Source organism: Actinomadura nitritigenes (genome assembly GCF_017573545.1).
Taxonomy (GTDB): Bacteria; Actinomycetota; Actinomycetes; order Streptosporangiales; family Streptosporangiaceae; genus Spirillospora; species Spirillospora nitritigenes.
Window position 1 is genome coordinate 164,934 of record NZ_JAGEOK010000005.1, and the last position, 56,774, is coordinate 221,707.

The following is a 56,774-nucleotide window of genomic DNA, read 5'->3' on the forward strand; positions in this document are numbered from 1 at the left end:
CCGGTCGTTGTGGATGACCGGCCTCGGCGGCTCGTCGCCCGGCTCCTCCTCCGTGGGCACCCGCGCGGCGAGCGGGCCGAGACCGCGGCGCAGGATCTCGGCGATGTCCAGGAGGCCGAGCGCCGGGCCATCGCCGACGGCCAGGAACCGGCGGCCCGCGGCCCCGGGCGCCGCCATCGCGCGGATGTGCAGATCGGCCACGTCGCGGACGTCGACCACGCCGAAGCGCAGCCGGGGCGCGCGGCTCATCGCACCGTCGAGCATCGCCTTGATCAGCTGCATCGAGGAGCCCGGGACGGACGTCAGCGTGGGCCCGAAGATGCCCGTCGGGTTGACGGCGACGAGTTCGGTGCCGCCGTCCCCGCCGCCCATCAGATCCCACGCGGCCCGCTCGGCGATCGCCTTCGAGCGCGGGTAGGGCGCCAGTCCCGGCGTGCCGGGATCGGTCCAGTCGGCCTCGGTGTACTCGGCGCCCGGCTTCGGCGTGTATCCCACCGCGGCGAAGGACGAGGTCAGCACCACGCGCCGGGCGCCCGCCGCACGCGCGGCGCGCAGTACCCGCAGCGTGCCCTCGCGGGCGGGGACGATCAGCTCGTCGGGGTCCTCGGGCTGGGCGGCCGGGATGGGCGAGGCGACGTGGTGGACCTCCGCGCAGCCGGCCACCGCGGCGGCCCAGCCGTCGTCGGCCATCAGGTCCGCCGCGACGACCTCCAGTCCGGCGTCGTCGGCGCCGCCGCGGCGCACCGCCGCGCGCACGTCGGCCTCGCGGGCCGTCGAGCGCACCGTGGTGCGCACCTCCCTGCCGTCCCGCAGCAGCGCGGCGACCAGGTGCGTGCCGAGGTAGCCCGACCCGCCGGTGACCAGGACCCGGCTCATCGCAGGACCTCCAGGCGGTCGACCGACTCCACGAGGCGGCGCATCACCTCGGCCTCTGCGGCGGCGTCACCGCGGTCGCGGGCGTCCCACAGCGCCGCCTTGTCGCGCAGGTAGCCGAGCCGCGCCCGCCGGGCGGCGATCTCCGCCTCGACGCGCTCGGCGTGCCGCAGCAGCAGATCGCGCTGCTCCCCCGCCGCGGCCCGGCCGCGGGCACGGTTGGCCTGGTAGGTGCGCATGTCGTCGATCCCCACACCGGCCGCGCGCAGGCAGGCCAGCGTCTCCAGCACGTCGAGGTCCTCGACGCCGTAGCGGCGGTGCCCGCTGCTCTCGTCCCGCTGGACCGGCCCGACGAGCCCGACGTCCTCGTAATAGCGCAGCGTCGGCTCGCTGAGACCCGTGCGCCGCGAGACGTCCTGAATGGTGAAAGTGCTCATGTCCAGCAGCACAACACACCTCAAGCGCTTGAGGTCAAAGCCGCGCGGGGCCGCCGGGCCTCCGATCCGAGGGGACGGTCAGAAGAGGTCCCAGAAGTCGGTCCGCTGACGCATCTCGTCCGCGGTCTCTTCCAGGATCACGCGGCCGGAGCGCATCGCGTAGGCGCGGTCGGCGATCTTCAGGGCCTGCTTGACGTTCTGTTCGAGGAGCAGGACGCCGATCCCCTCGTCGTCGGCGAGGGAGCGCAGGCGGTCGAAGATGGTCTCGACGACCGACGGCGCGAGGCCGAGGGACGGCTCGTCCAGCAGCAGCAGGCGGGGGCGCGCCATCAGCGCCATGCCCAGGCTGACCATCCGCTGCTGCCCGCCCGACATCGAGCCCGCCGGTTGCCTCCAGCGCTCGTCGAGGATCGGGAAGAGCTTCTTCACCGTCGCGAGGCGCTGCACGGTGCCGGAGCCGGGCGGCGCGTTGGCGGCGCCCAGAAGGAGGTTGTCGTGCACCGACAGGTCGGGGAACACGAACCGCTCGGACGGGATCATGGCGACGCCCGCCGCGACGGCCTTGCGGACGGGCCGGCGGGTGGTGTCGCGCCCGGCGATCCGGACGGTCCCGGCGCGCGGGCGGACGGCCCCGAGGACGGCCCGGATGGTGGTCGTCTTGCCCGCGCCGTTGTGCCCCATCAGGGTCACGATCTCGCCCGCCTCGACGCGGAGGCCGACGCCGTGGAGCACCTCCTTGCGTCCGTAGCCGGCGACCAGGCCGCTCACGTCGAGCAGCGGCGCGCTGTTCTGGGACATCGGGTCCTCCTCGTCACTGGGCGCCGAAGTACGCCTCGGCGAGGCGGGCGGACCCGGTCAGCTCGTCGAGCGTGCCGGACGCGGTGATCTCGCCGAGTTCCATGAAGCAGGTGTGGTCGGAGAGCCGGCGGACGACGTCGAGGTCGTGCTCGACCAGGCAGACGGTCCGGCCCTCGTCGCGGACCGCCGCGACCATGGCGAGCATGGTCTCCACCCAGGCCGCGTCGACGCCGGAGGCCGGTTCGTCGAGCAGCAGGACGTCGGCCCGCGTCGCCAGCGCCCGCGCGAGCGAGACCAGCTTCGACTGGCCGTAGGACAGCGCGTCGGCCGGTGTCGCGGCCTGGCCCGCCATGCCGACGAACTCCAGCCACCGCATCGCCTCCGCGGCGGCCTCCCGGTCCGCGCGGGAGACGCCGCGGCCGGGCGCGAACAGCCGGCCGATCCGCTCCCCCGGGTTGCCGGGGACGGCGAGCATGACGTTCTCCAGGCACGTCAGCCGGTTGAGCAGCCGGACGTCCTGGAAGGTGCGCGCCAGCCCGGCGCGGACGATCAGGTCCGGGCGCATCCCGACCAGCTCGGAGCCGTTCAGGGTCACCGAGCCGGTGTCGGGGACGACGGTGCCGGTGAGCAGGTCGAACGCGGTGGTCTTGCCGGCGCCGTTCGGGCCGACGAGCGCCGTGACGGTGCCGCGCCGCAGCTCGAGGTCGATGTTCTTGGCGGCGGTGATGCCGCCGAAGCGCTTGGAGAGCCCCTCGGCGCGGAGCACGATGTCGGCCTCGGCGTAGGGCGTCCGGTCGGCGGGCCTGGGACGCGGCGAGGTCCGCGCCCTCGGCCCCGAGGCAGGCGCGGCGGGCGCTTCGGGTGCGGCGGGCACGGCGATCTTCCTGGGGCGCTCGCGGAACAGGCCCTGAGGCCGGACGAGCATGACGAGCAGTAGCAGCACGCCGTACAGCACCACCTGAACCAGCGCGGCCTGGGTGCTCTGAACGGCGAGGACCTGGCGCAGCACCGGCTCGATCATCGTGAGGACGACCCCGGCCGCGATCGAGCCGGCGAGGTTGGCGTTGCCGCCGACGATGACCATCGCGAACACCGCCATGGCGAGCGGGAACCCGTACGCCGACGGGGTCGCCTGGCCGAGCCAGCCCGAGTAGAGGCCGCCGACCAGCCCGGTCAGCCCGCTGGTGATCGCGAAGATGCCGATCTTGTAGCCGAAGGTGTTCTTGCCGAGCGCGCGGGTCGCCACGGCGTCCTCGCGGATGCCCTTGAGCACCTGCCCGTAGGGCGACTCGCCGAGGCGGCGGCAGACGGCGAAGACGAGGGCGAGCACCACCGCCGACGGGATCAGCCAGTCGGCCGGGGTGTCCAGCGTCCTCCCGAACAGCCGCAGGCCGTCGACGCCGGTGATGCCCGTGACGCCGCCGAGGGCGTCGAAGGTGGCGAGGACGCCGATGATCCCGAGTGAGAACGCCAGCGTCATCAGGATGAGGAACTCCTCGGCGAGCCCGAGCGCGATCAGCCCGATCAGCACCCCGAGCACGGTGGTGACCAGCACGGCGACGGCGAGGGAGGCGAGGTAGGGCCAGCCGTGCAGGCCGGCGAGGAAGCAGGCGGTGTAGCCGCCGACGCCCGCGAAGGCGGCGTGCGCGACGGAGACCTGCCCGGCGTAGCCGACGAGGAGGTTGACGCTGACGGCGAGGGCCGCGAGCAGCAGCGCCTGGTCCAGATAATTGATCCACATGGCGTCAGACCTTCTCCAGCGGCACGGGACGGGCGGGGCGCGGGCGGGGCACGCGGTCCTTCACCGCCAGGAACGCGAGGTAGGCGGTGAGGACGATGAAGACGGCGGTCTGCGTCCACTGCAGCGGCAGCCGGTTCGACGCCCACTGCTCCAGCAGGCCGAGCCCGATCCCGACGGGCAGCGCGCGCAGCGGCGACGAGCGGATGCCCGCAAGGAAGGCCACCACGAATCCGTAGATGACCGTCGAGTCGCCCATGGTCGGCTGGACCGTGTAGAGCAGCCCGTACCAGAGCGCGCAGGCGCCGGAGATGAGACCGGCGATGGCGAAGCAGACGAGGTTGACGCGGCGGACCCTGATCCCCAGCACGGCGGCGAGGCCCGGGTTGCTGCGGACGGCCTTGATCGAGCGGCCGACCGGCGTGAACGCCAGGAAGGCGGTGAGGGCGAGGACGAGGACGAGGCAGGTGGCCGCCTGGTCGACGTCGAAGTTGGAGATCCGCGCCGCGCCGAGGTGGTGCTGCACCTGGTCCGGTCCGTAGAACGGCAGGCTGCTCGTGCCGAACTCGAGCTGGAGCAGGGCGATGCCCGCGGTGCTGACGCCGATCGAGGTCACGAGCACGGCGAGCATGGCGCGGTCGGCGGCGCGGCGGGCGACGGGCTCGTAGACGCCGAGTTCCAGCAGCATGCTGACGGCGACCGCCGCCGCGAGGCCCGCGAGCGCCGACGGCCAGAACGGCGCGCCGAGGCCGTCCATCACCCAGTAGGCGGCGTAGGGGGCGACGGTGTAGGTCAGGGCGTAGGCGAAGTGGAAGCGGCCGGTGACCCCGATGACGAGCGCCAGCCCGGCGCCGAGCGCGGCGTAGAGGGCGCCCCGCACGAGACCGTTGACGGTCAGCTGCCAGAGTTCGCCGTCCAGCAGGACGTGCATGGATCCTCCCGGATCGAGGGACGGGGGACGGCCGCTGCGGACCGTCCCCCGGGAGGCGAGTCGGGTCAGTCCGCGAGGCGGAAGCCCCGGCCGTCGACGTCGTAGGTGGCGAGCGCCTTGACCTTGCCGTCCTTGTACTCGAAGACACCCATGGGGCGGCTCGCGACGCCGTGGGTCCTCAGGTCGATCTTCAGGGTGCCGACCGTGGCGGTGTCGCCGCCGTAGACGGAGGCGAACCGCGGGTCCTTCTCCAGCGCGGCCTTCAGCTGGGCGCCGTCGCCGGGATCGCCGCCGGCCGCCTTGACGCGGCGGATGAGGTCCCAGACCATCAGCGTCTCCTCGTAGGCGTTGGCGGCGTAGAAGTCGGCCGGCTGCCCATAGGCCCTCTTGTAGGCGTCGGCGAAGAGCCTGGCCAGCGGGTTCGGCGGGGCGGACGGGTCGAAGTAGTCCATCGCGAACTTGAGGCCGTCGGAGTCGAGGACGCCCTTGGACGCCTGGACGGCCTCCTGAGTGAACTCGATGCCGAGGAGTTCGCTCTTGATGCCGGCGGCCTTGGCCTGGGCCGCGAACGCGCCGGGCGAGGCGCCGCTGAAGGCGACCCAGAGCAGGTCCGGCGGGTTCTTCCTGATCTTGGCGATCATGCTCGCGAAGTCCTGGGAGCTCGGCGCGACGGTCTCCCACAGGCCGTTGTAGGTCAGGCCCGCGGCGGCGAACTTCCTGGTCAAGTCGGCCTTGATGGCGGCGTTCGCGGCGCCGAGGTCCACGCCGGCGAGGCCGACCGTCCGGCCCTGCGGGTGGGTGCGCTCGAACCATTCCAGGGCGCCGGGGACGGCGTCGGACGGCGCGACCTCGCGGGTGCCGTAGAAGTACTTCGTGCCGCGGGTGAAGACCTGGGCCCCGCCGACGCCGTCGAGGGTGAGGATCCTGCTCTTGTCGGTGTCGGCCAGCATGGCGCCGAGCCCGTCGCCCATCGAGCCGATCTTGGCCGGGACGCCCTCGGACGCGAGTTCGGACGCGGCCTGCTTGGCGGCGACGGGGTCGGGGCCCTTGATGTCCTTGACGCTCGGCTTGATCGTGGGCCCGCCGGCGGCCTTGATCTGCTTCACCGCCAGCTCGATGGCGTTGCGCATCGACTGGCCGTTCCCGGCGGACGGGCCGGAGAGGGTGAGGGCCGCGCCGAGCGCGAAGGTGACGTCGCCGCCGAGCGCGGCGCCGTCCTTGAGCTTCAGGACCCTGACGAGGTCGGCGGCCTGGGTCCTGGCGTCCGCGGCGCTGACGCCGGTGTCGCCGGAGCCGCAGGCGGTCAGGCTCGCGGTCGCCGCCAGCGCCGCCATGAGGGGGGCGATCAGCCGCCGGCGGCGATCGCTGCGAGGGGTGGGCATGGGTGTTCTCCGTTTCGCCGGCCAGCGCCGGTGGCGCCGCCAGGAAGCCATACGCGCCACAATGGATCCGTATTGATCGCTACACGGACTGGAGTGATCACTACAGGGACGCGGTGTGACCGTACCCATGATGTGATGGTCGACACAACCCCCTGCCGGGGCGGAGTTCTCCGAGGTCCAGAGGAGCAAGTGCAGATGCGGAAGACGGCACGGCGCCATCAGCAAGGCGAGGAGTCGAGGCTGCGGATCCTCGAGGCGACCCTCGCCATCGCCGCCGAGCGCGGCTACGACGGCACCTCCATCGCCCTGGTGACGGAGGCCACCGGGCTGCCGCCCAGCTCCGTCTACTGGCACTTCCGCAACAAGGACCAGCTGCTCGCCGAGACCCTGGAGTTCAGCTACCGGCGCTGGCGGGAGACCGCGCCGACCTGGCAGGAGCGGGTCGAGACCGGCGACCCCGCCGAGGAGGTCCGCGACCGGCTGCAGCGGGCCTCGCGGGCCATCGTCGACCGGCCGGAGTTCTGGCGGCTCGGCCTCATGCTCGGGCTGGCGAACCGGCCGAAGGAGCTGGCCGCGCGGCGCCGCTACATCGAGGTCCGCACCGAGACCCGCGACGCCATCCGGACCTGGTGGGAGCAGGTGCTCGCGTCCGGCGACCCGGAGCGCCGGCGGGAGGTCGCCGACCGGATGGCCCGCTTCCACCTCGCCGTCATGGACGGGCTGTACCTCGGCGTCCGCTCCGACCGCGGCTGGGACCTGGAACGCCTGGTCGACCTCATCGCCGACGGCGTCTACGCGCAGGCCGGCGCCTGGCTCGGCGAGGCGGCGTGAGCACCGTGCCGTCCGCCTCCCCCCGGCCCGGCGACGACCGGGAGATGTCCCGCGTCCGCATCCTCACGGCGGCCGCCGAGATCGCCGCCGAGAACGGCTACGAGGGCACCACGATCTCGAAGGTCACCAAGCGGTCCGGCCTGCCGGCCAGCTCCGTCTACTGGTTCTTCCGGGACAAGGACCACCTGCTCGCCGAGGTCGTCCGGCACAGCTTCGAGCAGTGGATCGCCGCCGAGCCGCGCTGGGAGCGCGATCCGCGCGACGGGCGGACGCTGGCGGAGGGGCTCCGGGACATCCTGTCGCGCTCGACGCGCGGCCTGCCCGGCGCGCCGGACTTCCTGCGCATCGGGCACATGCTGCTGCTGGAGTCCCGCGAGGTCGAGGCGGAGGCGCGCCAGTACTTCCTGGCCGCCCGCGACGCGGTGGCCAGCAGCATCGCGGCCTGGTTCACCTCGTATTTCAGCACCGGGCTGCGGGCCCGCCGGCCCGAGCTGGCGATGGACCTGGCCCGCATCGTGATGGCCTCGACCGACGGGCTCTTCCTGGCCCACCAGATCGACGGGTCCGCGGACGCGGACGACTTCATCACGATCATCGTGGCCGTCGTCGAGCAGGCGGTCGCGGACGCCGGACGGGCCTGAGCGCGGCCCCGGTGGGACGGCCGGACGGCGCCCTGATGGGGACGGACGGTTGTCACGCCGGGGTTCCGCATGGCAATCTCTGTAGCGATCGCTACAGGGAGGAGTTCCCGCCATGCCCCTCACCGCCCACCAGACCGGCGCTCCGGCCGTCGACCCCGCCCGCTTCCGCCACGTGCTCGGCCACTACCCCACCGGCGTCGTCGTGGTGACCGCCCTCGACCGGTCCGGTGCCGCCATCGGCATGACGGTCGGCTCGTTCACGTCCGTCTCGCTCGACCCCCCGCTGGTGGCCTTCCTGCCGGACCGGAACTCCGGCTCATGGCGCGCGCTGCGCGAGTCCGGCGAACGGTTCTGCGTGAACGTGCTGTCGGCCGGCCAGGAGGACGTCTGCCGCGCCGTGGCCGTGCGCAAGACGGACAAGTTCCACGACATCGAGTGGCGGCCGTCCCCCGCCGGCAACCCGGTCATCAACGGCGCCGTCGCCTGGATCGACTGCGTCACCGAGCAGCTCCACGACGCCGGCGACCACCACATCGTCGTCGGCCGCGTCCTGCACCTGCAGGAAGGCGACGGTGAGACGCCGCTGCTGTTCCACCAGGGCACTTACGGCACGTTCGCCCCGCACTGACCCCCGGCCTCACCGGCGGGCGAGACGCCTCCGGCCACCACGGCCACGTGGGCGGGGCGTTCTCACCGCGCGCGGATGCCGTCGAGGATGAGCGAGACGACCGCCTCGGACTCCGCCTCGACCTCCGGGGAACACCACTCCGCGGCGTGCATCGGATCGTGGAAGCGGCTGGTCGCGTTGAGGACGGCCCGTGCGATCACCTCCGGCTCACCTGCCGCGAAGTCGCCGCCGGCGATGCCGTCGACGACGATGGCGCTGATCTGGGCGATCAGGAACGCGACATGGCCGGAGGACACGCTGCTGTGCTCCGCCGCCAGCACCCGGAACGTGGCGAACAGCTCCGGGTCCTCCTTCGCCTTGGCCCACTTCGCGGCGAACATCGAGGTGAGCAGGCCGCGCAACCGGTCGGGGGGCGACGACTCGCGACTCCGGGCCGCGGCGGCGAAGTCCTCGCGCACCCGGTCGAGCCAGCGCCGGATCACGGCCTCGCGCAGAGCCGCCTTGGACGGGAAATGCCGGTACACGCTCCCGTGGCTCACTCCCAGCAGCCGCGCGACGTCGAGCACCGTGGTCTTCTCCGGACCGTGGCGGCGCAGCACCTCTTCGGTGGCGGACACGATCGTCTCCGCGTCGAGCGGCTCCCCGCGCACCCGTCCTCCTCATCGCGCTGACGGCAATCAGACTATGTCAGCTTCGTGCGGGTGTCTGGCTGACAAAAATTGAAATCTGTCATCCAAAACTTGTACCGTGAGGCCGCCAGCGCGTCACCACGGCCGTCCAGGGCGGCCTCGCCGGCCCTGCCGAGGCGTGGTGCGCGACCACCGATCGAGGAGACCTCCCATCAACGCCCTCACCGCCGCGTTCGCCGGCCGTACCGTGTCCCGGATCGGGTACGGCGCGGCCCAGCTCGACCGCCTGCACGACCGCCCCGGCGAGGCCGCCGCGCTCCTGCGCCGCGCGATCGAGCTGGGCGTGGACCATGTGGACACCGCCACGTTCTACGGCTTCGGCTTCGCCAACGCGGTGATCCGTGAAGCCCTGCGCCCCGACGACGAGGTCCTGGTCGTCACCAAGGTCGGCGCCGATCCCGACCCCGGCGGACGGCTGCCGCTGCGGACCGCCCAGCGGCCCGAGCAGCTGCGGGCCAGCGTCGAGGACAACCTGCGCGGCCTCGGCGTCGACCGATTGCCCGTCGTCAACCTCCGCCGCCTCGACACCGGTCCCTGCGTCCCGAGGGCGACCAGGTGGTCGACCTCGACGACCAGCTCGCGGTGATGACCGCCCTGCGCGACGAGGGCAAGATCGGCGCGATCGGGCTGAGCAGCGTCACCCTCGACGGCCTGCGCCGCGCCCTGCCCGCCGGGATCGCCTGCGTGCAGAACGCCTACAGCCTCGTCTCCCGCGACGACGAGGACATGCTGCGGCTGTGCGCGGCGGAGGGCATCGCCTGGGTGCCGTTCTTCCCGCTCGGCGGGGCCTTCCCCGGCCTGCCGAAGGTCACCGAGGAGCCGGCCGTCCACGCCGTGGCCGAGTCGCTCGGCGTCACGCCGTCCCAGGTCGGTCTCGCCTGGCTGCTGCACCGCGCCCCGAACGTCCTGCTCATACCCGGCACCGCCGACCCCGCCCATCTGGAGGCCAACATGGCGGTCGGCGAGATCACGTTCGACGACGACGCCCGCGCCGCCCTCGACGCCGTCGAGTCCCGCTCCAACGACGTCCGGATCGGGCAGGAGCGGGCATGAGGGCGATCGTTCACCGCGACAGCGGCGGTCCCGGCGTCCTCCGGCTCGTCGACCGCGACCTGCCCGCACCCGGCCCCGGCGAGGTCCGCGTCCGGATCGCCGTCTCCGGGGTCAACCCGGCCGACCGGCAGGCCCGCTCCGGCGGCCCCCTCGGATTTCCCGAGGTCACTCCGCACCTGGACGGCGCCGGCGTGATCGACGCCGTCGGCGAGGGCGTCGATCCGGGCCGGACCGGCCAGCGGGTCTGGCTGTTCCTGGCCGCCGCCGGGCGCCCCACCGGCACCGCCGCCGAATTCACCGTCGTGCCCGCCGAGCAGGCCGTGCCGCTGCCGGACGAGGCGGGCTTCGAGGTGGGTGCCTCGCTCGGCGTCCCGGCTCTCACCGCGCACCGCGCGCTCACCGTCGCCGAGGACGGGCCGCGCCGGCTGCGGCCCGGCGCGCTCGACGGCAGGGTGGTGCTCGCCGCCGGCGGCGCCGGGGCGGTCGGGCACGCGGTGATCCAGCTCGCCCGATGGGCCGGCGCCACCGTGATCGGCACGGTCAGCGGCCCGGAGAAGGCCCGGCTGGCCACCGCCGCCGGCGCTCACCACGTGGTCAACTACCGCGAGGGCGACCCCGCGGCCGCGATCCGCGAGATCGCCCCGGACGGCGTCGACATCGTCGCCGAGGTCGCGCTCGGCGCGAACCTCGCACTGGACCTGGCCGTGCTCCGGACGCGGGGCACGATCTCGACCTATGCCAACGACGGCGGCAGGCCGGTGGAACTGGACGTCGTACGGAACATGGTGCTGAACACGCGCTTCCAGTTCCTGGTGCTCTACACGGCCGGTCCGGAGGTGCGCGCCGCGGCCGCCGAGGACGTCGCCGCCGCGGTCCGCGCCGGCGCCCTTCCGGTCGGCGAGGAGCACGGCCTGCCGCTGGTCCGCTTCCCGCTCGACCGCACCGCCGACGCGCACCGGGCGTTGGAGAGCGGCACGGTCGTCGGCAAGATCCTGGTCGACGTCCCGTGGTGACCTCGGGTCCGCCTACCTGTGGACGGAGTGGTTGGCGCGGAAGACGCCCTGCGGGTCGCGGGAGCGCTTCAGCTCGCGCAACCGGGCGAGGACCGGTCCGGGGAAGGCGTCGGCCGCGGTCTCCTCGGGGGTCAGCAGCGTGTACGGCTTGCGTCCGGCGATGACGGCCTCGAACCGCTCGACGAACCGGGCCTGCTTCTCGCGGACGGCGCGGGCGAGGTCCGGATCGGGTCCGGTGCCGACCATCTGGAGGAGGTAAGGCTCGTCCAGTGTTCCGCTCGCGCCGCCGCCCGGACCGGCCAGCGCGCCCGACAGGTGCCGGATCTGGATGGAGATCAGCGGTTCGATCGGCTCCGTGGCCAGCCCCTCGTCCAGGCCGGTCAGGAGCTCCGCCCGGGGCAGTGACGCGGCCGGGGCGGTCGGCTCGGCGGCGATCCCGCCGAGGCCGGCCACCGCCACGAGCCCGCGGTCGTCGCTGATCGCGCCGTCGATGCCGTCGATGCCGCGCACCAGTGCCGCGCCCTCGCGCGGGTCGCCGAGGTAGGTGAGGTCCAGTGCCGCCATCGGCGGGGCCCCGGGGAAGGCGAACCGGCCGAACCACACGGTCAGCTCGGGCGGGGCGTCCCGGGTGATCGTCTGGAAGGTCTCGAACACCTCGGCGGCGCGCGTGCCCGGCCAGACCACCCGTCCGCCGTACACCGACGGCGCCGGATGCAGATCGAACTCCAGCGAGGTCACCAGCGCGAAGTCACCGCCGCCGCCCTTCAGCCCCCAGAACAGCTCCGGGTCGGACTCGGCGGTCACCCTCGTCCGTTCCCCGTCCGCGTCGACGGCGTCGAAAGCGCGCACGCTGTCGGCGGCCCAGCCGTACCGGCGGCCGAACCAGGACAGGCCCCCGCCCAGGGTGTACCCGGCCACGTTCACCACCGGCGAGCTGCCGGCCAGGCCCGTGAGGCCGCGGGGGCCGGCCGCCGACAGCACCCGTCCCCAGTTCACTCCGGCTCCCACCCGGGCCAGCCGCTCCTCCGCCCGGACCCGCACGCCGTCCAGGCGTCCGGTGCGCAGGAGGATCACCCCTTCGACGTCACCCGAGGCGTCATGGCCGCCGGCCTGCGCGGTCACCGCCAGTCCGGACCGCCGCGCGTAGCGGACCAGAGCGGCCACGTCCTCGGCGTCCTCGGCCGCCACCACGGCCGCCACCGGCTGGTCGACCGTCCGGTTCCAGGCCCTGCGCGCCGCGTCGAAGCCGTCGTCACCGGGCTCCAGGACCCGTCCTCTGACGGCCTTCCGCACATCGGCGTTCACCATGCCGCTCCCTCGCTTACTAATTTGACAGGATGCTAGCATCCTTGCCTCGTTGGGCGGGCGAGGCGGTCACGCCGGTCCCGGGATACACCGGACTCACCCCCTACCTACAACCGATGGTTGTGCTCATAGGGTGGCCGGATGGATCTCGACACCGTCCGGACCTTCGTCGCCGCCGCCGACGCGGGGCAGTTCCAGGAGGCCGCCGCCGAGCTCGCGGTCACCCAGCAGGCCGTCTCCAAGCGCATCGCCTCGCTGGAGCGCGCACTCGACGTCCGGTTGTTCACCCGCACCGCGCGCGGCGCCAAGCTCACCATCGACGGACAGGCGTTCCTCCCCCACGCGCGGGAGCTGCTGCGCGCCGCCGACCGGGCCGTCGCGTCCGTGCACACCGCCCGCCGCCCGCTGCGCGTCGACATCATCGCCTCGCGCAGCGCGGCCTCGGGCCTGATGCGCGCCTTCCACCGCGCGCACCCCGAGATCGAGCTCGACGTGGTGATGCTGTTCGAGATCGAGACGGCCCTCTCCGCCGTCCGGTCCGGCGCGATCGACGCGTCCTTCCGCGCCGTCGGCGCGCCCGGCCGGCCCCTTCCCCCGGACATCGCGTCCGCCCGGGTGCTCGACGAGCCGCTCCAGCTCCTGACCGGCCCGGCTCACGCGCTGGCGTCCGCCCGGTCGGTGCCCCTCGCCGGGCTCGCCGGGCACCGGATCTGGATGCCCGGCATCGTCCCCGGAACCGAGTGGGCCGCCTACTACGACGACCTCGTCGCCGAGTTCGGCCTCACCATCGAGGCGACCGGCCCGAACTTCGGCTCCGACGCGCTCCTCGACACGGTCGCCGACACTCCGGCCCTGGCCACCTTCATGGGCGGACGGACCCGCCTCGTCTGGCCCGCCGACCACGGCCTGCGCCGCATCCCGGTGACCGACCCCATGCCCGTCTACCCGCACTCGCTCCTCTGGCACCGCGACAACGCCCACCCGGCGCTGGCCACCCTGCGCGCCTTCCTCGCCGCCACAGCGGCCGACCACGACGCGCCCGGAACCTGGTCGCCGGACTGGGCGATGCTCAGGGGCGGTGCTCCTAGCCGACGGTGACGGTCAGGCGGTGCGGGTTGCCGTCGCTCGCGGCGCCGGAGACGTCCGGCTGCCCGTCGGGACAGACGTCGTCGTACGGGAAGGCGTACCCGATCGGGGTGTGGGCGTGCAGGATCCGCGCCCAGTGGTTGGTGATCGGGTCCTTGTAGTAGTCCGATTCGAGAGTGCCGTTCGGCTGGTCGGCGCTGCTCAGAAGCGTGCTGCGGTTGAACGCCGCGGCGATGCGCGCGAGCAGGCCCTTCTTGATGTCGGAGGCACCCGGGTCGTTGGCGAACGGCCCGTCGTTGCAGGTGAAGATGTCCTTGGACGCCGGGCGCGCGAACGTGCTGCCGTCGTCGAACGTGAGCACGCCGCCGGTGACGCGCCCGGTGAAGACCCCGCGCCCGCCCTGGAGGTCCACCCTGAGGTCGGTGCCGGCGTACGTGTCCCACACCCGGCCCACGTGGCCGTCCCAGTACGAGGAGAACGCGCCGGGGTCGTTCGCCATGTGGCCCTGCGGCGCGATCACCCGCAGGACGCCGTCGCCGTTGCGGATGACGAGCCGGTCCCAGGGCCGCCCGTCCGCGTCCTTCTGCGCGACGAGGGCGTCCGCGACCGCGGTGGCCGCTCCGGCGGGCGCGGGCGCGACCGTGTGCGCGGAGTCGCCGGCGAGGTCGAGGCCGATCGGCAGCGCGGTGAGCAGGTCGACATAGGAGATGTTCGCGAACAGCTGCGCGGGATCGAACGTGAACTCGCAGAACGACCAGGTCTTCAGGTAGTTGGAGTCGGACGGGTCGGCGAACGCCGGTTCGACGAGCGCGGGCCCCGGGTTGACGTAGAAGTCGAGCCTGTCGTTCTTCACGAAGTAGATGCGGGCGCCGTACATCTGCCCGAGCGTGAGGTCCGCCGCGCGGCCGGCGCCGACCGGGATCGAGCAGTCCACGGGCAATGGGGTCACCGGCGCCGAGGGCGACGGAGGATAGTACGGCGTGCTGTCGGCGCGGAGCAGCATCAGCCGGCCGGTGCCCTGCTCGCGGCCGGTGATGTAGGCGTTCACGGGAGCGGAGCCGTGGTTGGCGAGCGTGAGCCCGCACGTCGAGGGGGCCGCGGACGCGGGCCCGCCGAGCAGGCCGCGTCCGAACGGGACGGCGAGTGCGGCCGTTCCGGCCGCGGCGAGGAACGATCTGCGGGTGACCAACGGAAACCCTCCTGCGGGGTGGGGGCCGGTTCGCCGTTGCCGTGACACGCGCGCTTCAGGGAGAGGTGGCTACGCCATTCACGGTTCCCGACGGCGCCATTACTGTCAAGAGTCTTTACAGTCAACGCCCGCCCGCCGACCGGCCACCCCCGCCCCACCAGGAATCCCGCCGACTTTCCAGGACAAAGATCGCCAGGCTTCGGCGGTGCCGGTGGGCAGGGACAGACAGACTTGGAATCCGACGCGGATTGGACCTGTCCCGCCGGGGGAGCGGACCTTAGCGTCCGCACATGCGCAGGACACAACGTTTCGCAGTGGCGGCCGTCATGGCGTTTCCCCTGGTGGGATCGCTGTCCGCCGTCTCCGCCGCGGACTCGGGCGGTACCGCCACGGGGACCGTCTTCTTCCCCAACCCCGTCCAGCAGCTCGGTGACGAGTCGCTCACCGACGCCAAGGACGCCGACTACGCCGCTCTGGCACCCGCCTACCGGAACGTCACGCTCACCGACCTCGACGGGTCGGGCTCGCTGACCGGACGGTACGTAGCGGTCAAGAGCGAGACCGGCAAGGCGGCCCGGATCACCGGCGGCGCCCTGCCCGCCTACCACCGCGACGTCGACCAGTTCGAGCAGGTGATGGGCTACTACTGGGTGACGACCGCGCAGCACTACCTGCAGCACCTCGGCTTCGGGTCCGCGCTGCGGCCGGTCAACCAGCGCCAGATCGAGCTGCGGATCGACCAGTACGGCGGCGACAACTCCTTCTTCAAGGGGAACAAGGCGAACATCACGCTCGGCAAGGGCGGCGTGGACGACGCCGAGGACGCCGAGGTGATCATCCACGAGTACGGCCACTCCGTGCAGGACGGGCAGGTCCCCGGGTTCGGCACCAACGCCGAGTCGGGCGCGATCGGCGAGGCGTTCGGCGACTACCTGGCGGTGGCGGTCACCAGCTGGGCGACCGGCACCCCCACCAAGACCCCCGAGGCATGCGTGGCCGACTGGGACTCGGTGGCCTACACCTCCGGTCCCACGCACTGCCTGCGGAGGCTCGACGGCACCAAGCACTACCCCGAGGACGTCGTCGGCGAGGTCCATGCCGACGGCGAGATCTGGTCGCGGGCGCTGTGGGACATCCGGCAGGCCCTCGGCAGCACGAAGGCCGACACCCTGATCGTCGAGGCGCAGTTCGCGTTCTCGCCCGACACCTCGTTCAAGGCGGCCGCGCAGGCCACGGTCGCGGCGGCGCAGCGCCTGTACGGGCCCCAGGCCGCCCAGGCCGCGCAGTCGGCGTTCTCCGCCCGCGGCATCCTCTGACGTCGCCCGCCTGGTGGGGAGCGGGCCGGCTCTCCACCAGGCGGACGCGGCGGCGGTCCCGGTCATCGCCGACGGTTACGTCCCGCGAAGTTGGTGTATGAGTCCAACGCCGAGCCGTGCGAGCTCGCAAGCGGGGGACGCCATGAATCGGGGAGCCGAGAGGCCGGGGCCCTACTCGGCCCGGCCGCTGGTCCGGCCGTGAACGCGGACGAGATCGTCGAGAACGTCGGCCGGGCCGTCGACCTGGCCGGCGTCGCGCTCATCGTGTGCGGCGCGGTCACCGCCACCGTGGTCTTCGCGCGTCGGCTCCGGCTGCGCCGCGCCCCTTTCCCGGGTCTCTACCGGCTCTACCGGCAGGATCTCGGGCGGGCGATCCTGCTGGGGCTGGAGGTGCTGGTCGCCGGCGACATCATCCGCACCGTCGCCGTCTCGCCGACGCTCGGCAGCGTCGCGGTCCTCGCCGCGATCGTCGGCGTCCGGACGTTCCTGAGCTTCTCGCTGGAGGTCGAACTGGAAGGCCGCTGGCCATGGCAGCAGGCCGGGACCAGGAGGGACCGCGACCCCGGGTAGACCGGACGGCCGCGGCGCGGGCGGCGCGGGCGCGCGATCAGCGGGCGGGCGCGTCCGGTGCGCGGATGCCGTCGAGGAGGGCCAGCAGGGTCTGCTCGGTCTCGGCCCGGGGGTGGCCCGCGGCGATCAGGAGGGCCGCCTCGATGCACGAGCTGAGGAGCAGGTGGGCCAGGGTGCGGACGGGCTGGCGCCGGATGACGCCGGCGTCCATGGCCAGGGCGAGGCCGGCCTCGATGAGGGAGAGGTTGTGGCGGGCCTCGATCTCGCGCCACGCCTGCCAGCCGAGGACCGCCGGGGCGTCGCGGAGCGCGATCTGGACCAGTTCCGGTTCCTCGCAGGCGTCGAGGAACCGGGCGAGACCGCCGGTGAGCAGCTCCCAGGGGTCGTCGGTGGCGACGAAGATGCGCTCGGAGAGCTCGACCTCCATCTGGTCGAGGACCACGGCGAACAGGGCCTTCTTGTCGCCGAAGTGGTGCTGGAGGGCGCCCCTGGTCACCCCCGCTGCCGCCACGATCTGCTCGGCGGAGACGGCGGCGTAGCCGTGCTCGGCGAACAACTCCCTGGCGGCGGCGACGAGGGCCGCGCGGGTGGCGCGCGTGCGGTCCTCCTGGGTACGTCTCACCGCGTCATTATGGCGAACTCCTTGACCTTGCCGGCGAGCAGGCCGGGCCGGTCCTCGGAGATGAAGGTGTAGGAGTCCTCGACCAGGTCGAGGCGCGCGTCGGGGAGCCTCGCGGCGAGGCGTTCGGCGAGCGGCAGCGGGAACAGCCGCTCCTCCTTCGCCCAGAGCAGGAGGACGGGCCGGTCGTAGTCACCGTTGGCCTCGAAGGCGGCCAGGGTGTGGCGCTTGTCGAAGCCGCGCAGGAGCTTGCCGAGGTCGCGCCGGACGGCGCGGCTGGTCTGGATCGGGGCCAGGTAGGAGTCGGCGACCTCGCGCGGGATCGGGCGCTTCGCGACCCAGCCGAGGGCGATCGGCAGGCGCAGCAGCGGGCGGATCCGGAACAGCTGGGCGGTGAGCCACAGCGAGCCCGGCAGCCGGGACATGGGCGCCAGGAACCCGAAGGGGGGCGGGGGGAAGCGGTCCAGCACGTCGCAGGAGGCCAGCACGATCCGGGCGACCCGCTCGGGGCGCCGGGTCATGAGGATCTGGACGAGCGCTCCCCCGGTGTCGTTCCCGACGAGCGTGACGTCCTTCAGATCGAGGGCCTCGAGGAACTCCTCGAGGAGCCCGGCGAGGCCGGCGGGGGTGAGGTCGGCGTCGGGGTGCATGGGCTGGGCGTGGGCGCCGAGCGGCCAGGTCGGCACCAGGCACCGGTGGCCGGCGTCCACCAGCGGCCCCGTCTCGTGCCGCCAGATCTCGCCGTTGACGAGCAGGCCGTGCACGAAGACGACCGGCGGCCCGTCGCCGAGGTCGCGGTAGGCGATGGGCCCTGCTGAGAGGTTCACGGTTCGCATGCCCGAAGACTTACATACATTCCGAATGAATGTAAGAGCGAGGGCGGTGCCCGTCAGCGCCGGGGCTCCACGCCCAGCGCGTCGAGCGCCGCGGACACCGACACCGCGAAGGCCGCGCCGGGCGGGAGCCGGTCGAGGTCCCAGCCGGGCCCGCCGACCACGATCCGCAGCGGGGGACGCGTCGCGGGCAGGTCGCCGAGCCAGGACGGGTCACCGGTCTCGGGGGTCTGCGACCAGACGAACACCGAGTGCGACCCGGCCCGCGCGATCGCGGCGGACAGCGCCGAAGGCGGTACCCGCGCCCCCAGCATGAGCCTCGCCGCACCTGCCTCCGACAGCGCGGCGGCCAGCGCGAGGAGCGGCAGGCTGTGCTGCTCCTCCGGAGCGCACGCCAGCATCACGGGACCGCGACCCCGCCGGCCCGGGAAATCGGCGCCGGGCGGCGTCACCGCCACCAGGCAGCGCGACACCACCGCCGACAGCAGATGCTCCACCTCGACGTACCGGCCGGTGGCCGCGTGCTTGCGTCCGATTCCCACCAGCACCGGCACCAGCACCTGGTCCCACGCCGCCGCGACGCCGTCCTGCCGCAGGGCCGACCGCACCGCCTCGGTCATCGCAGGTTCGTCCATCGCCATCGCCGCGCGCGCCAGGTCCCCCACCTGCGCGGCACGTGACGGGTCATGCTCGGCGGCCGGCGCGTCGAGAGGGATGCGGTCGTCGCCGGCGCCGTGCACGTGCGGCGCCGCCGGCTCTTCGGGCGGCGTGTCCAGGGCGGCCACCGCGGCCTCGGCCGGCTGCGTCCCGGCGCCGACCAGCCGCCGCATCGTCTCGAGCCGGTCGAGGTCGGCCGGTGTGTAGCGGCGGTGCCCGGCGCCGCCGCGGCCCGTCGGCCCCACGCCGTACCGCCGATCCCAGGTGTGCAGGGTGGAGACCTCCACCCCCAGCCGGCGCGCCACCGCGCCCACATCGAGCCCGGCGTCTCCCCCTGTCGTGTCCCCCATGCTCCCCCACTACCCCGGCCCGGCGGGTCCATGAGCAGGAGCGATGCCGAGGGAGCCGGATCAGGTGATCAGGCAGATCCGGGTACCGGTGGCCACCGGGCGGCCGGGCAGGGCGTCGAGGGCGGAGACGGTGCCCGATTTGTGGGCGGTGAGGGGCTGCTCCATCTTCATCGCCTCGACCACGACGACGGTGTCGCCGGCGGCGACCGCGTCGCCCTCTTCGGCGAGGACCTTCACCACGGTGGCCTGGAGAGGGCAGATCAGGGCGTCGCCGTCGTCCTCCTTGGTCTTGGCCCTGCGCGGCCTGGGCCGGGACGGCGCCGGAGCGGAGGCTTCGGAAGATCCGGTGGACGAGTGCAGGACGACCTCGACGCGCCTGCCGTCCACCTCGACGGTGACGGCCCTGCGGCCGGACGGGCCGGGGTCGGTCGAGGGGTCCGGTTGAGCCGGGATCGAGGGGGCGCCACCGGACTCGATCCAGGCCGTGTGGACATCGAAGGGCTCGCCGGTGAAGGCCCTCTCCTCGACGACCGCGCGGTGGAACGGCAGGACGGTCGGGACCCCGGCGACCTCGAACTCCGCCAGGGCGCGGCGGGCCCGCTGCAGGGCGATGTCTCGGGTGGCGCCGGTGACGACGAGCTTGCCGAGCATGGAGTCGAACTGGCCCGGGACCTCCTGGCCCTCGGCGTAGCCGCCGTCCATGCGCACGCCCGGGCCGGAGGGAGGACGCCACGTCGCGAGCGTCCCGGTCGCGGGCATGAAGCCGCGGCCCGGGTCCTCGGCGTTGATCCGGAACTCGATCGCGTGGCCGCGCGGTTCGGGGTCGCCGTAGCCGAGCGGTTCGCCGTCGGCGATGCGGAACATCTCCCTGACCAGGTCGATGCCGGTCACCTCCTCGGTGACCGGGTGCTCGACCTGCAGCCGGGTGTTGACCTCGAGAAACGACACCGTGCCGTCGGCCGCGACGAGGAACTCGCAGGTGCCCGCGCCCACGTACCCGGCGGCCCGCAGGATCTTCCGGGACGCCTCGTACAGCGTCCGCCGCTGGTCGCCGGTGAGGAAGGGCGCAGGGGCCTCCTCCACGAGTTTCTGGTGGCGGCGTTGCAGGGTGCAGTCGCGGGTGGACACCACGACGACCTCGCCGTGCCGGTCCGCCAGGCATTGCGTCTCGACGTGCCGGGGACGGTCGAGGTAGCGCTCGACGAAGCATTCGCCGCGCCCGAACGCCGCCTCGGCCTCCCGGACGGCCGACTCGAACCGCTCGGGGATCTCGTCGAGGGAGCGGGCCACCTTGAGGCCCCGGCCCCCGCCGCCGAACGCGGCCTTGATCGCCACGGGCAGGCCGTGCTCGCGTCCGAACGCCACGGCCTCGTCGGCGCCGGACACCGGCTCCGCGGTGCCGGGGGCCAGCGGGGCGCCCTGCTCGCGGGCGACGCGGCGGGCCCGCACCTTGTCGCCGAGCAGCTCGATGGCGGACGGGGGCGGGCCGATCCACACCAGGCCCTCGTCGATGACCGCCTGGGCGAACTCGGCGCTCTCGGAGAGGAACCCGTAGCCGGGGTGCACCGCGTCGGCGCCGGCGTCCGCCGCCGCCTTGAGCAGCTTGCCGATGTCCAGGTAGGTCTCCGCGGGGGCGGCGCCGCCGAGCGCGTACGCCTCGTCGGCCATCCGCGCGTGCGGCGCGTCCACGTCGGGGTCGGCGTACACGGCGACGCAGGCCAGCCCGGCGTCGCGGCACGCCCGCACGACGCGGACCGCGATCTCGCCCCGGTTCGCGATCAGGATCTTGCGCACGGTCTCCTCCGGATCAGGCCCGGCAGGGCAGCGGCCCGCCGTGGTAGGTGATCATTTCGCCGAACATCGCCGCGACGTCCATGCGCTCGCCGGGCGGGGCGCCGCGCTCCTCGGCGCAGGCGCGCCGCAGGTTGGGGACGAGGCGCTCGGGGTCGAGGAGCCGCCCGTCCGGCTCGGCGCGGCGCGCGATCTCCAGAGGGTGCAGACCTTCGGCGAGCCCCTGCCGGGCCTCGTCGCGCACCCACCGCAGGTAGCGCTCCGCCTCGTCCAGCAGCTCGGGCCCGCCGACGGGGCCGTGCCCGGGGACGATGACGGCCGGGTCCAGCTCGCGCAGCCGCCCGACGGCGCGGAGGGAGCCCTCGACCGAGCCCATCATGCAGAACGGCGTGACGCCGGACATGACGAGGTCTCCGGCGAACAGGATCCGCTGGTCCGGCAGCCAGACGGCGGTGTCGTCGCGAGTGTGCGCGGGGCCGAGCCGGAACAGCTCGGCGCGCAGGCCGCCGGCGTGCAGCGTCATCCGCCGCTCGTAGGTGAGCGCCGGCGGTTCGAGCCGGATGTCGCCCCACTCGACGTCCGGCCAGAGGCCGCTGAGGTGCAGGTCCGCGAGGATCGCCTCCTCGCGCGTCCCCTCGTGCGCCACCACGACGGCCTCCGGCGTGAAGACGCAGTTGCCGAACGTGTGGTCGCCGTGGAAGTGGGTGTTCACGACGAGGCGCGGCGGCGCGGGCGCGACCTCGCGCACCGCGTCCCTCAGGGCCAGCGCGCGTTTCATGGTCGCGGCGGTGTCCACCACGATCGTGGTGCCGCCGGACGCGATGACGCCGGCGTTGTTCAGGCACCATCCGCCGTCCGGCTGCACGTAGGCGTGCACGCCGTCGGCCAGCCGTTGCAGGTGCGGCTCGGTCATCGTGGTCTCCCGAAGATCTGGTCGAGGAAGAACGCCCGGAGGTCGGCGGCCAGCAGGTCCGGGGACTCCAGCGCGGGGAAGTGGCCGCCCCGCTCGAACTCCGTCCACCGGACGATCGTGTTCGCGCGCTCCGCGAACGGGCGGATGGCGTGGTCGGTGGGGAAGACGGCCACGGCCGTGGGCACCGGGGAGCGGCCGTCGTGCTCCCACCGCGCCTCGTCGTGGAAGCGCTCGTAGTAGCTGTGCGCCGCCGAGCCCGCCGTGCCGGTGAACCAGTAGACGCTGACGTCGGTCAGGACGGCGTCCCTGCCGACGGCGTCGTCCGGCAGGTCGGCGGTCCCGGTCAGGTCGCGGTACCGCTCGGCGAACCAGGCGAGCAGCCCGGCGGGCGAGTCGTGGTGGGCGTGCGCGAGCGTCTGCGGGCTGGTGCCCTGGACGCGCAGGTAGGCGCCCTCGTTCCGCTGCCACCGCTGGAGCGCCTCGAACCTCTCGCGGTCCGCGCCGTCCAGCGCGTCGATGTCCTCGTCGCCGCCGGGCACCGTGACGAGCGCGTTGACGTGGACGCCGCGGACGCGGTCCGGGGCGTCCCGGCCCATCAGCGGGGCCACGAACGCGCCGACGTCGCCCCCGTGCACCCCGTACTCGGCGTATCCGAGCCGGCTCATCAGCGCGTTCAGCGCCTTGGCGGTCCGGCCGTCGGTCCATCCCGGCCCCGGCGGCGGGCCGGAGAACCCGAAACCGGGCAGGGACGGCGCCACCAGGTGGAAGTCGTCCCGGAGGGCGCCGATCAGGGCGGGGAAGTCGGCGACCGACCCCGGCCACCCATGGAGCAGCACCAGCGGGACGGCGCCGGGGTTCGCGGAACGCTCGTGCATGAAGTGCACGCGGGTCCCGTCGATCTCGGTGACGAACTGCGGGTGGGCGTTCAGCTCCGCCTCGTGCCGCCGCCAGTCGTACCCGTCGGCCCAGTACCCGGCGAGGCTCCGCAGGTAGGCGGTGGGGACGCCGCGCGACCAGCCGGTGCCGGGCGGGTCGGGCGCCCACCGGGTGGCACGCAGCCGGCGGCGCAGGTCGTCGACCTCGGGTTCGGGGATCGCGACCCGGTACGGACGGATCTCGGACATGCGGGCTCCTCGGCTGGGAAGGCGGCGGCTACGGCGCGGTGAGCACGGCCGCCGACGCGAACCCGCCGCGTCCGCGGGCGAGGACGAGCGCCGTGCCGATCGCGGCGGTCCGCGGCTCGTCCGCGACCAGGTCGAGGCGGTCGTCGGCGCGGTCCGGTCGGGTGCCGACGGTCGGCGGGATCACCCCGTCGCGCAGGGACAGGAGCGCGGTCGCCAGGTCCAGGGCCGCGCCGCCGGACAGCAGCCGCCCCGTCATCGACTTCGGTGCCGTCACCGGGACGGCGCGCGGCCCGAACAGCCGGGTCAGCGCCGCCGCCTCGCCGTCGTCGAGGTCGCGGCGGCCCGCCGCGTCGGCGAACACCACGTCGACCGCCGAGGCGGGCAGCCCCGCGTCGTCGAGCGCCGCCCGCGCCGCCCGGCACAGGCCGTCGGCGCAGCCGGGCTCCGGGTCGAACGCGGCGCCGTGCCCGGCGACCACGCCGTAGATCTGCGGGGCGCCGCGCTCCTCGGCGTCGGCACGGTCCTCGACGGTGAGGACGGCCCCGCCCTCGCCGGGGACGCAGCCGTCGGCGTCGGCGTCGAACGGCAGGTAGGCCGCCGCGGGGTCGGCGCGCGAGCTGAGCTCCCGGCTCGCGGTCTGGATCGCGACGCCGTACGGGCAGAGCGTCCCGTCGACGCCGCCCGCCACCATCATCGCCGTGCCGCTGCGGATCTTCCGGCGGGCGAACGCCAGGGTGTCGAGCCCGCCGGACTGCTCGGAGGCGAGCACCCCGCCGGGGCCCCGCATGCCGTTGTGGATGGAGATCTGGCCGGTGTGCACGGCGTAGTACCAGGCGAACGACATGTACGCGCTCACGTCCCGCCAGCCGCTCCCCCACAGCTTCTGCAGCTCCCGCTGCCCGAACTCCAGACCGCCCGACGTGCTCGCCGTGACGACGCCCATCTTGTACTCGGGCATGTCGCCCGGCTTGATCGCCGCGTCCCGCAGCGCCTCGCCGGCGGCGACGAGGGCGAGGCGCGTCACCCGGTCGCTCTGCGGCAGGAGCCGATCCGGCAGGTCCCGTTCGGCGGGGCACTCGGGGATCTCCCCCGCCACCGCCACCGGGTAGCCGGACGCGTCGAACCTCGTGATCGCGCCGATGCCGCTCCGGCCGTTCCGGACGGCGTCCCAGTACTCGTGGGCGCCGATCCCGTTCGGCGCGGTCACGCCGAGGCCGGTCACCACCGCCTGGCCGCTCATGCGCTGCTCCCTTCCGAGGCGCTCTCCGGATCGCGGAACACCATCGCGCTCTGGAATCCGCCGAACCCGCTGCCGACGGTCAGCGCCCCGCGCACGCGGTGCTCGCGCGCGTCGAGCGGGACGTAGTCCAGGTCGCACTCGGGGTCGGACTCGCGCAGGTTGGCGGTGGGCGGCACCACGCCGTGCGCCATCGCCAGCGCGCACGCGGCGATCTCGATGGACCCGATCGCGCCGAGCGAGTGGCCGACCGCCGCCTTGATGCCGCTGACGGGCACGCGGCGGGCGCGCTCCCCGAGGGCGCGCTTGAACGCCGCGGTCTCGTGCCGGTCGTTCTGCTTGGTACCCGAGCCGTGCGCGTTCACGTAGTCGACGTCCTCGGGGCCCATCCGGGCCTCGGCCAGCGCGGTGGTGATCGCCTCCGCCATCTCCCGGCCGTCCGGTTTGAGGCCGGTCATGTGGTAGGCGTTGCAGCGGGACGCGGCGCCCGCGAGCTCGGCGTAGATCCGCGCGCCGCGGCGCCGGGCGTGCTCGTACTCCTCCAGCACGAGCACGGCGGAGCCCTCGCCGAGGATCAGCCCGCGGCGGGTGCGGTCGAACGGGCGGCACGCGTGCTCCGGGTCGTCGTTGTAGACCGACTGCGCCTTGATCACGTCGAAGCAGGTGACGGTGATCGGCGAGATCGGGGCGTCGCTGCCGCCGGTGACGACCACGTCGGCCGCCCCGTCCCGGATCACCTCGGCGGCGTGCGCCACCGCGTCGATGCCGGAGGTGCAGCCCGTCGAGACGACCGTGGCCGGCCCGCGCGCGCCCGTGGTCAGCGCGACCTCGGCGGCCACCGAGCTCGGCAGGAAGTAGTCGTACATGTGCGGGCTGACGTAGGCCGGGTCGACCTTCCAGTGCGCGCCGCCGTCGCTGAGCACGACGTACTCGGCCTCCATGCTCTTGGTCCCGGCGACGGCGCTGCCCATCGCGACGCCGGTGCGCTCGGCGAGCCGCCCGTCCACGCGGAGGCCGCTGTCGTCCACGGCCTCCCGCGCGGCCACCTTGGCGAGCTGGACGAACCGGTCGTTGCGCCGGACCTCCTGCGGGGTGAGCCCGGCGGCCGCCGGGTCGAAGTCGCACTCGGCGGCGACCTGGCAGCGGTGCTCGGACGGGTCGAACTGGGTGATCCGGCGGGTCGCCGTCCGGCCGGAGGTGACCAGCTCCCAGAAGGGGCCGGTGCCGATCCCGCCGGGGGCGACCACGCCGATCCCGGTGATGACGGTCCTTCTGCGGGACATCAGGCGGCCTCCTCGAGCGTCTCGGCGAGCAGGTCCAGCTGCTCGGGCCCGGACGCGCAGGGCACCAGCACGAGCTCGTCGCAGCCCGCCTCCGCGAAGGCGCCGGCGGTCTCGCGCAGCCGCTCCGGGGTGGTCGGCGCCCCCTTGATCATCATGTCGGCGAGCCTCCCGGCGAAGGAGTAGTAGTCGCCGAGGTGCTCGCGGACGGCGGTGTCCGCGCCGGGGCCGAGGGCGTAGTACGCCTGCGCGACCATGCGCGGGCTCCCGGGGCGCCCGGCCTCCCGCCAGCGCCGGCGGACGTCGGCGGCCCGTTCGGCGAACGTCTGCGGCGGGCCCGCGGCGGCGAAGTAGCCGTCGCCGTGCGCGACGGCGCGGCGCAGCGCGGACGGGGCCCGGCCGCCGACGAGGATCTCGGGGTCGCCGCCGGGCGGCTCGGGGCCGATGTCGCCGCCCGCCCAGATCTTGCGCATCTCGGCGAGCATCGCGTCGAGGCGGCGCCCGCGGTCGCCGAACCCGGCGCCGGACGCGGCGTAGTCGTCCGGCCGGGCGCCCACCGCGACGCCGAGCGAGAGCCGGCCGTCCGACAGGTGGTGGACGGACGCGGCCTGCTTGGCGACCAGCGCGGTGTTGCTCCGGTACGGGGCGATGAGGATCCCGGTCGTCAGCCTGATCCGTTCGGTCACGGCCGCCGCCGCGGCCAGCGCGACCAGCGGTTCGTCGTTCCCGTACACCAGCCGGTCGAGCACCGCGAGGTCGGCGAACCCGGCGGCCTCGGCCCGGTGCGCCCAGTCCAGCAGGTCGCGGCCCTCGACCCCGCGGACCATGGTGGGCAGTGCCACTCCGTATTCCATCGTCGTCTCCTTTCCGGTCGGTTCCGCCCGCGGAGGCGGTCGCGCCCCCGGGAGCGGGTCAGGTCCGCGCGGCGAGCGCCTCGACGAAGCCGGGCGCGGCGCGCTCGGGACGCAGCGCGGCGTGCGAGCAGCCGACGGTGACGTCCCGCCAGCACCGCTGCAGCGGGTCGCTCCGGTCCTGCGCGGCGGTGCCCGCCGACTTCATGAGCGCGTTGACCGCCTCCACCAGCAGGGACGCCGCGTAGGAGGCGCGGTTGGCGTTCTCGAACGCGCGCGGGCGGCCCTCTCCGGCGTCCAGCGCGGACACCACCTGGTCGATCAGCAGCTCGGCCGCCTCGATCCGGGCGGCGGAGGTCGCGATCGCCAGGGACGCCGCGTCGCCGGCCGGCGGTGGGCCGCCGGTGCGCGGCGCGCCGGAGGGCGGTGCCGCCGCGCGCTTGGCGGCGGCCGTGCGGGTCGCGGAGGCGAGGGCCCCGCGCGCCGCGCCGATCAGCGCGGAGATGCAGGTCAGGCCGCCGACGGCGGGAAGCGGGACGTTGTGCTGCGGCGCCTGCGAGGTGTGGTTCAGCCCGCCCATCACCTCCTTGAACAGCGCCGTCCGATGCGCGGGCACGAACGCCTCCTCCACCGCGAGGGTGTGGCTGCCGGTGGCCCGCATGCCGACCGCGTCCCAGGTCGGTTCGCAGGTGAAGTCGGTACGGGGCACCGCGAAGAAGCGCGGTTCGACGCCGCCGGACGCGGGCCCGGCGATGAGCGCCCAGTCGGCGAACTCGACGCCGCTGACGTAGCGCCAGCGCCCGCGCAGCAGGAAACCGCCCTCGGTCTCCTCGGCGGACCCGGCGGGCACCAGGCCGGGGACGAGCAGCGCGCCCGGCGTGCCGTCCCACAGGTCCCGCTGGCCGTCGATCGGCAGATGGGCGGCGAACCGGCCGGTGTAGGCGAACATCGCGGCGCACCAGGCGGTGGACGCGCACGCCTCGCCGAGTTCGGAGACCGCCCCGGTCAGCTCGCGGAACGTGGATTCGGCGCCGCCCCAGCGGGCGGGCACGAAGTGCCGGGGCAGGGCGGTCGCGGTCACGGCGGCGACCGCCTCGCCGGACAGCCGGCCGGTGCGGTCGGCCTCGTCCGCGTGGTCGGCGGCGGCCCGCACCGCCGCGCCGAGGGCCGTGCGCTCGTCGGTCATGGTCGTGGTCACGGTCATCACTCCAGACGGGTCACCAGGTCACGGGCAGCGCCTCGACGCCGTACACGAGCCCGCCGTCCTTGAAGGACAGCTCCTCGAACGGGACGGCGAGCCGCAGATCGGGCAGCCGGCGGTAGAGCGTGCGGAAGACGACCTCCAGCTCCAGCCGGGCCAGCTCCGACCCGAGGCAGAGGTGGCGGCCGTGGCCGAAGGCCAGGTGCTTGCGGGAGCCGCGGGTGATGTCGAGCTCGTCGGGCCGCTCGAACGCCTCGGGGTCCCGGTTGGCGGCGGCGGTGAGCGGGAAGACGCCGTCGCCCTCCCGCACCTCGGTGCCGGAGATCGTCAGGTCGGTGCGCGCGACCCGCGCCGTGGTGAGGTCGGTGACGCTGAGGTAGCGCAGCAGCTCCTCGACGGCGGCCGGGGCGAGGTCGGGGTCGTCGCGCAGCCGGTCGAGCTGGTCGGGGTGGCGCAGCAGCGCCAGCGTGCCGAGCGCGATCATGCTGGCGGTGCTCTCGTGCCCGCCGTTGAACAGCAGCCGGGTGAGGTGGACCAGCTCGTCGAAGTCGTCCTCGCGCGGGAAGGCGCCGGTGAGCTTGGCGACGAGGTCGTCCCCGGGCTCGTCGTACTTGGCGGCGACCAGGTCGCGGAAGTAGGCGTCGAGCTGGTTGACCGCCTCCTTGCGCTCGGCGGCCGAGGCGGTCCCGCCGAACATCGTCCGGGTGCGGACGTGCAGGAAGTCCTTGTCCTTCGCCGGGATTCCGAGCAGCTCCATGATCACCGAGATGGTGATCGGCAGCGCCAGGTCGGCGAGCAGGTCGCGCGGCGGGCCCGCGTCCAGCAGCGCGTCCACCTGCCCGTCCACGATCTCCTCGACGCGGGGGCGGAGCAGCTTGACGCGCCGGACGGTGAAGTCCTTGGCGACCCGCTTGCGGTAGTCGGTGTGCCGCGGCGGGTCCATGCCGAGCAGGGACGAGTTGAGCGTGAAGTCCTTCGGGATCGGGAACGGGGCGGGGAAGCCCGGGTGGCCGCGGTCGTTGCCGAGCCGCTCGTCGTTCAGGGCCTCCCGGACCTCCGCGTACCGGGTGACGACCCAGGTCGGCTCGCCCGCGGACCGGGGGACGCGGGTGAGGCCCGGCCGCTCGCGGCACTCGCGGTGCCGGTCGGGCGGGGCGAACGGGCCGGGGCGCCGCCAGGGGAAGGGGGCGCCGCGCGCCTCGTCGTCTAGCGGATGGGCGTCGTGCGGGAGTTCGCGGTCAGGCATGGTCGCCTCCTGGAGTGAGGGTGGCGGCGAACGTCGCGAGCGTCTCGCCGGGGCTCGGGCCGTCGACGGCCGCGCGGATGCGCCCGGCGGCCCGGCCGTGCCGGGCCAGCTCGACATGGGCCAGCTCCACGCGGGTCCCGCCGGGCCCGCGAGGGGTGAAGGTCACCTCGACGCGGCTGGCCCGCTCGTCGTCGCCGATGGGACGGAAGTCGCCGTCGATGCGCCACGTCAGCACGAGGCGGTGCGGCGGCTCCCAGACCAGCACGCGGCCCCAGTCGAGCTCGGAGCCGTCGGTGGAGCGCTCGTACCAGCGGCCGCCCGCGCGCGGTTCGAAGACCACCCGCTCCCGCGCGGCGACCAGCACGTGGCTCTCCGGCCACCATTCGGTGGGCCGCCCGGTGAAGTGCGCGAAGGCGCGCTCCGGCGGCACGGGGACGTCGACGGACTTGCGGACGGGAGGGACCGTGGTCGTGGTCGCCGGCTGGCTCGCATCCATGGCCCCAATCTCGCCCGTGCCCGTCGACGTCCTGTCGGGATGCTGTCGAGGGCCGTGCCTCGGGAGGTCCGGCGGCGGGTGACTCAGCCGCGCGCGGCCTGCTCCTCGTCGCGGCGGACCTTCGGGACGGCCAGGGCGGCGGCCGCGCCGATGAGCGGGAACAGCGCGGAGACCAGGAGGGCCCGGTCGAAGCCCGCGGCGAGGGCCCGCGCGGTGGCGTGCGCCCCGTGCGCGACGTCGGAGGTGTGCGCGGCGGCGACGACCGCCAGGATGCCGAGACCGAGCGCGCCGCCGACCTGTCGGCTGGTGTTGAGCAGCCCGGAGACCAGGCCCTGCTCGCGGTAGCCGACCTCGGAGGTGCCCGCGACGGTCATGGACGCCGACACCAGGCCCTGGCCGATGCCGAGGACCAGCGTCGGGCCGAACAGGTCGGTCAGGAAGCCGGCGCCCGCTCCGGCGCCCGACAGCCAGGCCAGGCCGGCCGCCGACAGCAGCAGCCCGGCGACCAGCAGCGGCCGCGGGCCGACCTTGGGCACGAGCGGGGCGATGCCGCGCGCGGCCACGACGATGCCGAGGGACAGCGGCAGGTACGCGAAACCGGTCTCCAGCGGGCTGTACCCGAGGACGAGCTGGAGCAGCAGCGTGAACAGGAAGAACGTGCCCCACAGGGCGGCGGTGCTGGTGAACGCGACCAGGTTGGCCGCCGTGACGGAGCGGTTGCGGAAGATGCCGAGCGGCACCAGCGGGTGGGTCCTGCGGCGGACCTCGTTCACCGCGAACAGGGCCAGCAGGACGACCGCGAGACCGAGGCTCACGATGATCTGCGGCGAGTCCCAGCCCTCCTTCTCGGACCGGACGATGCCGTACACGAGCAGGATCAGCCCGGCCGTGATGGCGAGGGCGCCGGGCAGGTCCATGCGGCGGTCGTCGTCCTCCTTCCGGGACTCGGTGACCGCGTACGCGGCACCCGCCGTCAGCAGGACGCCGACGGGGACGTTGACGAGCAGGATCCAGCGCCAGGAGAGCCATTCGGTGATGGCTCCGCCGACGAGCGCGCCGATCGCCCCGCCGCCCGCGGCGACCGCGCCCCAGAGTCCGAAGGCCCGGGCGCGCCGCTCCTTGTCGGTGAAGGTGGTGCCGAGGACGGTCAGCGTCGCCGGGGCCATGACGGCGGCGCCGAGGCCCTGGACGCCCCGGGCTGCCAGCAGCGAGGCGGGGTTCCAGGCCAGGCCGCCGGCCAGGCTCGCGAGGGTGAAGACGGCGATGCCGCCGAGGAACACCCGGCGCCGCCCGTAGATGTCCGCGAGCCGCCCGCCGAGCAGCAGGAATCCCGCGAACACGATCGTGTACGCGTTGATGATCCATTGCAGCGAGTCGGTGCGGAAATGCAGGGCGGTTCTGATGGAGGGAAGCGCGACGTTCATCACCGAGGCGTCCAGCACCACCAGGAACTGGCCGGCGCAGCAGATGGCGAGGACGAGCCCGAGCCGCTCTGACGTGCCCCTCTCGGCAACCGTCGTATCGGTCGTCACCGAGGATCACTCCTCTTCGGTCGACGGGGCGTTCTCTGACGCCGCGCTTGATAACCGAAGGCGGGCGCGGGGAAACGCGTTCGCGCGGACCGCGGAGTACTCCTTTCGATACCCCCGGCCGCGCCGGAAGGCGCACGCGGTGATGGGCGTTCGGGAGCAGGCGCCTCACCGAACGACGAGCGGGCGCTTAACGGGCGCCTTCCCGGCTAGAAGCGGCGAATGCCATGAAGGACCGCGACAGAACGACGGAGGTCGAAACTCGGATGCTGCGCTTCAAGCTGCTCGGCCCGCTGGAGGTCGCGGGCGGCGGATCGGCGTTCGCACCGACCGCGCCGCGCGTGCTGAACACGCTCGCGCTGCTGCTGGTGCGCACGGGCCGCGTCGTGCCGCTCGACACGATCATCGAGGAGCTGTGGGGTGACGACCCGCCGCGCAGCGCGGCCCGCACCGCGCAGACGTACGTGTACCAGATCCGGCGCTGGCTGACCGGCGGCGACGGCCCTGCCCCGGGCAGGGACGCGCTCGTCACCCGCCCGCCGGGCTACATGCTGCGGGTCGCGCCCGAGCAGCTGGACCTCAGCCGGTTCGACCGGCTGCTCGCCGAGGGCCGCGGGCTGCTCCAGGACGGCCGCTCCGCCGACGCGGTGGGGCCGCTGTGCCGCGCGCTCGACCTGTGGACCGGTCCGCCGATGGCGAACGTCGAGCTGGGCCGGGTGCTGGAGGGCCATGCGGCGGCCCTGGACGAGCACCGCGCCCACGCGCTGAACCTGCGCATCGAGGCGGACCTGCGCCTCGGCCGGCACCGCGAGCTCATCGGCGAGCTGAGGTCGCTCGTGGCGCTGAAGCCGTACGACGAGTGGTACCACACGCTCCTGGTGTGCGCGCTGGCACGTTCCGGCCGCCGCTACGACGCGCTCGAGGCGTTCCACGCGGCGCGCCACATCCTCGCCGAGGACCTGGGGCTCAGCCCGTCGCCCGAGCTCAGCGAGGTGCACGCCGCCGTCCTGCAGGGCGAGCAGCCCCGGACGCCGCTCGCCTGCACGGCGGCAGCGGACGCCGCCCCCGCCGGAACCGGGGCGGCCGTGCCGAGGCCCCGGACCCACCGCGACGCCGGGCTGCCGTCCGCGCAGCCCGTCCACTGACCGGAGAACCCACTCACCGAAGGGACGCACAGTGCCGACCACCATCGCACCCGCACAGCTGCGGGCCGACATCGACGCCTTCTACGCCTGGCACATGCAGCTCCTCGACGCCGGAAAGGTCGAGGAATGGGCGGAGGCATTCACTCCCGACGGCGTCTTCGACGCCCAGGGCCACCCCGAGCCCGTCCGCGGGCGCGACGAGATCCGGTCGGCGTCCCGGGCCGTCGCCGACAAGCTCACCGAGGCGGGCATCGTCCGGCGCCACTGGCTCGGCATGAGCCACGTCGTCCCGGAGGACGGGAACGTCCGCGTGTGCAGTTACGCGCTGGTGTTCCAGTCGAGCCGGGAGAAGGGGACCGTCCTGCACGCGAGCACCACCTGCGAGGACGTGCTGGTCCCGGACGGCGGTTCCTGGCTGATCCGGGAACGGGTCGTCCGGGTCGACGGAATGGCCTGACCGGGGGAATTCCAGAGCGCTGGAAAGGCAAACGAGAAGAGCCGGCGGCCCGCACGGGCCGCCGGCTCTTCTCGCCGTTCCGGTTCTACACGGTCTCCCCGATCCTGGCGTTGACGAATTCCAGGTACTCGCGGGGCGTCTTCAGTTCGGCGGTCTCCTCCTCGGGCAGTTCGACGCCGAGCTTGCGCTCCACCTGCGCGGTGGTCTCCATGACGGCGAGCGAGTCGTAACCCAGCTCCGAGAACGGCACCTCCAGAAGGTCGTCCGAACCGTCCTGCAGGGCCTCCGCCTCGCCCGCCGCCGCGCGCAGGGCGTCCTTCAGGTCGTCCAGGGTCAGTTCCTTCATTTCTCGCTCCTCTCGTTCTCCGCGTACCGCTTGGCGGCGCGCAGGGTCGCCCTGCTGTTGGCGCCGAGCGTCTCGCGGATCTTCCTGCGCACCGCCGGCAGGTCCATCCCGCCGGCGGCCGGTCCCTCCAGCGCCCCGGGGTCGATGACGACCGTGTGCCGGGACGTGACGCGCACCGCGCCGTCCCCCGCGGGCTCGAACAGCCACTCGCCGTTGTGCGTGCGCATGACAGGAGGCGTCGTGGTCTGCTTGTAGACGATGCGCTCCCCCGGCACGCACACCCGGCCGGACGCGGTGGTGTGCGCGGAGCCGTCCGGCGACCGGGTGTCCATCTCCATGAACTGGAGGCCGGGCTCGTCCTCGGTCAGGGCGACGCGCGCCACGTGCGGGAGCCGCTCGGGCCACCGGTCGCACTCGTTGACGAAGTCGTAGGCCGCCTGAAGCGGCCCGTGGACGAGTTCGCCGTCGCTGAACTCCAGGGTCAGGTCGGCGGCGGCGCCGGTCTCGGCCGCGTGCCTGAGCGCGTCCAGCTCCTTGCCGCTGTTGGCCTCGACGGCGCCGTCGATGAGCGCCAGGGCGTCGGGGTCGTCGTCCACGGCCGAGTAGTCGTGGACCAGGACGACGTGGGAGCCGCCGTCCTCACCGGGCTCGATCCGCCAGGTCCCGTGCATCGCGGCCACCGGTGCGCTCGGCTCGGCCTGCGCGAACGCGACCGTCCGCGCGCCGGGGTCGAGGGCGCGCTCCGACACCCAGGTGCGGAGCGCGCCGTTGGCGAGCGCCCAGATCCGGATGCGCTCCGCGCGGTCGTCGCCGGAGAGCCGGACGGCGTGCACGGTCGGCGGGAAGTGCACCGGCCAGGACGTCACGTCCGCCACGATCCGGTAGACCGCGTCCGGCGGCGCGCCGATCCGGGTGGCGTGCTCGGTGTGCCGGGTGGTCGGCGCGGTGCCTTGTCGCATGGTCATGGCGCTCCTCAGAAGTTGCCGAGCCCGCCGCACACGTTGATCGCCTGAGCGGTGACCGCGCCGGTGTCCGGACCGGTCAGGTAGGCGACCATCGCGGCGACCTCCTCGGGCGTGGTGTAGCGGCCCAGCGGGATCTTGGCCTCGAAGCGGGCCAGCACCTCGCCCTCGGTGACGTCCCAGTAGTCGGCGTAGCCGCGCCGGATCGTCTGCGCCATCGGCGTCTCGACGTAGCCGGGGCAGACGGCGTTCACGGTGACGCCGCTCTTGGCCAGCTCCAGGCCGAGCGCCTTGGTGAAGCCGACGACGCCGTGCTTGGACGCCGAGTACGGCGCGCCGAGGACGACGCCCTGCTTGCCGGCCGTGGACGCGATGTTGACGACGCGTCCCCATTCGGCGTCCTTGAGCCCGGACGCCAGGAACTCGCGCGTCACCCGGAAGACGCTCGTCAGGTTGGTGGCGACGACGTCGTCCCACAGCTCGTCGGGGATCTCGGCGGTCTGCCCGCCGCCGCCCCGGCCGACGTTGTTGACCAGCACGTTGATGCGGCCTGCGGCGTTGGCCTCCTCGACCACGGACCGGATCTGCCCCGCGTCGCGGACGTCGCACGCGGTGCCGTCCACGTCGCCGCCGTCGTCGCGCAGCTCCTTGACGGTGCGGGCGACGGCCTCGGCGTCGCGCGCGCAGATGAACACCCGCGCGCCCTCGCTCGCCAGCCGCCCGGCGACCGCGCGGCCGATGCCGCTGGTCGCCCCGCTCACGAAGGCGTGGCGTTCGCGCTGTCCACTCATCGTCCCTCCTCCTTCTGTTCGGCGGTGCCGTGTCCGGGCGGCAGCTCCGCCCGGATGACCCCGGCCAGTTCGGCGGGGGTCGGGTTGTCCATGACCGCGGTGGTCGGCAGCTCGATCCCGAGCTCGCGGTTGACGCGGTTGCGCAGGTCCACGCTGAGCAGGGAGTCGAAGCCGAGTTCCTTGAACGCGTCGTCCGGTCCGACGGCGCCGGGCTCGGGATATCCGAGGATCTCCCCGGCGGTGTCGCACACGGCCGCGGTCAGGACGCGTTCCAGGTCATCGCCGGAGGCGCCGCGCAGGCGCTCCGCGAGACCGGTGCCGGAAGCCTCGTCCCCGGCGGCGGGCTCCGGGGCCTCGCCGGCGAGGTCGGCGAGCATCGGGACCGTGCCCGGCCGCACGTCGCGGACGTCCAGATGCAGGGGGACGAGGTGCTCGCGGGACGACCGGAGCGCCGCGTCGAACAGGGCCAGCCCGCGCTCGGCGGGCAGCGGCGCGATCCCGGTGCGGCGCAGCCGGTCGACCTGCTCGCCGGACAGGTGGCCGGTCATGCCGCCCACCTCGTCCCAGAGCCCCCAGGAGAGCGAGACGGCGGGCAGGCCGCGGGCGCGCCGATGGCTCGCGAGGGCGTCCAGCCAGGTGTTGGCGGCGGCGTAGTTGGACTGCCCGGGCGCGCCGAGCACGCCGACCGCCGAGGAGAACATGACGAACGCCGTCAGGTCGGTGTCCCGGGTCAGCTCGTGCAGGTGCCAGGCGGCGTCCGTCTTGGGCCGCAGGACTGCGTCCACGCGGTCGCCGGTCAGCGTCGCGGCGAGACCGTCGTCCAGGACCCCGGCGGCGTGCACCACGGCGGTCGGCGGGTGCTCGGCCAGCAGGCGGGCCAGGGCGTCGCGGTCGGCGGTGTCGCAGGCCGGGAAGGCGGCCTCGGCGCCGAGGCGGGTCAACTCCGCCTCCAGTTCCGGGACGCCCTCGGCGGCGCGTCCCCTCCGGCCCGCCAGGACCAGCCTGCGAACCCCGTGCTCGCGGACGAGGTGCCGCGCGAGCAGGGCGCCCAGCTTCCCCGTGCCGCCGGTGATGAGCACCGTTCCGGCAGGGTCGAACGCCGCGGGCGGCGGGACGGTGAGGACGAGCTTTCCGATGTGCTCGGCGCGCCGCAGGGTGCGCAGCGCCTCGGGCGCCCGCCGCACGTCGTGGGTCTGGACCGGGAGGGGCCGCAAGGCGCCGCCCTCGTGCAGGTCGAGCACGGTCCGCAGGACCTCGCCGACCCGTTCGGGTCGGACACTGAGCAGGTCGTACGCGGCGTACCGGACGTGGGGATGCGCGGCGGCGACGGCCCCCGGGTCGCGGATGTCGGTCTTGCCGATCTCCACGAAGCGGCCGCCGGGGCGCAGCACCCGCAGCGACGCGTCCACGGTCTCGCGGGCCAGCGAGTTGAGGACGACGTCGATCCGCCCCCGGAACCGCTCCTCGAACTCCAGGTCGCGGGACGAGGCGATGTGGTCGCCGTCGAGGCCGAGGTCGCGCAGCACGTGCTGCTTGGGCGGGCTCGCGGTGGCGTACACCTCGGCGCCCAGATGCCGGGCGAGCTGCACGGCGGCCAGCCCCACGCCGCCGGTGGCCGCGTGGATCAGCACGCTCTCCCCGCGTCCCAGCTCCGCGATCTCGGCGAGGCACTGGTAGGCGGTGGCGAAGACGATCGGCACCGACGCGGCGCGGGCGAACGTCCAGCCCGGCGGCATCGGGACGACCCGCCGGGCGTCGGCGACCGCGACGGGCCCGTGCGAGCGTTCGAACACGCCCGTGACCCGGTCCCCCCGGCGCAGGGTCGTGACGCCGGGTCCGGTCTCGGTGACGATCCCGGCCCCTTCGCTGCCCATGGTCCGTTCGGTGGGGACCAGGCGCAGCGCGACGGCGACGTCCCGGAAGTTCAGCCCGGAGGCCCGGACGGCGACGCGGACCTCGCCCTCCCCGAGCGGCCGTGCGGCCTCGGGCGCGGGGACGAGCGCCAGGTCGTCCAGCGAGCCGCGGCGGGTGACGTCCAGCCGCCAGGCGCTCCCGTCCGGGGCGTCCGGCGGGGTGAGCTCGTCCGGAGTGGGCTCGTCGTCGACGGCGGGAGCCAGCCGGGGCGCGTACAGGCGGCCCCGCCTGACGGCCACTTCGGATTCCCCGGTCGCGAGCGCCCTGGGCAGCGCCTCCTCGGAGCACCGGTCGCCATCACCGTCGATCAGGACGAGGCGTCCCGGCCGTTCGGCGCGGGCCGAGCGCACGAGCCCGGTCACCGTCGCCTGGGCCAGCCCGTTCACCTCGTCGCCCGGCAGGACGCGTTGCGCGTTGCTGGTGACGACGGCCACCGCGTCGGAGTCGGGGATCTCCTGGAGGCGTCCCAGGACGGCCCGTGCCGCGCGGTGGGCATCGTCCGGCAAGAGGCCGCCGAGGTCGGGGACGGGCACGACGTGCACCTCGTGTGCGTCGGGTGCGCCGCCGTCCGGTCCGTCCGGCAGCTCGCCCCATCGGGTCTCGTAGAGGCCGCCGGGCGCGTCCCCGGCGAGCGGCCGCAGGTCGAGCGACTCGACGACGGCGACCGCGTGCCCTTCGGCGTCGGCGGCCTCCAGCCGGGCCGTCCCGTCGCCGTCGCGGGTCAGCCGCACGCGGAGCGACGAGCCGCCGGCGGGCCGGCAGGAGACGCCCTTCCAGACGAACGGGACCTCCGCGGGTCCTTCGCCGGGCAGGAGCAGCGGGTGCAGGGCCGCGTCCAGCAGCGCGGGATGGACGCGGTGCCCGCCCCGGTCCTGGTCGGAGCCGACCTCGGCGTAGAGGTCGTCGCCGTCCCGCCACGCGCGGCGCAGGCCGCGGAACGCCGGGCCGTAGCCGTAGCCGCGTGCGGCGAGCCGGTCGTAGGCGCCGTCCAGCGGCAGCGGGTCCGCGCCGGGCGGCGGCCACTGCTCGGCGTGCCGCATCGGCTCGGGCTCGGCGCCGTCGTCCAGGGGTCCCGCGTCGCCGTCCAGGGTCCCGGTCGCGTTCCGGGTCCAGTCGTGGGCGCCGCTCGGCCGGGACTCGATGACGACCGACCGGTCCGCTCCCGCCAGGAGGCGGACCTCGACCTCGCCGGAGGCGGGGACGCCGAGCGGACGTTCCAGCACCAGCTCGCGCAGGCGCGCGTGGCCGATCCGGGCGCCCGCCGAGCAGGCCATCTCGACCTGGGCGGTGCCAGGCACCAGGATCTCCCCCGCCACCTCGTGGTCGGCGAGCCACGGATGCCGCGCGACGGACAGCCTCCCGGTGCGCAGGAGACCGCCGCCGGGCAGTTCCACCTCGGTGTCCAGCAGCGGATGCCCCGCCTTCGCCGCGCCCGCGACGCCCGCCGCGCCCGCCGCCCCGGCCCCGGCGGACCGCCAGTAGCGCTTGCGCTCGAACGGGTAGGTCGGCATCGGCACGATCCGGCCTCCGGGGACGAAGACGCCCCAGTCCACGCCCACGCCGTCGGCGTAGGCCGCGGCGGCGGCGGTGAGGAACTGCGCGAGCCCGCCGGCCTCGCGCCGCAGCGTGCCGAGCACGGTCACCTCGCGCTCCCCCGCCGCCTCGGCGATCGCGCGCGCCAGCACGGGATGCGGACCGACCTCGACGAACCGCGTGTGCCCGGCGTCGATCAGCGCGCACACGGCGTCGTGGAACCGGACGGTGCCGCGGATGTTGTCGAACCAGTAGCGCTCGTCCATCGCCCGGTCGAGCGGCCCGCCGGTCAGCGTGGACCACAGCGGGACGGACGGGCCGGCCGGGTCGAGCCCGGCGAGGTCGGCGAGGAGCGGGTCGCGCATCGGCTCCATGGCCTCGGTGTGGGAGGCGTAGTCCACGTCCACGCGCCTGGCGTCGACGCCCGCGTCCTGGAGCCGGGCGACGAAGGCGTCGAGGGCGTCGGCGTCCCCGGCGACGACGGTGGAGGACGGCCCGTTCACCGCGGCCGTCCACACCCGGCCGGGCAGCTCGATCTCGTTCGCGGGGAGCGGCACCGACGCCATGCCGCCGCTGCCCGCGACCTTCCGCAGCGCCTGGCTGCGCAGGCAGACGACCTTGGCGGCGTCGTCCAGCGACAGTGCGCCGGACACGCAGGCGGCGGCGATCTCGCCCTGCGAGTGGCCGACCACCGCCGCCGGGCGGACGCCGGCCGTCTCCCACAGCCGCGCGAGCGACACCATCACGGCGAACAGCGCCGGCTGGACGACGTCCACCCGGTCCAGCGGATCGCTGTCCAGCACGTCGCGCAGCGACCAGTCGCAGTGGGCCGACAGCGCCCGCTCGCACTCGGCCATCCGGTCGCGGAACACCGGTGACTCGCGCAGCAGGTCGAGGGCCATTCGCCGCCACTGCGCCCCCTGACCGGGGAACACGAACACCGGATCGGGCGCCTCGCGCGCCTCGGCCCGCACGGCGGCGGGCGACCGGTAGCCGCGCACGGCCGCCGGCACCCGGCCCCCGTCCGCCAGGGTCCTCAGGCCGTCCATGAGGTCGTCGCGGGTGTCGCCGACGACGGCGGCGCGCCATCGCATCGGCGTCCGCGCCGCGAGCGTCCGGGCGATGTCGGCGGGCCGCTCCTCCGGGTGCGCGGCCATGAACGCGCGGACCCGTCCGGCCTGGGCGCGCAGCGCGGTGCCGGTACGGGCCGACAGCGGCAGCGGGACGGGGCCGGGACGATCAGGCTCCCCGGCGGGCGGCGCCGCGGCCTCCTCGACGATGACGTGCGCGTTGGTGCCGCTGATCCCGAACGACGAGACGGCCGCCCGGCGCGGGCGGTCCGCGCGCGGCCAGGGCACCGGGTCGGTCAGCAGGGCGAGGCCGCTGTCGTCCCAGTCGACGTGCGGGGACGGCGCGGCGGCGTGCAGCGTGCGGGGCAGCCGCCCGGCGCGCAGCGCCTCCACCATCTTGATCAGCCCGCCGATGCCGGCCGCCGCCTGGGCGTGCCCGATGTTGGACTTCAGCGAGCCCAGCCGGACCGGGTCGCCTCCGGCGCGGGCGGCGCCGTAGGTGCGGGCCAGCGCGCCCGCCTCGATCGGGTCGCCCAGCGCGGTGCCCGTGCCGTGCGCCTCGATCGCGTCCACGCCCTCCGGGCCGATCTCGGCCCGGTCGAGGGCGTCCCGGATGACCTGCTCCTGGGCGGTGCCGTTCGGCGCGGTGAGCCCGTTGCTGGCCCCGTCCTGGTTGACGGCGCTGCCGCGCAGGACGGCCAGGACGGGACGTCCCGCCCGCCGGGCGTCGCCCAGCCGCTGCAGGACGGCCAGCCCGGCGCCCTCGGCCCAGGCCGTGCCGTCGGCGTCGGCGGAGAACGCCTTGCAGCGGCCGTCGGAGGCGAGGCCCTGCTGGCGGCCGAAGTCCAGGAACATGCCGGGGGTCGCGAGCACGGTCACGCCTCCCGCGAGCGCGGTGTCGCACTCGCCCTGCCTGATCGCCTGCGCCGCCATGTGCACGCCGACCAGGGACGCCGAGCACGCGGTGTCCACGGTGACGGCCGGGCCGCGCAGGCCGAGGACGTAGGCGATGCGCCCGGACGCGACGCTGGGCGCGGTGCCGGTGAGCCGGTGGCCGCGCGTGCCGTCGTCGGGCTCGGCGAGGCGCGGGCCGTAGTCCTGGGCGGTGGCGCCGACGAAGACGCCGGTGCGGCTGCCGCGGAGCGCGGCGCGGTCGAGCCCGGCCCGTTCGAACGCCTCCCACGCGGTCTCCAGCAGCAGCCGCTGCTGCGGGTCGATCCCCGCGGCCTCGCGCGGAGAGATCCCGAAGAACGCCGCGTCGAACTCGGCGGCGCCGTCGAGGAACCCGCCCGCGGCCGGGCCCTCCGGCAGCTCGTCGAGGTCCCAGCCGCGGTCGTCCGGGAACGGCCCGATCGCGTCGGCTCCCTCGTCGACCAGCCGCCACAGGTCCTCCGGCGAGCGCACGCCGCCCGGATAGCGGCAGCTCATCGCGACGATCGCGATGTCGTCCTCGTTCTCGCCGGGCTCGGAGGGCGGCCGGTCGGCCGTCCGGGCGCCGGGCTCCGGGCGCGCGGTCCCGGCGTCGGGGCGCAGGGCATCGGCGAGTTCCGCGGCGGTGGGATGGTCGAACAGCAGCGACCCGGGCAGGTCCCGGCCGAGGGCGGCCGACAGCCTGTCGCGGATCACCACGGCCATCCGCGAGTCCACCCCGAGGTCCCGGAACGGCATGTCCGGGTCGGCCGCCGCGCCGGCCCCGAGCGCCTGTTCGAGGGTCTCGGCCACCAGCCGCCGGGTGTCGGTCTCCGGCGCGGCGGGGCCCGGCCGGTCCTCGGCGGTGTCGAGCCAGTGCCGGTCGCGCTGGAACGCGTACGTCGGCAGATCGACGAGGCGGGAGTCCGGACCGAAGAAGGCGTCCCAGTCCACCCGGCCCCCGGCGAGGTGGACCCCGGCCAGGGCCGTCACCGCGCCGCGCACCTCGTCCTGCCCGCGCGGCAGGCAGGGCAGGACGGTCACTGCCGGATCGGACACGTTCGCCGGGATCAGGTCGGTGAGCGCGGTGCCGGGACCGGCCTCGACGAACCGCCGCGCGCCCAGGGCGTGCAGCGACTCGAGGGCCTCGCCGAACCGGACGGTCCGGCGCGCGTTGCCCGCCCAGTGCGCGGGGTCCGCGAGCCGCGCGGCGTCCACCTCCGCGCCCGTCACCGAGGAGACGACGGCCGGGCCGCCGTCCGGTCGCCGCCAGTCCAGCCCGGCGGCGACGGCGCGCAGCTCGTCCAGCAGCGGCTCGACGAGCGGTGAGTGGACGGCGCGGCCGATCCGCAGCCGTTTGGTGCGCCGCCCGGCGTCGGCGAAGTGCCCGGCGACCGCGGTCACGGTCTCCTCGTCCCCCGCGATCACCACGGACCGGGGGCCGTTGACGGCGGCGACGTCGGCGCGGTCGAGCCGGTCCGCGAGCGCGGCGCGGGCCTCGTCCTCGCCCGCCTCCACCGCGACCGCGACACCGGACGCCAGGCCCTCGAACAGCCGCCCCCGCGCCGCGACGAACTCCGCCGCGTCCGCCAGCGGGAGCACCCCGGCGACGTGCGCGGCGGTGATCTCCCCGAGGGAGTGGCCCGCGACCAGGTCGGGCCGGACGCCCCACGACTCCAGCAGCCGGAAGAGCGCGACCTCGACGGCGAACACGGCGGGCTGCACCAGCTCCTGGCGGTCCAGGCCGCCGCTCCACATCGCCTCGGTGATCGGCGTGCCGATCGCCGGTTCCAGCGCGGCGCCGACCTCGTCGAGGGCCCGCGCGAACGCCGGATACGTCTCGTAGAGGCGGCGCCCCATGCCCGCGCGCTGCACGCCCTGCCCTGGGAAGAGGAGGGCGGTGCGGCCGTCGCGCCTCCGGACCCGGACGACTCCGGGCGCGTCGCGGCCCTCCGCGAGGTCGCGCAGCCCCGCCAGGTGGTCGCCGGTCACGACGGCGCCGTGCTCGAACACCGTCCGCGCCGCCGCCAGCGAGCGGCCGACGTCCCGCGCGTCCGGCCGTGCCGCGGCCGGCTCGGCGAGGCGGCCGGCCTGGGCGCGCAGTGCCTGCTCCGATCGTCCGCTCACCACCCAGGGGACGGGTCCGCGAGCGGGTGCGGGAGCCTCCCCGGCGTCGCCGTCGGCGTCGGTGTCGCTGTCGGTGCGGGGCGGTCCGGCGAGGACGAGATGGCAGTTGGAACCGCCGAGTCCGAACGCCGAGACGCCCGCGACCCGCTCCCCCTCCGGCCAGTCGCCGGGACGGTCGTGGACCCGCAGGTTCAGCCCCGCGAGGTCGATGTCGGGGTTCGGGTCGGCGAAGTTCGCCGTCGCGGGGAGCCGCCCGCGCGACATCCCCGCGGCCGTCTTGATGAACCCGGCGATCCCGGCCGCGGCCTCCAGGTGGCCGATGTTCGCCTTCACCGAGCCCACCAGCAGCGGATCGCCCGGGGGACGGGCCGCGCCCAGCACACTGCCGAGCGCGGCGGCCTCCACCGGGTCGCCGCGCCGCGTCCCGGTACCGTGCAGCTCCACGTACTGCACCGCGCCCGGATCGACGCCGGACCGCTCGTAGGCGAGCCGCAGCACCTCTTCCTGGGCGTCGCGGCTCGGGGCGGTCAGCCCGGGCGTGGCGCCGTCGTTGTTGACCGCGCCGCCGAGGATCACGCAGTGCACGCGGTCGCCGTCCCGCAGCGCCGCGTCGAGCGGCTTGAGCACCACCGCGCCCCCGCCCTCGCCGCGGACGAAGCCGTTGGCGGCCGCGTCGAGGGGGCGGCACCGCCCGTCCGGTGACAGCGCGCCCAGCTCCCGCAGCGCGTCGTCGCTCTCCTCCGCCAGGTTCACCTGCACGCCGCCCGCGACGGCGAGCCCGCAGTCGCCGTCCCGCAGGCTCTGCACCGCCTGGTACACCGCCACCAGGGAGGACGACTGGGCCGTGTCGACGGTGACGCTGGGTCCGCGCAGGCCGAACACGTGGGAGACGCGCCCGGAGATGAAGCCGCGGCGCGTCCCGGTGAGCGTGAACGGCGAGGTTTCGGCGCCGGCGTGGCGGGCCTGGAGGAGCCCGTAGTCCTCGGCCATCGCGCCGACGAACACGCCCGTGCGGCTCTCGTGCAGCGAGGCGGGCAGGACGCGGGCGTCCTCCAGCGCCTCCCAGGTGAGTTCGAGCATCAGGCGCTGCTGCGGGTCGAGTTCGGCGGCCTCGCGCGGCGGGACGCCGAAGAAGGCCGCGTCGAAGCCGTCCACGCGGTCGAGGAAGCCGCCGCGCCCGCGCGGGCCGGCGCGGTCGCCGGGCGCCGGGCGGATCGCCTCGTCGCCGCGCAGCAGCAGCGACCAGAACTCCTCCAGGCCCGGTCCTCCGGGGACGCGGGCGGACATGCCGATGACGGCGATGGGGATGCTCATTGCGGTTCCAGCTCCTCCGTCGTCTGGCGGGGCGGCCCGTCGGCGGGCCCCCGGGGTCAGCGGCGCGTCAGCACCCGTTCGGCCGCCGACCGCACGGCGTCGCGCTCGGCGTCGTCGCCGAGCCGCCGGTCGGGCGACATCCCGATCACCTGGCTGCGCCCGGCCGCGACGCGGGGATGCCGGCGGGCGAGCATCGTCAGGCTCTGCCCCGGACCGGTCTCCACCAGCAGGTGGTCGCCGTCGTCCAGGAGCCGGTCGAGCGCCCGCGCGAAGTGGACGGTCCGGGCCGGCTGCCCGATCCAGAAGGACGGGTCGCACGCCCGCCCGGCGGTGAGCGGCGCCGCGTCGTAGGCCGAGTACAGCCGCACGGCGGGCGGCCGCAGGTCCACGCCGGTCCAGCGGTCGCCGGCCTCGGCCGACGCCGCCGCCACCAGCGGGCTGTGGAACGCCTGCCGCGCGGGGACGCGCCGGACGGTGACGCCGCCGTCCTTCAGCCGGGACATGGCGCGCAGCAGCGGCTCCTCCGCCCCGGCGAGCAGCAGCTGCCGGGGCGCGTTGACGGCCGCGAGGTGGACGTCGTCGCCGAGCAGGGGCTCCACGTCCCGCACCGAGGCGGCGACCGCGAGCATCCCGCCCGGTTCCGTCGCGGCGAGCGCCGGGAGCCGCTCCATCATCAGCCGCATGCCGTCGGCGAAGTCGAAGACCCCGGCGAGCGCGCCGGCCACCATCTCGCCGGCGGAGTGCCCGAGCAGCGCGTCCGGGCTCCCGCACCGGTCCACCAGGGTCCGCCCGAGCGCGTACCCGACCGCGTACAGCAGCGGCTGCGCCACCGTGACGTCGTCGAACTCCGGAGACGGCCGCTCGGCGAGCCACTGCGCGCGCACGTGCGGGCCGCGCGGGCCCATGAGCGCGAACGCCTCGTCCATGGTGCGGGTGAAGGTCTCGACGGTGCCGTACAGGGACGCGGCCATCCGCGGATGCTGCGCTCCCTGGCCGGGGATCAGCAGGGCGATCGGCAGCGGGCGTCCCCCGCCTGCCCGGTGGTCGTCGGTCATGTCCCCCTGTCTAAGGCGGCCGCGTCGAGATCCGGCCTAGGGTCATTCGCGTCCGGCGCCGCGGAGGGGGCCGGGACGACCTGTCCTCGACAGCTCCCTGACGCCCGGCTGCGACCCTCGCGGCATGAGGTACGAGGACATCCACGTGGCGGGGATCGGCCGCCACCTGCCCGACCCGATCGAGACGGCGGACGCGGAGAGACGCGGGCTCTGCGCCCGCAAGGACGTCTGGCGCACCGGCATCGAGGCCGTGTGCGTCTCCGCGGAGGCACCGCCGGTGATGGCGGCGGACGCCGCGCGGCGGGCCATGGCGGACGCCGGCGCGGACCCGTCCGACATCGAACTGATCCTGCACGCCAGCGTCCACTACCAGGGGCACGACCTGTGGGCCGCCGCCTCCTACGTGCAGCGCGAGGCGGTCGGCAACGCCTGCCCCGCCGTCGAGGTGGGGCAGCAGTCCAACGGCGGTATGGCGGCGATCGAGCTGGCCGCCTCGTTCCTGGCGGCCCGGCCCGCGGGAGCCAAGGCGCTGGTGTCGACCGGCGACCGGTTCGCCCTGCCGGGCTTCGACCGCTGGCGGACGGACCCGGGCACGATCTGCGGCGACGGCGGCACCGCGATGGTCCTGGCGCGCGGCGCGGGGACTCCGGAGGACGGGCGGGACGCCGTCCTGCTGCGCAGCGCGGTCTCCGTCTCGGACCCGGGCCTGGAGAAGCTCGGACGGGGCGCGCGGCCGTTCGCGGACGCCCCGCTGGAGGCGGCCCGCCCGATCGACGCCGAGACGCCGCGCGAGGAGGCGGTCTCCGAACTCGGCTTCACCGAGGTCCTGCGGCGGCTGCGGGACGGGCAGGTGCGCGCCGTCGAGGGCGCACTGTCCGAGGCGGGCGTCGAGCGCGGCGACATCGACTGGTTCGTCCTGCCGCACCTCGGCCTGCCGAAGATGAACGTGCAGTTCTTCGAGCCGCTCGGCGTCGACCGCGAGCGGACGACGTGGGACTGGGGCAGCCGGATCGGTCACCTCGGCGCCGGGGACCAGATCGCCGGGCTCGGCGAGCTGGTCGTCTCCGGCCGCCTCGCGCCCGGTGAGCGCTGCCTGCTCGCGGGCGTCGGCGCGGGCTTCACCTGGTCCGCGGCAGTGGTGGAGCGGACGCGGGCCGGGGCGGGCTGAGCCCCTCGGGGTCCCAGCGCGGTCCGGGCCGCCGCTCCGCTCCTCGCGGGGCGGCGGCCTCGTCCGCGCGGTCTCCGCCGTCCTGCCCGCCGTGCACGAGCACGGCGACGAGCGCCGCCAGCTCCCGCTCGTCCAGGCGGCCCTTCACGATCTCGAAGTCGGCGCTCATCGCGGCTCTCTCCCCTGCCGGCCCGCGTCCCCGCGCGGGCCGGTGGTCACGCGCGGGCCGGTCGTCACGCGCCTGCCGGTGGTCACTGCGGCTGGTTCCCGTGCTTGCGGCTCGGCCGGGGCACGTACTTGGCGGCGAGCATGTCGAGCGCGTCGACGATCCGGACCCGCGTCTCCGCCGGGTCGATCACCTCGTCCACCAGGCCGCGCTCGGCCGCGTGGAACGGGTCCATCAGCTCGCGCCGGTAGTCCTCGACGCGGGCCCGGCGCTCGGCCTCCGGGTCGTCGGCGGCGGCGATCTCCCGCCGGTACACGACGTTCACCGCCGCCTCGGCGCCCATCACGGCGATCTCGTTGGTCGGCCAGGCGAGGGACACGTCCGCTCCGATCGACCGCGAGTCCATCACGATGTACGCGCCGCCGTACGCCTTGCGCAGGACGAGCTGCACGCGCGGCACGGTGGCGTCGCAGTACGCGTAGAGCAGCTTGGCGCCGTGCCGGATGATCCCGCCGTGCTCCTGGTCCACCCCGGGCAGGAAGCCCGGCACGTCCACCAGCGTCACGATCGGGATGTTGAACGCGTCGCAGAACTGGACGAACCGGGACGCCTTCTCCGCGGCGGTGATGTCCAGGACCCCGGCCGTCTCCGCGGGCTGGTTGGCCACCAGCCCGGTGACCCGGCCCGCGAACCGGACGAACGCGCACACCACCGTCGTGCCCCACATCTCATGGATCTCGAACATCTCACCGTCGTCGACGATCTCCTCGACGACGGCGCGCACGTCGTAGGCGGCCTTCGCGTCGACCGGCACCATGTCGCGCAGCGCCGGGCACGACCGGTCCGGCGGGTCGGCGGTGGGCCGCTCGGGCGCGAACCGGGTGTTGTCGGACGGCAGCAGCGACAGCAGGTACCGCACGTCCGCGAGGCACTCCTCCTCGCCGTCGTACATCGCCTCGGCGACCCCGGTCCGGGACGCGTGCACCTCGGCGCCGCCCAGCTCCTCATGGGTGATCGTCTCGCCGGTGACCGCGCCGACCACGTCCGGGCCGGTGATGAACATCTGCGCGGTGTCGCGCACCATGAAGACGAAGTCGGTGAGCGACGGCGAGTACGCCGCGCCGCCCGCGCACGGGCCGAGCATCACGCTGATCTGCGGGATCACCCCGGAGTTGCGGACGTTGCGCTGGAAGATGCCGCCGTATCCGGCGAGCGCGGTCACGCCCTCCTGGATGCGCGCGCCCGCCCCGTCGCAGAGCCCGACCAGCGGCGCGCCCGCCTTCGCCGCCAGGTCCATGATCTTGTGGATCTTGGCGGCGTGCGCCTCGCCGAGGCTGCCGCCGAAGACCCGGAAGTCGTGCGCGTAGGCGAACACCCGCCGGCCCTCGACCAGGCCCCAGCCGACCACGACGCCGTCCGTCGGCGGGCGCCGGCCCTCCATGCCGAAGCCCTGCGCCCGGTGCCGCCGAAACGTCTCGATCTCGGTGAAGGTGCCCTCGTCGAACAGCAGGTCGAGCCGTTCCCGGACGGTCAGCTTCCCCTTGGACCTCTGGGCCTTCATGCCCCGGTCGCCGCCGGCCTCGGCGGCGGCGCGGCGCTCGGCCTCCAGCCGGGCCACGCGGGCCCTCATCTCAGACACTCCCGTACCCTCCGTCGGCGAAGACCAGCGGTCTGGCGTCGCGGAGCCGGCCCGCCGCCACCACCAGGCCGACCACCACGTGGTGGTCGCCGAGCCCGACGACGTCCACGACTCTGCAGTCGACGAACCCGGCGGCCTCGGCGAGCACCGGCGATCCCGTCGCCGCGGTGACGACCTCCTGCCCGGCGAACCGGTCCACCCCGGGCGCCGCGAAACGGCGCGCCAGGGGCTCCTGGCCGGCGCACAGGAAGCTCACCGCGAAGCAGCCCGCCCGTTCCACCACCGGCCACGTCCGCGACCCGGATCCGATGCAGAACAGGACGAGCGGCGGTTCCAGCGAGACGGAGGTGAACGAGTTCATCGTCGTCCCGGCCGGTCCGCTCCCGGCGTCCGCGGCCGCCACCGTCACTCCGGTGGCGAAGCCGCGCATCACCGAGCGGAACCTGCCGGCCTGCACGGGTCGGATCTGGCGGAGCACGGCGGTCCTTCCGCTGGGCGAACGATCGCCGACAACGTAGGACGCGCGCGTCGAGCCCGGTTCGCGTCCCGTCAGAGCCCGGCCGTGCGGGAGGACAGGCGCGGTTCTAGTGCTCGTTCCGCGGGGGTTCGATGAGGCCCGCGTGGGAGGCGCGGTTCACGGCGTCGAGCCGCGACCCCGCGCCGAGCTTGGCGAAGATGTTGCGCAGGTGGCGCTTGACCGTGGCCTCGGTGAGGGAGAGCCGGTTCGCGATCTGCCGGTTGGTGAGCGCCCGCGCGGTGAGCTCCAGCACCTGCCGCTCCCGCTCGGTGAGCTGGACCGGCTGCGCCCCGTCGTCCTCGGGCAGGCTGCGCCGCGAGACGCTCAGCACGATGCGCTCCGGATCCTCCACCGCCTGGATCGCCGCGACCAGCTCGTGCCGCGTGACCGTCTTCAGCAGGTAGCCGCGGATGCCCGCCTCCAGCAGCGCGCGCAGCAGCTCGGGGCCCTCCTGCATGCTGAGGATGATGACCTTGGTGCCCGGCGACCGCCGCCGGATGCGCCGCACCGTGGTGACGGCGTCCGGGCCGAGCCCGCCGACCTCCAGCAGGACGACGTCGGGACGCTGCTCGGTGACGATCGTGACGGCCTCGTCGCCGTCGCCGGCCTCCCCCACCACCTTCAGCCCGGCGTCCTCTTCGAGGATCTCGCGCACCCCCTGCCGGACGAGGGTGTGGCTGTCGACGATCAGAACGGTCCGCGGTGTCAAGACCGCCCCCGCGCGCCGGCGTCCGTCCGCGCCGGCCGAAGAACACCCATCACGGGGAATCCGGCGGCATGCTCACTCGGGCATTCGCTCATGAAGGCTCCGATCGGCGCGGTCTGGTTGCCGTTGGAGTCCGGACGGCGCCCACATCGCCACCCATCCCGCCGTATTGCGTTTTTGAAAGATCAACCGATTTCAGAAACACACCCCGTGACCCAGGGCGAGCCAACGGTAACACGCACCGATCTGCCCCGCCACCCGCACCCATCGCCATGACAAATCGCAACTACCCGCCTGTCAAGGCGACCGGTATCGCCACCTTCCCGAACGGCCGACTTCACTGCGGAGCACCCCTTGTTCAGCGCCCCGAAACCCGGGTTCGGGAACCGGCGCCAGCCCGCTCCCGCACCATCGGAGGCCGTCGCCGACCGCGCTCCGCGGGGCGCTCCGACGCGACGACCGGCATCGTCCCGGCCCGCCGGCGGTTTTCCCGGCCCCCGGCCAATTCCGGCCGCCATCGAATCGCGGACCGGGAATCAGGCCGTGCGGTGACGGGATGATTCCGGCGGTGCGCGCCGAGTCACATGCCGCAGAATGCGGTCGTCAACCGTCCCCCGGAGTTCCTTGCTCAAACTTCCCGATTGTCACCCCTTCCGGACCGGGAACACGGAAATCACGGCCGCCCCCCCGCGTCGCCAGGCCCTAAGAGCGCCGATGGGCGGCCCGGTGAGCCTGAGGATGCGGGGGGCGGCCTTGTCAGGTCACTGGGAAAGGACCTCCTGCGTGAGGTAGAGCGGCATCGAGTCCTCTCACTGGCTGTCGGTCAGCAGCTTCTTGTCGGAGCCGTCCGCCTTCATGCTGAAGATCTGGCCGTACGGCTGGAAGGTGTTGTCGTACAGCGCCGCCTCCTGGCGGAAGCCGTACATTCCGCTGTTGTAGAGGATGCGGCCGTCGTGGTTCCAGACGGCGTGGCCGTCGTTCGAGCCGCTGCTCGTCAGGACCCGCAGGCCGGTTCCGTCGGGCCGGATGGTGCACACGTCGAAGTTGGTGTCGCTCGTCCTGCGAGTGAAGAGGATGAGCGCGCCGTCCGCAGACCAGTCGGGAAGGTTGTCGGGCTCGGTGGTGAGGACGCGCGTCGCCCCGGTCCTGAGGTCCAGGATGCGCAGGCCCTTGGCGTCCGCGCCCCACACGCGGTAGACGATCTGGTTCCCGTCCGCCGAGTAGCTCGGGAAGCCGGCGTTGGTCGTGCCGTCGGTGAGCTTCTCGAAGCCCGAGCCGTCGCTCCGCACCCGCGCGACCACGGCGGTCATCTCCGCCCGCTCCTGGAACCAGCCGCCGAGGCCGAAGGCGATCCATTCGCCGTCCGGCGACCACGCGGGCCGGAACGCGCCGGCCAGCCCCTTGGCGATCAGCACCGGGTCGAGGCCGCTGGTCGCGTTGTCGAAGACGACCCGGCGGTCCGTGCCGTCCGGGCGCAGGGTGACGATCGAGGAGTTGCCGAGCTGCTTCTCGGTGATGGCGAGGCGGCCCTGCCTCGACAGGACGGGGAACACGTCGCAGTGCCGGTACTCCCAGTCGGAGTCCCAGCTGTAGAGCGGCGTGTCGAGCGGGCGCGGCGTGAAGCCGACCTTCTGGTAGACCACCGACTTCCCGTCGGGCGTCCACACCGGGGAGCGCAGCGCCCGCTTGACCGCCGGCAGGGTCCCCGCCGTGTAGGCCAGGCCCTCGTCGGCCCCGCCCTTGACCAGGTAGCCGATCTCGGTGGCGTTCACGTACTGGGGCGAGACCTTCAGGTCGGGACCGGAGGTGTGCTCGACGCGCGCGCCGGTCGCGACGTCGACCGAGACGATCTGGGACTCGACCCTCCCGATGCCCTCCGGGCGGTGGGCGAGCCAGGTCCCCTCGGTCGTGATCTCGTAGAAGACGATCCGGCTGCCGTCCGGCGACCACTTCGGCGAGCCGAGGCAGTAGCCCGGCCGGGACGCGACCTGCCGGAACCCGGTGCCGTCAGGGCGGATGACGTAGATGCCGAGCTCCTGCGTGTGCTCCCAGCCGCGGCCGTCGTCATGCCCGCGCCAGGCCGTGTCGCGGTCGCTGGAGAAGGCGATCCACCGCCCGTCGGGCGACCAGGACGGGCGGAAGTGGCCGTCGGGAAGGGCGGGGTCGCCGGCGACCGGCGAGCCGCCGGTCAGGCAGCGCGTCGCGTTGGTGCGCAGGTCGAGCACCCAGATGTGCGCCTTGTGGTCGCCGCGGGTGGAGACGAAGGCCAGCCTGGTCCCGTCCGGTGACAGGACGCCGGAGTCGTTCATGGCCGCGCCGACCACCAGGGGCTGGATGCCCGTGCCGTCGATGCGGGCCCGGTAGAGGCAGGAGTTCCCGTCGCCCGTCCGCTCCGAGGTGAAGACGACCGATCGGCCGTCGGCGGAGACGGCGGCGTTGTAGTCGTATCCCGCCGTCGCCAGCAGTCTGCGCTCGTTGCCGCCGTCGCTGTCGCAGATGTAGAGGTCCGAGGACGACGGACCGATCCGGTTCATCAGCATCACGCCCTTCTTGCCGGCCGCGGCGGACGCCACGGAGAAGGGCCTGGGCAGCAGGGTGGCGCCGACCGTGACCGCGCCGGCCGCCAGGAACGTCCTGCGCCTCATGCTGGTTTCCATCGCTCTACCATTCCTTTCGCTCGTCCCCCGAGCCTTCTCCGGAATGGCGGTGGGGCCGTTCCCGCCGCCGGGTCATGTCACGACTGGCCATCGGCCGGCAGGTACGTGTTGGTCCAGTTGTCGGAGGTGACCTTCGCGCCGTCGGGGAGCGCCCCGAGGGAGTTGACGAAGGCGAGGGTCTTGGTCCATCCGGCGTCGTCCATCGCGCCGCTCTTCGGCCACTCGACCAGCGCGACGCTGCTCTGCAGCACCGGGTCCGGGACGCCGGACTGAACCTTCCGCGCCACGCTCAACACCGTCGGGTCGCCCTGGTGGGTGGCCAGGTAGCCGTTCGCCTGCTGGACGGCCGCGACGAACTTCTTGGCGGCGGACGCGTGCCCCGACAGGTACGTCTTGGTCGCCACGACGACCTCGCCGTATCCGGCCTGGGCGGCGGCCCACATGGGGGCCTTCTTCGGGTCGACCACCGGGCTGGGCGGCCGCCATCCCCAGCCCGTAGGACGCGCCGGAGAGCATCCTGCACGAGGAGGTTCGGGCACCACCAGACGCCGATCTGCCCAAGGACGAGCAGTGCGATCCCCGGCGCGAGGACCCAGGCGTCCGGCCGTCAGCCGCGAGACGGCGAGCATCAGGCCGCTTGCGACGTAGAACAGGCCGGAGCCGCCGATGCCGCGCCCGAGCGCGTAGGCGGCCATGAAGGTGTTGATGCCGGCCGTGCCGAACATGAGCAGGAACATGACCGACGCGGGCCGCCAGGCGTCGCGGTCGACGATGCGGGTCCACAGCGGGCGGGACGGCTCGACGCCCGGCTCGGCCGAAGCGGCGGCCAGCCCATCGGGCTGCGCGGCGGTCAGACGATCTGCGGCGCCAGGCCGCCGAGGGTCAGCACCCGCCGGACGATGGGTCGCGGGTTGCGGATCCGCAGGGCGCCGGCCTCGCGGTGCAGCCGGTTGCGGGCCCAGATCAGGGTCGACAGGCCGGTGCAGTCGAGGAACTCCAGCCCGGACATCTCCACCACGAGCGTGCGGGGCCGGTCGGCCAGGGCGGCGCGGACGGCGGCGCGGAACCGGTCCTCGGCGGCCATGTCGAGCTCGCCGGACAGCAGCATCACGATCGTGTCGCCGCGGTGGCTGGTGGTGATGCCCGGCGGGTGCGGCGCCCCCGGGGTCATGGCGTCGCCGTCCCCGGCCGCCGTCAGCGGCTGCGTCATGGTGTCACTCACCTCCTGGGCGGGGGCCGGGCCGGCGAGGCGGCCGGCCGGCGGGGTTCTGGCCGAGCGCGGTCAAGCGTGCGGCCAGTTCGTCGCGTTCGCGGGTGAGCTCGTCGAGTTCGTGCTGGAGCTCGAAGATCCGCCGGATGGCGGGCAGCGTCATGCCCTCGTCCATCATGGTGACGACCTGCTGGATGCGGCCGATCTCCCAGCGGCTGTAGCGGCGCTGCCCGCCGGCCGAGCGCTGCGGCGAGACGACCTGCTGGGTGTCGATGCGCCGCAGGAACGCCTGCTGCACCTGCAGCATGTCGGCGACCTGCCCCACGGTGAACAGGGCCGCGTACTCGTCATCGATCGGCAATCCCATAACGGCCCCTCTCACTGTGCGGCCCTCGTCCCGCGCCGCGTCTCGTGCGTCGACGCGGGCCGCTCGCCGGCGGTCCGGCCCGGTCGATGTGCGTTCCCGGGGCGAGCCCACTTAAGATCATGGCTGCGCGCCTGCCGGGTGTGAAAGCCGACGACCTGGCCCGGCGGGCGCCGCGCACCCACCGGGCCATGGCCTGCGTCGTCACCGGCCATCGCGCCGGCGCCGGAGCGTTCCGGCGAGCGCTCGGACGCGGGAGGCGATGGCCGCATGCCGGTCAGCTCTTGATCGCCCTCTGGTCGCCGGTGTGCTGGACGGCGACCTTGCGGGGCCTGGCCTGTTCCAGGACGGGGATGCGGACGGCCAGGACGCCGTTGTTGTAGGCGGCCTCGATGGCGTCGGCGTCCAGGTGCTCCGACAGGTAGACGCGGCGGGTGAAGGCGCCCATCGTGCGCTCGCGGACGAACACCCGCTCGTTGTCACCGAACTCCTCCTCGCGGCGCGCGGTGACGGTCAGCACGCCGCGGTCCACGGTGACCTCGATCGAGCCCGGGTCGATACCGGGCAGGTCGAACCGCAGCACCACATCGTCGGCGCGGCGGATCCCGTCCATCGGCATGCCCGCACCGTCCCCGCGACCGCCCAGCCCCGCCTGCCGGACCGCACGGTCGAATTGACGCTCGAACTCCTGCACGAACGGATCGATCGACGTCAGCAGCATCCTTGCTCACCTCCGAAGATCCCCGGGACCTCCACACCCCGGGACTACCACTGCCTCACAGGAAGAACCCTGCAACTGAAATTATAGGTAGCATGCCGCCGCGGTTGTCAAACACTGGTTCCCCCTCCGGGACGGCCCGCGTCGCTTCGGCTCCCGGGCGGCCACAGGAGAAAGGCCCCCGGCCGACCATCGGCCGGGGGCCGGCGGGCTCACCCGGTGAGACGGTGCAGGTCGGTGAGGATCTCGGAGGCGGTGACGGGGTCGAGGTCGCCGAACGCGAGGGGCTTCCCGGAGTAGCGGCCCGTCAGGAGCATCACGCGTTCGATGCGCTGCTCGGCGTACTCCTCGGGATCGAAGACGCGGATGCCGGGTTCGAAGGTGACCATCAGGTGCCGCTCGTCCGGCGTCATGAGCATCACCTGCCGGCGGAAGCCGCCGGTCTCCTTCTCGCCGAGCGTCCAGCCGCGGGACGTCAGGCCGAGGATCCCGCCGAAGTGGACGGAGCCGCCCTCGAAGCGGGACAGGCGGTCGCTCCCCCGCTCGTCCTCCGCGAGGGCGTGCACGGGACGGCCGAGCTGCGGGAACGGCTGCAGGATCTCGTAGTCGGCGAAGATCGCGGCCCAGTCCCGGAGGGCGCCCTCGCCGAGGACGAGTGGGTGGGGCAGCGCGACCCGGGCGTCACCGGGAAGCTCGAAGGCGTCGTCGCGGACGTCGGCGAGGGTCCCATCCTCGGCCACCCGGAACGCGTCCGTCCCCGCCGACCACACCAGCCGCCGGGCGATGTGGCGCATGAGCGGGTGCGCGACGAACAGCGCGGCGAACTCCTCGGCGGTCCAGGTCCGCCCGGCCACCATCGCCGCCTCCAGCCGCTTGACCTGCTCCGCGGCGACGGTGCGGGCCTCCTTCCTGAGGTCGGTGAACCGCTTGTACGCGGCGGAGGCGAGGGCGTCGTCGTCCTTGGCGCCCGGCTTCGGCAGCGTCTTGCGAGGCTTGCCGCTCTCCGCCTCGGTGACGAAGGGCCGAATCTCCTCGTCGAAGCCCACCACGAAGCGGCGCGGCCCGTAGTCGAGCGTCAGCGAGCCGTCGGCGTCGAGTCCGAGGTCGGGGACGAGCCGGTCGGCGAGCTGCTCCTGGGTGAGCCCGCGCTGCTCGGCGGCGCGCTTCAGCGCGTCCCGCGCGAACCGCCCGATCCACTTCTGGTCGGTGGCCTTGTTCGCGAGCCGGTCCAGGTGCCGGAGGGCGCGGTCGGTGCCGAGGCGGCTGAAGAGGCGGAGCGCGGACTGCCCGCCCGACTCCCACACGTAAGCCCTGGACCACCGTGCGACGATCGGCGCGAGCCGGTCGGCGGTGGTGTCGTCGCCCCACTCGGCCAGGGCGTACTGCACGCCCGGCGACGCCCACAGTTTGGGATGGCGGTCGGCCTCGTAGAGGGCCCAGGCGAACTCCGCGAGCGACTCCGGGTCGAGGGGCGCGGTGACCAGGGGGACGCCGGCGTACGGCTTCTGCCTCTCGGAGATGGCCAGCATCGTCAGGAGGTTCCTGGTCGCGGCCGGGGGAAGCGCCTGACGGCGAAGGCGCAGCAGGATCCGCGGCAGCCGTTCGGGATCCCAGCCCTGGGGCAGCTCCGGCAGCGGGTCGGGGTACAGGTCGAGCGGGTCGGTGCGCAGCCTGGAGACCGCCTGCACGGCCTCGTCCCCGTAGTACCCGGCGGCCTCCACCAGGACGTCGTGCCCGTGGCGTCGCGCGACCGAGCGCAGTGCCGCCTCGGCGCGTTCCCGCTTGGGCCCCGGCTTGCGCAGCGCGTCCGGGATCGTCAGCCGCACGGCGTCCACCCCGTGCAGGTCGTACCAGGCGTCCTGCGCCTCGTCGCTCCCCCTGCCGTCGAAGTCCTTGATCATGGCTTGGGCGACGGCGTGGTCCAGGAAGGGCTCGAGCGCGTACACGCTCCATTTCTTCTTCTTCGCCTGGTGCAGCGCGGGCGGGTAAGCGGCCATCTCGTGACGTGCCACCGCGCCGCGGTCGGCGCCGACCGAGAAGTCGGCGAAGGCGTCCCAGTAGCGTTCGTCGGCGAGCAGCTTCTCGCCGAGCTCCCGGGGCGCCTGCATGACGAGCCCCATGTAGAGGTGCTCGAACCGCGACCGGGACCGCCACTCGCGCGGCTTCCAGAGTTCCAGGGCCCGGTCACCGGCGAAGAACGCGGCGAGCTCGTCCCAGTCGGTGTCCTCGGGCATGCGTTTCTGCGAGTACTCGTACGGCGCCTGCAGCCACTTCTCCCGCCGGCCGGGCGCCCAGCGGACGACGGTCGGCTCCCGCGGCGCCTTCAGGCCGAGGACGGCCGGCGGTCCCTTCGTCCCGCCCTTCCAGGGCGGCTGTACGAGCAGGGCGGGCAGTGCGCTGTCGGGGGCGTCCTCGACATGGGGGTCTCGTGTCATCGTTTCCAGTATCGCGGCCGGCGGACGTTGTCGATCATGAGACGTCCCGGCCCGGCTCCAGGTTTCCGCTCGCACGGCGGCCCGTCGATCGCCTACCGGGCGTCCCCGCCCTGCGCGAGGCGCCGAAGGTGCTCGCGGCCCCGCGCCGCACCCCCGACGACTCGCCCCCGCGTGACGGCGGCATGGGCGAGCCGGTCAGGCGGTCGTGCGCGACAGGCGGCCGGGGAGGTCGGTGAGCCGCTCGATGCGGAGCACCGCCTCGTCCGCCGCCGGGGACGGCCCGCCGGTGACGAAGTCGATGCCGCGGTCCAGCCAGATGCCGGTGAGCCCGGCGAGGGCCGCCGCGTTCACATCGCTCTCCAGCATGTCGCCCACGTTGACCGCCTGAACGGGGTCCGTCCGCATCAGCCGGCACGCGGTGGTGAAGGCGTCGGGATCGGGCTTGGCCGCACCGAGATCGGCCGGGGTCAGGACGGCCTCGAAGTAGCCGAGCAGGCCGAAGCGGGCGAGCTTGGCGCGCTGCTGGTCAGGGTCCCCGTTGGTGAGGACGGCCAGGCGCGGCCCGCCGGTGCTCCGCTTCAGGGCGTCCAGGCACGGCCGGACGTCGGGGTAGCTCCGCCAGGACTCCTCGAACACGGTGAGGTAGCGCTCGGCGAACCAGGCGTCCAGAAGGCCGGGACTCTCGGGGACCGGCTCGCCCAGCATCGGCAGGAAGGAACGGAGCCTGCGCCGGTGATGCTCGGCGAAGGAGCACCGGCCGGCGAGGTACTCCCGCATGTGCCGCCCCTCCAGCGTCCACCACAGCGTCACCAGTTCGTCCGGTGGAGCCGTCGCGTGCGGCGCCTCCCGGACGATCCGGCCGATCGCCTCCAGGACCGCGCGCCGGTGATCGACCAGGGTGCCGTCCAGATCGAAGAACACCACGTCCGCCATGGGAGCATCATCCCCCCATGCCCGGTGCGGG

50 protein-coding genes (1 of these 50 only partly in view) are annotated in these 56,774 nt (G+C 74.2%); 12 read left to right on the forward strand and 38 right to left on the reverse strand.

The window, feature by feature from the left end; genetic code table 11:
* From J4557_RS08935 to J4557_RS08960, 6 genes are all read right to left on the reverse strand, one after another.
* Positions 1–876: the 5' portion of an NAD-dependent epimerase/dehydratase family protein gene (locus tag J4557_RS08935; protein WP_208265972.1), read on the reverse strand. 102 nt of this gene lie to the left of the window's left edge; the window shows 876 of its 978 coding nt (coding positions 1–876); it begins with the start codon at positions 874–876; its stop codon lies beyond the left edge, outside the window.
* A complete protein-coding gene (locus tag J4557_RS08940; protein WP_208265973.1) occupies positions 873–1,310 on the reverse strand; it encodes a MerR family transcriptional regulator in 438 nt (145 codons plus the stop codon). The genes J4557_RS08935 and J4557_RS08940 overlap by 4 nt, the downstream gene beginning before the upstream one ends.
* A gap of 78 nt (positions 1,311–1,388) precedes the next feature.
* Positions 1,389–2,108 (reverse strand): ABC transporter ATP-binding protein, encoded by a 720-nt coding sequence (locus tag J4557_RS08945; RefSeq protein WP_208265974.1) that lies wholly within the window; start codon positions 2,106–2,108, stop codon positions 1,389–1,391.
* Between the two features lie 13 nt (positions 2,109–2,121).
* Complete coding sequence (locus J4557_RS08950; protein ID WP_208265975.1) at positions 2,122–3,849, reverse strand: branched-chain amino acid ABC transporter ATP-binding protein/permease; 1,728 nt, start codon at positions 3,847–3,849, stop codon at positions 2,122–2,124.
* Positions 3,850–3,853: 4 nt separating this feature from the next.
* Entirely contained in the window at positions 3,854–4,777 is a 924-nt protein-coding gene (locus J4557_RS08955; protein WP_208265976.1) for a branched-chain amino acid ABC transporter permease, read from the reverse strand.
* Positions 4,778–4,842: 65 nt separating this feature from the next.
* Positions 4,843–6,159 carry an ABC transporter substrate-binding protein gene (locus J4557_RS08960; protein ID WP_208265977.1) on the reverse strand — a complete coding sequence of 439 codons (1,317 nt, stop codon included), beginning with the start codon at positions 6,157–6,159 and terminating at the stop codon, positions 4,843–4,845.
* Positions 6,160–6,354: 195 nt separating this feature from the next.
* Between J4557_RS08960 and J4557_RS08965 the strand changes: the two genes are divergently transcribed.
* The 3 genes from J4557_RS08965 (at position 6,355) to J4557_RS08975 (ending at position 8,259) form a co-directional block, all read left to right on the forward strand.
* Positions 6,355–6,990, forward strand: coding sequence for a TetR/AcrR family transcriptional regulator (locus J4557_RS08965; protein ID WP_208265978.1), 636 nt, complete (start codon positions 6,355–6,357; stop codon positions 6,988–6,990).
* A complete protein-coding gene (locus J4557_RS08970; RefSeq protein WP_208265979.1) occupies positions 6,987–7,631 on the forward strand; it encodes a TetR/AcrR family transcriptional regulator in 645 nt (214 codons plus the stop codon). The genes J4557_RS08965 and J4557_RS08970 overlap by 4 nt, the downstream gene beginning before the upstream one ends.
* A 112-nt stretch (positions 7,632–7,743) precedes the next feature.
* Positions 7,744–8,259 (forward strand): flavin reductase family protein, encoded by a 516-nt coding sequence (locus tag J4557_RS08975; RefSeq protein ID WP_208265980.1) that lies wholly within the window; start codon positions 7,744–7,746, stop codon positions 8,257–8,259.
* A 62-nt stretch (positions 8,260–8,321) separates the two neighbouring features.
* Here the strand turns inward: J4557_RS08975 and J4557_RS51590 are convergent, their stop codons facing one another.
* On the reverse strand, positions 8,322–8,909 hold the full coding sequence (locus tag J4557_RS51590) for a TetR/AcrR family transcriptional regulator (protein ID WP_208265981.1): 588 nt from the start codon (positions 8,907–8,909) through the stop codon (positions 8,322–8,324).
* 160 nt (positions 8,910–9,069) lie between these two features.
* Here J4557_RS51590 and J4557_RS50785 point away from each other — a divergent pair, with 160 nt between their 5' ends.
* The 3 genes from J4557_RS50785 to J4557_RS08990 are packed head-to-tail and all read left to right on the forward strand — an operon-like array spanning position 9,070 to position 11,014.
* Complete coding sequence (locus J4557_RS50785; RefSeq protein ID WP_307799561.1) at positions 9,070–9,534, forward strand: aldo/keto reductase; 465 nt, start codon at positions 9,070–9,072, stop codon at positions 9,532–9,534.
* Positions 9,504–10,001, forward strand: coding sequence for an aldo/keto reductase (locus tag J4557_RS50790; protein WP_307799562.1), 498 nt, complete (start codon positions 9,504–9,506; stop codon positions 9,999–10,001). Before J4557_RS50785 ends, J4557_RS50790 begins: the two co-directional genes overlap by 31 nt.
* Positions 9,998–11,014, forward strand: a complete 1,017-nt coding sequence (locus tag J4557_RS08990; protein WP_208265982.1) for an NADPH:quinone reductase — start codon at positions 9,998–10,000, stop codon at positions 11,012–11,014. Before J4557_RS50790 ends, J4557_RS08990 begins: the two co-directional genes overlap by 4 nt.
* 12 nt (positions 11,015–11,026) lie before the next feature.
* Here the strand turns inward: J4557_RS08990 and J4557_RS08995 are convergent, their stop codons facing one another.
* Complete coding sequence (locus tag J4557_RS08995) at positions 11,027–12,322, reverse strand: FAD-binding oxidoreductase (protein ID WP_208265983.1); 1,296 nt, start codon at positions 12,320–12,322, stop codon at positions 11,027–11,029.
* Between the two features lie 138 nt (positions 12,323–12,460).
* On the opposite strand from J4557_RS08995, the gene J4557_RS09000 reads away from it, so the two are divergent.
* Positions 12,461–13,417 carry a LysR family transcriptional regulator gene (locus J4557_RS09000; protein WP_208265984.1) on the forward strand — a complete coding sequence of 319 codons (957 nt, stop codon included), beginning with the start codon at positions 12,461–12,463 and terminating at the stop codon, positions 13,415–13,417.
* Here the strand turns inward: J4557_RS09000 and J4557_RS09005 are convergent.
* On the reverse strand, positions 13,404–14,594 hold the full coding sequence (locus J4557_RS09005; RefSeq protein ID WP_208265985.1) for a beta-1,3-glucanase family protein: 1,191 nt from the start codon (positions 14,592–14,594) through the stop codon (positions 13,404–13,406). The genes J4557_RS09000 and J4557_RS09005 overlap by 14 nt on opposite strands.
* Before the next feature lie 290 nt (positions 14,595–14,884).
* Between J4557_RS09005 and J4557_RS09010 the strand changes: the two genes are divergently transcribed.
* Entirely contained in the window at positions 14,885–15,910 is a 1,026-nt protein-coding gene (locus J4557_RS09010; RefSeq protein WP_208265986.1) for a M4 family metallopeptidase, read from the forward strand.
* 198 nt (positions 15,911–16,108) lie between these two features.
* A complete protein-coding gene (locus J4557_RS09015; protein WP_208265987.1) occupies positions 16,109–16,480 on the forward strand; it encodes a DUF1622 domain-containing protein in 372 nt (123 codons plus the stop codon).
* Positions 16,481–16,517: 37 nt separating this feature from the next.
* On the opposite strand, the gene J4557_RS09020 is transcribed toward J4557_RS09015, so the two are convergent.
* The 13 genes from J4557_RS09020 to J4557_RS09080 all read right to left on the reverse strand — a co-directional run bounded on the left by J4557_RS09020 (position 16,518) and on the right by J4557_RS09080 (position 30,610).
* Positions 16,518–17,102, reverse strand: coding sequence for a TetR/AcrR family transcriptional regulator (locus tag J4557_RS09020; protein WP_208265988.1), 585 nt, complete (start codon positions 17,100–17,102; stop codon positions 16,518–16,520).
* Positions 17,099–17,935, reverse strand: coding sequence for an alpha/beta fold hydrolase (locus tag J4557_RS09025; protein WP_208265989.1), 837 nt, complete (start codon positions 17,933–17,935; stop codon positions 17,099–17,101). The genes J4557_RS09020 and J4557_RS09025 overlap by 4 nt, the downstream gene beginning before the upstream one ends.
* Positions 17,936–17,988: 53 nt before the next feature.
* On the reverse strand, positions 17,989–18,939 hold the full coding sequence (locus J4557_RS50795; protein WP_208265990.1) for a MerR family transcriptional regulator: 951 nt from the start codon (positions 18,937–18,939) through the stop codon (positions 17,989–17,991).
* A gap of 60 nt (positions 18,940–18,999) precedes the next feature.
* Entirely contained in the window at positions 19,000–20,733 is a 1,734-nt protein-coding gene (locus J4557_RS09035; protein ID WP_208265991.1) for an ATP-binding protein, read from the reverse strand.
* A gap of 13 nt (positions 20,734–20,746) precedes the next feature.
* Positions 20,747–21,643, reverse strand: a complete 897-nt coding sequence (locus tag J4557_RS09040) for an MBL fold metallo-hydrolase (protein WP_208265992.1) — start codon at positions 21,641–21,643, stop codon at positions 20,747–20,749.
* Positions 21,640–22,767 (reverse strand): epoxide hydrolase family protein, encoded by a 1,128-nt coding sequence (locus J4557_RS09045; RefSeq protein WP_208265993.1) that lies wholly within the window; start codon positions 22,765–22,767, stop codon positions 21,640–21,642. Before J4557_RS09045 ends, J4557_RS09040 begins: the two co-directional genes overlap by 4 nt.
* 28 nt (positions 22,768–22,795) lie before the next feature.
* Positions 22,796–24,007: a beta-ketoacyl synthase N-terminal-like domain-containing protein gene (locus tag J4557_RS09050; RefSeq protein WP_208265994.1), complete on the reverse strand. Its 1,212-nt coding sequence runs from the start codon at positions 24,005–24,007 to the stop codon at positions 22,796–22,798.
* Positions 24,004–25,287 carry a beta-ketoacyl-[acyl-carrier-protein] synthase family protein gene (locus tag J4557_RS09055; RefSeq protein ID WP_208265995.1) on the reverse strand — a complete coding sequence of 428 codons (1,284 nt, stop codon included), beginning with the start codon at positions 25,285–25,287 and terminating at the stop codon, positions 24,004–24,006. Before J4557_RS09055 ends, J4557_RS09050 begins: the two co-directional genes overlap by 4 nt.
* Positions 25,287–26,138: an LLM class flavin-dependent oxidoreductase gene (locus J4557_RS09060; RefSeq protein ID WP_208265996.1), complete on the reverse strand. Its 852-nt coding sequence runs from the start codon at positions 26,136–26,138 to the stop codon at positions 25,287–25,289. The genes J4557_RS09055 and J4557_RS09060 overlap by 1 nt, the downstream gene beginning before the upstream one ends.
* A 58-nt stretch (positions 26,139–26,196) precedes the next feature.
* Positions 26,197–27,333, reverse strand: a complete 1,137-nt coding sequence (locus tag J4557_RS51595) for an acyl-CoA dehydrogenase family protein (RefSeq protein ID WP_208265997.1) — start codon at positions 27,331–27,333, stop codon at positions 26,197–26,199.
* Between the two features lie 19 nt (positions 27,334–27,352).
* Positions 27,353–28,582 carry a cytochrome P450 gene (locus J4557_RS09070; RefSeq protein ID WP_208265998.1) on the reverse strand — a complete coding sequence of 410 codons (1,230 nt, stop codon included), beginning with the start codon at positions 28,580–28,582 and terminating at the stop codon, positions 27,353–27,355.
* On the reverse strand, positions 28,575–29,078 hold the full coding sequence (locus J4557_RS09075; protein ID WP_208265999.1) for an SRPBCC family protein: 504 nt from the start codon (positions 29,076–29,078) through the stop codon (positions 28,575–28,577). Before J4557_RS09075 ends, J4557_RS09070 begins: the two co-directional genes overlap by 8 nt.
* An 83-nt stretch (positions 29,079–29,161) precedes the next feature.
* Positions 29,162–30,610 (reverse strand): MFS transporter, encoded by a 1,449-nt coding sequence (locus tag J4557_RS09080; protein ID WP_208266000.1) that lies wholly within the window; start codon positions 30,608–30,610, stop codon positions 29,162–29,164.
* A gap of 263 nt (positions 30,611–30,873) precedes the next feature.
* Between J4557_RS09080 and J4557_RS09085 the strand changes: the two genes are divergently transcribed.
* Positions 30,874–31,752 carry an AfsR/SARP family transcriptional regulator gene (locus J4557_RS09085; protein ID WP_208266001.1) on the forward strand — a complete coding sequence of 293 codons (879 nt, stop codon included), beginning with the start codon at positions 30,874–30,876 and terminating at the stop codon, positions 31,750–31,752.
* 31 nt (positions 31,753–31,783) lie between these two features.
* Positions 31,784–32,209 (forward strand): nuclear transport factor 2 family protein, encoded by a 426-nt coding sequence (locus J4557_RS09090; RefSeq protein ID WP_208266002.1) that lies wholly within the window; start codon positions 31,784–31,786, stop codon positions 32,207–32,209.
* 85 nt (positions 32,210–32,294) lie between these two features.
* Here J4557_RS09090 and J4557_RS09095 read toward each other — a convergent pair whose 3' ends face one another.
* The 5 genes from J4557_RS09095 to J4557_RS09115 are packed head-to-tail and all read right to left on the reverse strand — an operon-like array spanning position 32,295 to position 44,230.
* Positions 32,295–32,555, reverse strand: coding sequence for an acyl carrier protein (locus J4557_RS09095; protein WP_190855112.1), 261 nt, complete (start codon positions 32,553–32,555; stop codon positions 32,295–32,297).
* Entirely contained in the window at positions 32,552–33,520 is a 969-nt protein-coding gene (locus J4557_RS09100) for an aromatase/cyclase (RefSeq protein ID WP_243775483.1), read from the reverse strand. The genes J4557_RS09095 and J4557_RS09100 overlap by 4 nt, the downstream gene beginning before the upstream one ends.
* Positions 33,521–33,528: 8 nt before the next feature.
* Positions 33,529–34,308 (reverse strand): SDR family NAD(P)-dependent oxidoreductase, encoded by a 780-nt coding sequence (locus tag J4557_RS09105; RefSeq protein WP_208266003.1) that lies wholly within the window; start codon positions 34,306–34,308, stop codon positions 33,529–33,531.
* Positions 34,305–43,175, reverse strand: coding sequence for a type I polyketide synthase (locus J4557_RS09110; protein WP_208266004.1), 8,871 nt, complete (start codon positions 43,173–43,175; stop codon positions 34,305–34,307). Before J4557_RS09110 ends, J4557_RS09105 begins: the two co-directional genes overlap by 4 nt.
* A 56-nt stretch (positions 43,176–43,231) precedes the next feature.
* On the reverse strand, positions 43,232–44,230 hold the full coding sequence (locus J4557_RS09115; RefSeq protein ID WP_208266005.1) for an acyltransferase domain-containing protein: 999 nt from the start codon (positions 44,228–44,230) through the stop codon (positions 43,232–43,234).
* Positions 44,231–44,354: 124 nt separating this feature from the next.
* Here J4557_RS09115 and J4557_RS09120 point away from each other — a divergent pair, with 124 nt between their 5' ends.
* On the forward strand, positions 44,355–45,398 hold the full coding sequence (locus tag J4557_RS09120) for a ketoacyl-ACP synthase III family protein (RefSeq protein WP_208266006.1): 1,044 nt from the start codon (positions 44,355–44,357) through the stop codon (positions 45,396–45,398).
* On the opposite strand, the gene J4557_RS09125 is transcribed toward J4557_RS09120, so the two are convergent.
* From J4557_RS09125 to J4557_RS09175, 11 genes are all read right to left on the reverse strand, one after another.
* Positions 45,349–45,567: a hypothetical protein gene (locus tag J4557_RS09125; protein WP_208266007.1), complete on the reverse strand. Its 219-nt coding sequence runs from the start codon at positions 45,565–45,567 to the stop codon at positions 45,349–45,351. The genes J4557_RS09120 and J4557_RS09125 overlap by 50 nt on opposite strands.
* Before the next feature lie 82 nt (positions 45,568–45,649).
* Positions 45,650–47,194: an acyl-CoA carboxylase subunit beta gene (locus J4557_RS09130; protein ID WP_208266179.1), complete on the reverse strand. Its 1,545-nt coding sequence runs from the start codon at positions 47,192–47,194 to the stop codon at positions 45,650–45,652.
* A gap of 1 nt (position 47,195) precedes the next feature.
* Complete coding sequence (locus J4557_RS09135; protein ID WP_208266008.1) at positions 47,196–47,681, reverse strand: flavin reductase family protein; 486 nt, start codon at positions 47,679–47,681, stop codon at positions 47,196–47,198.
* 106 nt (positions 47,682–47,787) lie between these two features.
* Positions 47,788–48,429: a response regulator gene (locus J4557_RS09140; RefSeq protein ID WP_208266009.1), complete on the reverse strand. Its 642-nt coding sequence runs from the start codon at positions 48,427–48,429 to the stop codon at positions 47,788–47,790.
* Positions 48,430–49,235: 806 nt separating this feature from the next.
* On the reverse strand, positions 49,236–51,071 hold the full coding sequence (locus J4557_RS09145; protein WP_208266010.1) for a PD40 domain-containing protein: 1,836 nt from the start codon (positions 51,069–51,071) through the stop codon (positions 49,236–49,238).
* A gap of 89 nt (positions 51,072–51,160) precedes the next feature.
* A complete protein-coding gene (locus J4557_RS09150) occupies positions 51,161–51,808 on the reverse strand; it encodes a substrate-binding domain-containing protein (RefSeq protein ID WP_208266011.1) in 648 nt (215 codons plus the stop codon).
* A 125-nt stretch (positions 51,809–51,933) separates the two neighbouring features.
* On the reverse strand, positions 51,934–52,293 hold the full coding sequence (locus J4557_RS09155; protein ID WP_208266012.1) for an STAS domain-containing protein: 360 nt from the start codon (positions 52,291–52,293) through the stop codon (positions 51,934–51,936).
* A 4-nt stretch (positions 52,294–52,297) separates the two neighbouring features.
* Positions 52,298–52,660, reverse strand: a complete 363-nt coding sequence (locus J4557_RS09160; protein ID WP_208266013.1) for a MerR family transcriptional regulator — start codon at positions 52,658–52,660, stop codon at positions 52,298–52,300.
* A 274-nt stretch (positions 52,661–52,934) separates the two neighbouring features.
* Positions 52,935–53,378, reverse strand: a complete 444-nt coding sequence (locus tag J4557_RS09165) for an Hsp20/alpha crystallin family protein (protein ID WP_208266014.1) — start codon at positions 53,376–53,378, stop codon at positions 52,935–52,937.
* Between the two features lie 209 nt (positions 53,379–53,587).
* A complete protein-coding gene (locus J4557_RS09170) occupies positions 53,588–55,810 on the reverse strand; it encodes a DUF4132 domain-containing protein (protein ID WP_208266015.1) in 2,223 nt (740 codons plus the stop codon).
* A 195-nt stretch (positions 55,811–56,005) separates the two neighbouring features.
* Complete coding sequence (locus J4557_RS09175) at positions 56,006–56,743, reverse strand: HAD family hydrolase (protein WP_208266016.1); 738 nt, start codon at positions 56,741–56,743, stop codon at positions 56,006–56,008.
* Positions 56,744–56,774: the final 31 nt, after the last annotated feature.

Coding starts and splice junctions, on each gene's coding strand:
- J4557_RS09000 (WP_208265984.1), top strand. CDS start 12,461: ATGGATCTCGACACCGTCCGGACCTTCGTCGCCGCCGCCGACGCGGGG.
- J4557_RS09045 (WP_208265993.1), bottom strand. CDS start 22,767: ATGTCCGAGATCCGTCCGTACCGGGTCGCGATCCCCGAACCCGAGGTC.
- J4557_RS09040 (WP_208265992.1), bottom strand. CDS start 21,643: ATGACCGAGCCGCACCTGCAACGGCTGGCCGACGGCGTGCACGCCTAC.
- J4557_RS09170 (WP_208266015.1), bottom strand. CDS start 55,810: ATGACACGAGACCCCCATGTCGAGGACGCCCCCGACAGCGCACTGCCC.
- J4557_RS09160 (WP_208266013.1), bottom strand. CDS start 52,660: ATGGGATTGCCGATCGATGACGAGTACGCGGCCCTGTTCACCGTGGGG.
- J4557_RS09100 (WP_243775483.1), bottom strand. CDS start 33,520: ATGACCATGCGACAAGGCACCGCGCCGACCACCCGGCACACCGAGCAC.
- J4557_RS09095 (WP_190855112.1), bottom strand. CDS start 32,555: ATGAAGGAACTGACCCTGGACGACCTGAAGGACGCCCTGCGCGCGGCG.
- J4557_RS08955 (WP_208265976.1), bottom strand. CDS start 4,777: ATGCACGTCCTGCTGGACGGCGAACTCTGGCAGCTGACCGTCAACGGT.
- J4557_RS09050 (WP_208265994.1), bottom strand. CDS start 24,007: ATGAGCGGCCAGGCGGTGGTGACCGGCCTCGGCGTGACCGCGCCGAAC.
- J4557_RS08995 (WP_208265983.1), bottom strand. CDS start 12,322: ATGGTGAACGCCGATGTGCGGAAGGCCGTCAGAGGACGGGTCCTGGAG.
- J4557_RS09010 (WP_208265986.1), top strand. CDS start 14,885: ATGCGCAGGACACAACGTTTCGCAGTGGCGGCCGTCATGGCGTTTCCC.
- J4557_RS09070 (WP_208265998.1), bottom strand. CDS start 28,582: ATGCCTGACCGCGAACTCCCGCACGACGCCCATCCGCTAGACGACGAG.
- J4557_RS09075 (WP_208265999.1), bottom strand. CDS start 29,078: ATGGATGCGAGCCAGCCGGCGACCACGACCACGGTCCCTCCCGTCCGC.
- J4557_RS08940 (WP_208265973.1), bottom strand. CDS start 1,310: ATGAGCACTTTCACCATTCAGGACGTCTCGCGGCGCACGGGTCTCAGC.
- J4557_RS09055 (WP_208265995.1), bottom strand. CDS start 25,287: ATGTCCCGCAGAAGGACCGTCATCACCGGGATCGGCGTGGTCGCCCCC.
- J4557_RS09125 (WP_208266007.1), bottom strand. CDS start 45,567: ATGAGCGCCGACTTCGAGATCGTGAAGGGCCGCCTGGACGAGCGGGAG.
- J4557_RS09150 (WP_208266011.1), bottom strand. CDS start 51,808: ATGTTCGGCACGGCCGGCATCAACACCTTCATGGCCGCCTACGCGCTC.
- J4557_RS08990 (WP_208265982.1), top strand. CDS start 9,998: ATGAGGGCGATCGTTCACCGCGACAGCGGCGGTCCCGGCGTCCTCCGG.
- J4557_RS50795 (WP_208265990.1), bottom strand. CDS start 18,939: ATGGGGGACACGACAGGGGGAGACGCCGGGCTCGATGTGGGCGCGGTG.
- J4557_RS09105 (WP_208266003.1), bottom strand. CDS start 34,308: ATGAGTGGACAGCGCGAACGCCACGCCTTCGTGAGCGGGGCGACCAGC.
- J4557_RS09130 (WP_208266179.1), bottom strand. CDS start 47,194: ATGAGGGCCCGCGTGGCCCGGCTGGAGGCCGAGCGCCGCGCCGCCGCC.
- J4557_RS09145 (WP_208266010.1), bottom strand. CDS start 51,071: ATGAGGCGCAGGACGTTCCTGGCGGCCGGCGCGGTCACGGTCGGCGCC.
- J4557_RS09115 (WP_208266005.1), bottom strand. CDS start 44,230: ATGACCGACGACCACCGGGCAGGCGGGGGACGCCCGCTGCCGATCGCC.
- J4557_RS09085 (WP_208266001.1), top strand. CDS start 30,874: ATGCTGCGCTTCAAGCTGCTCGGCCCGCTGGAGGTCGCGGGCGGCGGA.
- J4557_RS09120 (WP_208266006.1), top strand. CDS start 44,355: ATGAGGTACGAGGACATCCACGTGGCGGGGATCGGCCGCCACCTGCCC.
- J4557_RS09165 (WP_208266014.1), bottom strand. CDS start 53,378: ATGCTGCTGACGTCGATCGATCCGTTCGTGCAGGAGTTCGAGCGTCAA.
- J4557_RS09175 (WP_208266016.1), bottom strand. CDS start 56,743: ATGGCGGACGTGGTGTTCTTCGATCTGGACGGCACCCTGGTCGATCAC.
- J4557_RS08975 (WP_208265980.1), top strand. CDS start 7,744: ATGCCCCTCACCGCCCACCAGACCGGCGCTCCGGCCGTCGACCCCGCC.
- J4557_RS09155 (WP_208266012.1), bottom strand. CDS start 52,293: ATGACGCAGCCGCTGACGGCGGCCGGGGACGGCGACGCCATGACCCCG.
- J4557_RS08950 (WP_208265975.1), bottom strand. CDS start 3,849: ATGTGGATCAATTATCTGGACCAGGCGCTGCTGCTCGCGGCCCTCGCC.
- J4557_RS09060 (WP_208265996.1), bottom strand. CDS start 26,138: ATGGAATACGGAGTGGCACTGCCCACCATGGTCCGCGGGGTCGAGGGC.
- J4557_RS08960 (WP_208265977.1), bottom strand. CDS start 6,159: ATGCCCACCCCTCGCAGCGATCGCCGCCGGCGGCTGATCGCCCCCCTC.
- J4557_RS09025 (WP_208265989.1), bottom strand. CDS start 17,935: ATGCGAACCGTGAACCTCTCAGCAGGGCCCATCGCCTACCGCGACCTC.
- J4557_RS08965 (WP_208265978.1), top strand. CDS start 6,355: ATGCGGAAGACGGCACGGCGCCATCAGCAAGGCGAGGAGTCGAGGCTG.
- J4557_RS09110 (WP_208266004.1), bottom strand. CDS start 43,175: ATGAGCATCCCCATCGCCGTCATCGGCATGTCCGCCCGCGTCCCCGGA.
- J4557_RS08945 (WP_208265974.1), bottom strand. CDS start 2,108: ATGTCCCAGAACAGCGCGCCGCTGCTCGACGTGAGCGGCCTGGTCGCC.